The sequence below is a fragment of the bacterium genome, assembly GCA_029210545.1.
In the GTDB taxonomy this organism is placed as follows: domain Bacteria; phylum BMS3Abin14; class BMS3Abin14; order BMS3Abin14; family BMS3Abin14; genus JARGFV01.
Genome location: JARGFV010000002.1, coordinates 1 through 53,590, shown reverse-complemented (window position 1 = coordinate 53,590; position 53,590 = coordinate 1). Strand labels below are relative to the sequence as shown.

The 53,590-nt window shown below is 59.0% G+C and carries 46 protein-coding genes; 2 read left to right on the top strand and 44 right to left on the bottom strand.

Annotation, left to right across the window (positions count from 1 at the left end; all coding sequences use genetic code 11):
• Positions 1 to 165: 165 nt before the first annotated feature.
• From pheA to P1S46_00435, 29 genes are all read right to left on the bottom strand, one after another.
• The gene (gene pheA, locus P1S46_00575; GenBank protein ID MDF1534981.1) at positions 166 to 447 is read right to left on the bottom strand and encodes a chorismate mutase; all 282 of its coding nucleotides are present in this window, start codon (positions 445 to 447) and stop codon (positions 166 to 168) included.
• A 216-nt stretch (positions 448 to 663) separates the two neighbouring features.
• Positions 664 to 2,280 carry an L-aspartate oxidase gene (nadB, locus tag P1S46_00570; GenBank protein ID MDF1534980.1) on the bottom strand — a complete coding sequence of 539 codons (1,617 nt, stop codon included), beginning with the start codon at positions 2,278 to 2,280 and terminating at the stop codon, positions 664 to 666.
• Between the two features lie 240 nt (positions 2,281 to 2,520).
• Entirely contained in the window at positions 2,521 to 3,615 is a 1,095-nt protein-coding gene (locus tag P1S46_00565) for a CofH family radical SAM protein (GenBank protein MDF1534979.1), read from the bottom strand.
• Positions 3,616 to 3,801: 186 nt separating this feature from the next.
• Positions 3,802 to 4,650: a hypothetical protein gene (locus tag P1S46_00560; GenBank protein MDF1534978.1), complete on the bottom strand. Its 849-nt coding sequence runs from the start codon at positions 4,648 to 4,650 to the stop codon at positions 3,802 to 3,804.
• 49 nt (positions 4,651 to 4,699) lie between these two features.
• On the bottom strand, positions 4,700 to 5,845 hold the full coding sequence (locus tag P1S46_00555) for a CofH family radical SAM protein (protein ID MDF1534977.1): 1,146 nt from the start codon (positions 5,843 to 5,845) through the stop codon (positions 4,700 to 4,702).
• 2 nt (positions 5,846 to 5,847) lie between these two features.
• Entirely contained in the window at positions 5,848 to 7,623 is a 1,776-nt protein-coding gene (locus P1S46_00550) for a UbiD family decarboxylase (GenBank protein ID MDF1534976.1), read from the bottom strand.
• A complete protein-coding gene (locus P1S46_00545; GenBank protein MDF1534975.1) occupies positions 7,620 to 8,192 on the bottom strand; it encodes a UbiX family flavin prenyltransferase in 573 nt (190 codons plus the stop codon). Before P1S46_00545 ends, P1S46_00550 begins: the two co-directional genes overlap by 4 nt.
• Before the next feature lie 46 nt (positions 8,193 to 8,238).
• Complete coding sequence (gene ubiA, locus P1S46_00540) at positions 8,239 to 9,069, bottom strand: putative 4-hydroxybenzoate polyprenyltransferase (GenBank protein MDF1534974.1); 831 nt, start codon at positions 9,067 to 9,069, stop codon at positions 8,239 to 8,241.
• A complete protein-coding gene (locus tag P1S46_00535) occupies positions 9,066 to 9,701 on the bottom strand; it encodes a hypothetical protein (GenBank protein MDF1534973.1) in 636 nt (211 codons plus the stop codon). The genes ubiA and P1S46_00535 overlap by 4 nt, the downstream gene beginning before the upstream one ends.
• Positions 9,698 to 10,534 carry a 1,4-dihydroxy-6-naphthoate synthase gene (locus tag P1S46_00530; protein ID MDF1534972.1) on the bottom strand — a complete coding sequence of 279 codons (837 nt, stop codon included), beginning with the start codon at positions 10,532 to 10,534 and terminating at the stop codon, positions 9,698 to 9,700. Before P1S46_00530 ends, P1S46_00535 begins: the two co-directional genes overlap by 4 nt.
• 174 nt (positions 10,535 to 10,708) lie before the next feature.
• Entirely contained in the window at positions 10,709 to 11,266 is a 558-nt protein-coding gene (locus P1S46_00525) for a Fe-S-containing hydro-lyase (GenBank protein MDF1534971.1), read from the bottom strand.
• Positions 11,267 to 11,402: 136 nt separating this feature from the next.
• A complete protein-coding gene (locus P1S46_00520) occupies positions 11,403 to 12,242 on the bottom strand; it encodes a fumarate hydratase (GenBank protein MDF1534970.1) in 840 nt (279 codons plus the stop codon).
• 161 nt (positions 12,243 to 12,403) lie between these two features.
• A complete protein-coding gene (gene mdh / locus P1S46_00515; protein MDF1534969.1) occupies positions 12,404 to 13,345 on the bottom strand; it encodes a malate dehydrogenase in 942 nt (313 codons plus the stop codon).
• A gap of 697 nt (positions 13,346 to 14,042) precedes the next feature.
• Complete coding sequence (aspS, locus tag P1S46_00510; GenBank protein MDF1534968.1) at positions 14,043 to 15,845, bottom strand: aspartate--tRNA ligase; 1,803 nt, start codon at positions 15,843 to 15,845, stop codon at positions 14,043 to 14,045.
• A gap of 71 nt (positions 15,846 to 15,916) precedes the next feature.
• Positions 15,917 to 17,575: a response regulator gene (locus tag P1S46_00505; GenBank protein ID MDF1534967.1), complete on the bottom strand. Its 1,659-nt coding sequence runs from the start codon at positions 17,573 to 17,575 to the stop codon at positions 15,917 to 15,919.
• Positions 17,576 to 17,689: 114 nt separating this feature from the next.
• On the bottom strand, positions 17,690 to 18,964 hold the full coding sequence (gene hisS, locus P1S46_00500) for a histidine--tRNA ligase (GenBank protein MDF1534966.1): 1,275 nt from the start codon (positions 18,962 to 18,964) through the stop codon (positions 17,690 to 17,692).
• 12 nt (positions 18,965 to 18,976) lie between these two features.
• Complete coding sequence (locus P1S46_00495) at positions 18,977 to 20,422, bottom strand: diguanylate cyclase (GenBank protein ID MDF1534965.1); 1,446 nt, start codon at positions 20,420 to 20,422, stop codon at positions 18,977 to 18,979.
• Between the two features lie 573 nt (positions 20,423 to 20,995).
• Positions 20,996 to 23,446, bottom strand: a complete 2,451-nt coding sequence (locus tag P1S46_00490; protein MDF1534964.1) for a ComEC/Rec2 family competence protein — start codon at positions 23,444 to 23,446, stop codon at positions 20,996 to 20,998.
• A 296-nt stretch (positions 23,447 to 23,742) separates the two neighbouring features.
• Positions 23,743 to 25,092, bottom strand: coding sequence for a hypothetical protein (locus P1S46_00485; GenBank protein MDF1534963.1), 1,350 nt, complete (start codon positions 25,090 to 25,092; stop codon positions 23,743 to 23,745).
• Positions 25,093 to 25,095: 3 nt separating this feature from the next.
• Positions 25,096 to 25,848, bottom strand: a complete 753-nt coding sequence (locus P1S46_00480) for a hypothetical protein (protein ID MDF1534962.1) — start codon at positions 25,846 to 25,848, stop codon at positions 25,096 to 25,098.
• 172 nt (positions 25,849 to 26,020) lie between these two features.
• Positions 26,021 to 27,289 (bottom strand): SPOR domain-containing protein, encoded by a 1,269-nt coding sequence (locus P1S46_00475; GenBank protein ID MDF1534961.1) that lies wholly within the window; start codon positions 27,287 to 27,289, stop codon positions 26,021 to 26,023.
• A 3-nt stretch (positions 27,290 to 27,292) separates the two neighbouring features.
• Positions 27,293 to 29,377, bottom strand: coding sequence for an elongation factor G (fusA, locus tag P1S46_00470; GenBank protein MDF1534960.1), 2,085 nt, complete (start codon positions 29,375 to 29,377; stop codon positions 27,293 to 27,295).
• A gap of 681 nt (positions 29,378 to 30,058) precedes the next feature.
• Complete coding sequence (locus tag P1S46_00465; GenBank protein ID MDF1534959.1) at positions 30,059 to 30,823, bottom strand: type III pantothenate kinase; 765 nt, start codon at positions 30,821 to 30,823, stop codon at positions 30,059 to 30,061.
• Between the two features lie 182 nt (positions 30,824 to 31,005).
• Positions 31,006 to 31,731: a biotin--[acetyl-CoA-carboxylase] ligase gene (locus tag P1S46_00460; protein MDF1534958.1), complete on the bottom strand. Its 726-nt coding sequence runs from the start codon at positions 31,729 to 31,731 to the stop codon at positions 31,006 to 31,008.
• Positions 31,732 to 32,247: 516 nt separating this feature from the next.
• Entirely contained in the window at positions 32,248 to 33,159 is a 912-nt protein-coding gene (nadC, locus tag P1S46_00455) for a carboxylating nicotinate-nucleotide diphosphorylase (protein MDF1534957.1), read from the bottom strand.
• A complete protein-coding gene (locus P1S46_00450) occupies positions 33,152 to 35,803 on the bottom strand; it encodes a valine--tRNA ligase (GenBank protein ID MDF1534956.1) in 2,652 nt (883 codons plus the stop codon). Before P1S46_00450 ends, nadC begins: the two co-directional genes overlap by 8 nt.
• 342 nt (positions 35,804 to 36,145) lie before the next feature.
• A complete protein-coding gene (locus P1S46_00445; GenBank protein ID MDF1534955.1) occupies positions 36,146 to 37,612 on the bottom strand; it encodes a response regulator in 1,467 nt (488 codons plus the stop codon).
• Between the two features lie 315 nt (positions 37,613 to 37,927).
• A complete protein-coding gene (locus P1S46_00440; protein MDF1534954.1) occupies positions 37,928 to 38,347 on the bottom strand; it encodes a chemotaxis protein CheW in 420 nt (139 codons plus the stop codon).
• A complete protein-coding gene (locus P1S46_00435; protein ID MDF1534953.1) occupies positions 38,340 to 38,783 on the bottom strand; it encodes a hypothetical protein in 444 nt (147 codons plus the stop codon). Before P1S46_00435 ends, P1S46_00440 begins: the two co-directional genes overlap by 8 nt.
• Positions 38,784 to 39,144: 361 nt before the next feature.
• Here P1S46_00435 and P1S46_00430 point away from each other — a divergent pair, with 361 nt between their 5' ends.
• Positions 39,145 to 40,299 carry an LptF/LptG family permease gene (locus P1S46_00430; protein MDF1534952.1) on the top strand — a complete coding sequence of 385 codons (1,155 nt, stop codon included), beginning with the start codon at positions 39,145 to 39,147 and terminating at the stop codon, positions 40,297 to 40,299.
• Positions 40,296 to 41,387: an LptF/LptG family permease gene (locus P1S46_00425; protein ID MDF1534951.1), complete on the top strand. Its 1,092-nt coding sequence runs from the start codon at positions 40,296 to 40,298 to the stop codon at positions 41,385 to 41,387. Before P1S46_00430 ends, P1S46_00425 begins: the two co-directional genes overlap by 4 nt.
• Positions 41,388 to 41,800: 413 nt before the next feature.
• Here the strand turns inward: P1S46_00425 and ahcY are convergent, their stop codons facing one another.
• From ahcY to lptC, 15 genes are all read right to left on the bottom strand, one after another.
• The gene (gene ahcY, locus P1S46_00420; protein MDF1534950.1) at positions 41,801 to 43,057 is read right to left on the bottom strand and encodes an adenosylhomocysteinase; all 1,257 of its coding nucleotides are present in this window, start codon (positions 43,055 to 43,057) and stop codon (positions 41,801 to 41,803) included.
• A 7-nt stretch (positions 43,058 to 43,064) separates the two neighbouring features.
• On the bottom strand, positions 43,065 to 44,213 hold the full coding sequence (metK, locus tag P1S46_00415; GenBank protein MDF1534949.1) for a methionine adenosyltransferase: 1,149 nt from the start codon (positions 44,211 to 44,213) through the stop codon (positions 43,065 to 43,067).
• A 209-nt stretch (positions 44,214 to 44,422) separates the two neighbouring features.
• Positions 44,423 to 44,692, bottom strand: coding sequence for an HPr family phosphocarrier protein (locus P1S46_00410; GenBank protein MDF1534948.1), 270 nt, complete (start codon positions 44,690 to 44,692; stop codon positions 44,423 to 44,425).
• Complete coding sequence (locus P1S46_00405; GenBank protein ID MDF1534947.1) at positions 44,680 to 45,408, bottom strand: PTS system mannose/fructose/sorbose family transporter subunit IID; 729 nt, start codon at positions 45,406 to 45,408, stop codon at positions 44,680 to 44,682. Before P1S46_00405 ends, P1S46_00410 begins: the two co-directional genes overlap by 13 nt.
• Entirely contained in the window at positions 45,405 to 46,100 is a 696-nt protein-coding gene (locus P1S46_00400; GenBank protein MDF1534946.1) for a PTS sugar transporter subunit IIC, read from the bottom strand. The genes P1S46_00405 and P1S46_00400 overlap by 4 nt, the downstream gene beginning before the upstream one ends.
• Positions 46,100 to 46,588 (bottom strand): PTS sugar transporter subunit IIB, encoded by a 489-nt coding sequence (locus P1S46_00395; GenBank protein ID MDF1534945.1) that lies wholly within the window; start codon positions 46,586 to 46,588, stop codon positions 46,100 to 46,102. The genes P1S46_00400 and P1S46_00395 overlap by 1 nt, the downstream gene beginning before the upstream one ends.
• 2 nt (positions 46,589 to 46,590) lie before the next feature.
• Positions 46,591 to 47,001, bottom strand: a complete 411-nt coding sequence (locus P1S46_00390; protein ID MDF1534944.1) for a hypothetical protein — start codon at positions 46,999 to 47,001, stop codon at positions 46,591 to 46,593.
• Between the two features lie 5 nt (positions 47,002 to 47,006).
• Positions 47,007 to 47,876 carry an RNase adapter RapZ gene (rapZ, locus tag P1S46_00385; protein MDF1534943.1) on the bottom strand — a complete coding sequence of 290 codons (870 nt, stop codon included), beginning with the start codon at positions 47,874 to 47,876 and terminating at the stop codon, positions 47,007 to 47,009.
• Positions 47,873 to 48,844, bottom strand: a complete 972-nt coding sequence (gene hprK, locus P1S46_00380) for an HPr(Ser) kinase/phosphatase (GenBank protein MDF1534942.1) — start codon at positions 48,842 to 48,844, stop codon at positions 47,873 to 47,875. Before hprK ends, rapZ begins: the two co-directional genes overlap by 4 nt.
• A 16-nt stretch (positions 48,845 to 48,860) precedes the next feature.
• On the bottom strand, positions 48,861 to 49,322 hold the full coding sequence (locus P1S46_00375; GenBank protein ID MDF1534941.1) for a PTS sugar transporter subunit IIA: 462 nt from the start codon (positions 49,320 to 49,322) through the stop codon (positions 48,861 to 48,863).
• A 13-nt stretch (positions 49,323 to 49,335) separates the two neighbouring features.
• Positions 49,336 to 49,881: a ribosome-associated translation inhibitor RaiA gene (gene raiA, locus P1S46_00370; protein MDF1534940.1), complete on the bottom strand. Its 546-nt coding sequence runs from the start codon at positions 49,879 to 49,881 to the stop codon at positions 49,336 to 49,338.
• A 93-nt stretch (positions 49,882 to 49,974) separates the two neighbouring features.
• Complete coding sequence (rpoN, locus tag P1S46_00365; GenBank protein MDF1534939.1) at positions 49,975 to 51,423, bottom strand: RNA polymerase factor sigma-54; 1,449 nt, start codon at positions 51,421 to 51,423, stop codon at positions 49,975 to 49,977.
• 111 nt (positions 51,424 to 51,534) lie between these two features.
• Positions 51,535 to 52,257 (bottom strand): LPS export ABC transporter ATP-binding protein, encoded by a 723-nt coding sequence (gene lptB / locus P1S46_00360; GenBank protein ID MDF1534938.1) that lies wholly within the window; start codon positions 52,255 to 52,257, stop codon positions 51,535 to 51,537.
• A 2-nt stretch (positions 52,258 to 52,259) separates the two neighbouring features.
• Positions 52,260 to 52,727, bottom strand: a complete 468-nt coding sequence (locus P1S46_00355) for an LptA/OstA family protein (GenBank protein MDF1534937.1) — start codon at positions 52,725 to 52,727, stop codon at positions 52,260 to 52,262.
• The gene (gene lptC, locus P1S46_00350; GenBank protein ID MDF1534936.1) at positions 52,724 to 53,227 is read right to left on the bottom strand and encodes an LPS export ABC transporter periplasmic protein LptC; all 504 of its coding nucleotides are present in this window, start codon (positions 53,225 to 53,227) and stop codon (positions 52,724 to 52,726) included. The genes P1S46_00355 and lptC overlap by 4 nt, the downstream gene beginning before the upstream one ends.
• Positions 53,228 to 53,590 lie beyond the last annotated feature (363 nt).

Genomic DNA, 53,590 nt, shown 5'->3' with positions numbered 1-53,590 from the left:
TCATTGATTTGGGCGCCCCGCGCGGGGCGCGTTGATGGACTTTTTGCGAGTCCATCATCTTTAATTGCCACACAGTTGGCTGACATCTCATTTGCATCATGAATAATGCGGGCTAGGAGCCTGTGCCCTCCCTGCTAAGAAAAAGGGAGGTTCTCCGACACGCTGCTAGTCCTCCTCCTGCAACCGCCGGCTTTCCGCCATGATGACCTCGTAGATCCTCACCAGCTGTTCGGTGTCCATGGGGCCCTGGGCGCCGGCGGCGAGCTTCTTTTTCACCTTCCCCTCCCGGCCCGGATCCAGGATGGCCATGCCGATCTTCTTTTTCACCTGGCCGATCTCCTGGGCGAGGGAGGCCCGTTCCTGCAGAAGCTCGATAATGCGGCTGTCCACGGTGTCGATGGCGTTTCGAAGGTTGAGGATCCGCTGGTCGGGAGGAGGACTTTCCATTTTTTTTATCCTTGTTTCGGATTTCAAGTAAAAATGGATGCCGTGATTCGTAATTTGTGATTCGTAATTAGAAAAAATCGCGGAAATTCCTGGTTCTGTTTGCAAAAACCATTTAATCGCAATTCACAAAGACCTTATCGGATTACGGGTTGCGAGTCAGCCATGTACCCCCGGCAAAGCCGGGGGGTTCCCTAAGTACTAATCACGAGTCACGAGTCACGGCCTTTTAATATACTGCCTTCGGTTGATCACCGTGTCCTTCCGGTACGCCTCGTCCCTTTCCGGGTAGTCCAGGGTGTAGTGGAGGCCGCGGCTCTCCTTGCGGGCCATGGCGCAGCGCACCGTGAGGAGCGCGACGTAGACAAGGTTCCTCAGTTCGATGAGATCCCTGGTGATGCGGAAGTTCCAGTAGTACTCCTCCACCTCCCGCTTCAACAGCTCGATGCGGTGAAGGGCCCTTTCAAGGCGCCGGTCGGTACGAACGATCCCCACGTAGTTCCACATGGTGCGCCTGATCTCGTCCCAGTTGTGGGAGATGACAACGTTCTCGTCGGAGTCCACGGCATCACCCGGGTCCCAGGCAGGAATGTCCAAGGCCGTGGGGTGAGCGAGGGAATCCCATTCGGCCTCCATGGAGCAGGCGATCCTGTCGGCCATGACGAGGGCTTCGAGAAGGGAGTTGCTGGCCAGGCGGTTGGCGCCGTGAAGTCCCGTGCACGCCGTTTCCCCGCAGGCGTAAAGCCCTGGGACCGCGGTTTTCCCGTCCAGGTCGGTCCGGACCCCTCCGCAAAGGTAATGGGCCGCCGGGACCACGGGGAGGGGTTCTTTCGTCATGTCGAATCCGTATTCGAGGCATTGCTGGTAGATGTTGGGAAACCGGTCGATGATCTCACGGGCCGGCTTGTGGGTGATGTCCAGCAGGGCGTGGTCGTCGCCCCGTTTTTTCAGTTCGCTGTCGATGGCCCTCGCCACGATGTCCCTTGGTGCGAGGTCCTTCATCTCGTGATAGGCTCCCATGAAGGCGTTTCCGTCGAGGGTCCTGAGCACGGCCCCCTCGCCCCGGACCGCTTCGCTGATGAGGAACGATTTGGCCGCCGGGTGATAAAGGCAGGTGGGATGGAACTGGACGAACTCCATGTTGGCGATGTCGGCCCCGATGCGATAGGCCAGGGAAATCCCCGCTCCGGAGACGACGTCGGGGTTGCTTGTATAAAGGTATGCTTTCCCGGCGCCGCCGGTTGCCAGGACAACAGTTCTTGCAAGGAGAGGAAAGATCTCACCGGTGACCGCGTTGTGGATGTAGCATCCCAGGCACCGGTCGGTGGCCGGGTCGTCGGGCAGGCGGTTGGCCAGGGTGCCCAGGGTCACGAGGTTCAGAGCCATGTGGTTTTCGAGGACCCGGATCCGTTCGTTGCGGTCGGCTGCGGCATGGATGACCCGCTGGATCTCGCGCCCGGTCATGTCCTTCGCGTGGACGATGCGCCGATGGCTGTGTCCGCCCTCCCGTCCAAGGTCAAGTGTACCTTTGGCAGACAGGTCGAAATGAGCGCCCAGGTCGATGAGTTCCCTCAGGGCCCTCGGGCCGTTCTTGATGATCGTTTCCACCACGTCCTCGTGGCAGAGGTCGGCTCCCGCGGTGAGGGTGTCCCGGATGTGGTATTCGAACCGGTCCGCGTCGTCCATGACGGTGGCGATACCGCCCTGGGCCTTGGAGGTGGAGGTGTCATCGGCCGATCGCTTGGTGACAAGAGTCACGTCTGCGAATCTTGCCACCTTGAGGGCGGTCATGAAACCGGCCACCCCCGATCCAATGATAAGAACGTCGGTTTCCATGTTTCCTTAAATACCAGATAATCGGGACGCTTGCCAGAGGGCAGTGTCACCCCGAAATCCGCCGATTGGGCCCCTCCGGCCGGGGTTCCGGCGTCGCCGGCAGAAGAATACAAGAAGTGCGGGTTGCCGGTTCCTGACGTTGCCCGGACACATTTTCTGGACCCGGATCGAAAAAGCGGCATCTCTTGCCCGCCGACCGGAGGTCGATAAATACAATCGCGGGTATCGGGTCGGAGAACCTCACACAGGCTTCTGGACGCAAATGGTCTGATAATAGCCGTTTCTCTGTGCCGGTGTGAACCCCGCTCTTCGGATGATGTTTTTAACCTCTTCGACCGTGGAAGTATTCCGGTATCCGGTTGTCTTGAGCACATTTTCTTCTATCAGCACCCCTCCGAAATCGTCTGCCCCGGCAAGCAGCCCCAGCTGCCCTGCCTGAACGCTCTCGCTGAACCAGGAAGATTGAATGTGAGGGAAGTTGTCGAGCACCAGGCGTGCCAGAGCAATTATTCGCACATACTTTGCCGGGTGTACCGGGGACGGAACCTTCCGGCTGAGGTGTGAACAGCCCGGTTTGAACGACCAGGGAATAAAGCTGGTAAACCCTCCAGTACGATCCTGCACCGCCCGAAGCGACAGAAGATGGTCTACAATGTCCATATCTGTTTCAATGTGACCGAACATCATGGTCGCGGTAGTTCTAAACCCTATCCGGTGTGCGGTCTCACTAAGCTCCAGCCATTCGTTCGTCGTTGCCTTGTCCGGCGCGATTGCCTGTCGTACCCGTTCGGTCAGGATTTCGGCGCCTCCGCCAGGGATGGTGTCCACTCCTTCGAGGTATACGGACCGCAGTGCCTCTTCGTAGCTGATCTTCTCCTTAGCTGCCATGAAGACGTATTCGGCAGGGCTGAAAGGATGAATGTGGATGTCCGGACAGGCTTTCCGGATCTCCCGGATGTATGCTGTCCATTCCCCCAGCCCGATAGCCGGGTTGTGCCCCCCCTGCAGCAGCACGGTTGTCGCCCCGATGTCGTGAGCGGCCTTAACCCTTTCGCCCAGCTGCTTCGGGGAAAGGGTGTAGGCATCCGCGTCGTTTCCCGGGCGGCAGAAGGCGCAGAAAAGGCACCGGGTGACGCAGATGTTCGTGTAGTTCGGATTGGTATCTATTACGAAGGTCACAGCGGGCTCCGGGTAGCGATCGAGACGCGCACCGTGAGCCATAGCCATCAGGCGCCCCATGGGCATTTCCCTGAGCAGCTCCAGCGCATCACCGCGCTCGAACCGTTCGCCCATGCGTCGGGCAGCTATTCTTTCCCCCGTGCGCGACTTTTTCAATGGATCGTCCTCCACAATGACTGTTCCCTTTTCACCAGGAGTCTGTGTCAGGTTCTCCGACAGACACCCAGGGAGGGATGCGGCTTCCGAGGGGCTGTTACTCCCACATATAATAGTTGGTGACCTCGCAAAAAGTCATCAACACGCCCCAGGTGGGGCGCCCAGATCAATGACCGGCAATAGAAGTCAATGATCTGTGAGGAAAGCGAAAATGACACTTTTCGCTTTCCGTTGAGCAAAAAGTCCCGCCTGGGCTTTTTGCGACTCTTTCAATAGCTCAAGATCGGTTAAAAAACGTTCCTGCCCGGCAAGATCATCCTGGTCGAGGACCCGGCGGACAGTTCGGAAATAGTCCAGCACCTCCTGCAGGGGCAAGCCGAGGCTTCTGGCAGCCGGCGGCGCCGCACGATGGATCAGGTCGAACTCATTGACTCTGAACTCATCAAGCCAGTTTTCGAGTGCCCTGCGGGCGGTGCCAGGAGCATCTTTGCGTATCACCCATCTGGCGAAGACGAAAGGCAGGCTGTGCATGGCAAACCATTCCTCCGCCAGGTCCGTCACAAAAGGGTATTCGTGTGACCTGTTTTCCCGATGCGATTTCCTCATGAGCAGGGCGGCATCGCCGATAAGAAGCTCTCCGTCCGCACTACGTCCGTTACCGGCCGAAGTGGGTTTTTTTTTAAACCCGTTTCGATATCCGTGGAGAAGGTAGAGGAGCCGGACGCTGGAGGCGGATTCAGAGGTCAATCGGAATCGGGCGTCGGGTGGGATATCGGCAAACGGCCGCTTCGAAAACAGCAGGACGCTCATGGACCGTTCCCGTGCGGCGATACCGAAAGGCCCCAGCAGGTCGACGGCGGAGTCGAGAGCCGGCAGCCCACCCACCGGTACAGCCGCGGCGATCACACGTTTCTCCAGAAGGGCGGTTATGCTCTCCCGGGGAACCATCGGCACGAACCGGCACCCCTGCGGAGGACCGAAAACCTGTAGAGGCGCCATGTTCGTGTAGGGGATAATTGCGACAGGATGAGTCATCGTTGAACCTCGCGTCACTTGACCATTGCCAGGAGTCTTTGTGGGGTTATCAGGCAGGCTCCTGGTCCGATGCTGTAACGTCACCCGGCAGGACACCGGTCGATGGGGAAGGGGCGTTCATCGGCGTGAAACGGCCGTCCCGTTCCCGTGGGCGGAACCCTGCGGTTGAAATTGTTTCCACCATCCGGTCACGCGCCAGTCCAAAAGGTGTTTTTGCCCCTGCCATGTGGGCTATTTTTTCCTCGCCGATGGTTCCGTCCAGGTCATCGGCGCCCCAGCTAAGACCGGCGGCTGCAGTTTCGAGTCCGATCATAGGCCAGTAGGATTTAAGATGGGAGATATTGTCCAGTACCAACCTTGACACCGCAAGCACGGACAAGGTGTCGAGCGGGGTCGGACCCTGCTCGATAAACCGACCTTCACCGGGCTGAAACGCCAGGGGAATGAAACAGCTAAAACCATCTGAAGTGTCCTGGGCATCCCTGAGCGTCAGCAGGTGCTCCACCCTTTCAGTCCAGGTTTCCCCGAAGCCGAACAGCATGGTCGCATTGGTCGACACTCCCATTGAATGGGCCAGTTGGTGGATATGGATCCATTCGGACGGCCTGATCTTGTTCTTCCAGTATTTTTCACGGAGGCGCCCGGAAAAAATTTCCGCGCCGCCGCCGGGCATGGCGTCTATGCCGGCTTCAATAAGTTCTTCAATGACCCTCCTCTCGCTCTTTGCCGCAGTCCGGGCAAAAAAAGCAATTTCAACTGCGGTGAACGCCTTGATATGAAGAACAGGAAATCTCCTGCGCAGTTCACGGACCAGGCCGAGGTTGCGCTCATAGGGCCACACACTGTTCAAGCCGCCCACGATGTGTACCTCGGTGGGGGCCAGTTTTCCCACTTTCTCGATGATCTCCTCTTCACTGAGGATGTAGGCGTGCGCTTCTTCGGGACGGGCAGCGTAATTGCAGAAGGCGCATCCCGTGGTGCAGATGTTCGCCGGGTTTATCTGGATGTTGAAGATATAGGTCGCGTCATTGCCCCAACGCCGTGTCCGGTTTTCCAGAGCGGCCTCCCCCAGAAGGTGAAGCGTGTCGGGTGTGACAGCCCCGATCAGGGCAAAGGCCTCTGCACGGGTCAACCGCTGCCCGGCGGCGCCCTTTTCAATGGATGTTGAAAACGCGGCGTTCATGATCGTCTTCATTTTCAATCCAGCCCGAAGCTCTTCCACCGTTTATCCACATTCTTCTCCACCCCGGGATCGAATTGAACCGGTTTGGGGTAGCCGTCTTTCCACCGCGCATCGATGTCGAGCGGGAGGTTGAGGATCAAACGGTTGCCATCCAGGCGGCGTCCGGCAGGATGGATGTCAAGCAGGGGATCGAACCGCGTGAACCAACCCCAGAGGGTCATGGTGGGGTCGTCCAGAGGGATATCCGGCGATAGAAGAACGCGGAACATGTATTGGCTGGTGGACGGGTGGGCCGCCAGCGATCGGCGGACCCGGTCGATGTCCACACCGCCGGATTTCAGTTGGACCATGAGAAACGCCGGACCCCATTTCCTCAATCCCTGGATCCCGGGATCAACCATGTCGGCTTCCGGCGGCGGCGGCGGTGTCTCTCCTGGGACCGGCCGTCCGCTTCCCCGACAGGCGATCAGAATAAGCCGGGAACCGGAGTTCATGGCCGGACCGGTGAAATCGAGGGTGTCCTGGGCCGTGGGCGAAAGCAGGTGCAAGCCGTCTCCCGTGTCGAGATGCTGCCAGAGCGCTCGGCTCACCGCCTCGAAATCCTTCACGTCCACATCGCTGTCGACGGTGATCATGATCTTGGTCAGGGAGACCTGGCCTTCACCCAGCATTCCGAGAGTATGTTTCAGGGCTTCCCTCGGATATCTCTGCTTCACTGCCATGACGGCGAGGGGGTGAAAACCGGTTTCCGGATAGGCCCAGATCGCTGTTACAGCGGGCCTGGTCAGCTTCAGAAGAGGCATGGCCATTTCCTGAAGCGCGACCCCGATGTGAAAGTCCTCCTGGACCGGTTTCCCCACCACAGTGGCGGGATAAATCGCGTTTTTGCGGGCCAGCACCCGGTGGACCCGGTAGACCGGGAAATCGGCGCTGTGGGAGTAATGACCGAAATGATCCCCGAAAGGACCTTCCCGCCGCAAGTCTCCGTCCGTTACCGTTCCCTCCAGCACGAACTCCGCCTGTGCCGGAATCAGGTGCCCTGTTTTCGTTCGCTTGATGACGTCAAGCGGTTTTCCCAAAAGCAAGGCGGCCAGTATCCTTTCGTCCATCCCCTCTGGAAGCGGGGTCACAGCGGCAATGGTCAGGGCGGGCGGGCCACCGAGAAAAACGCTGACCGGAAGCGGCTGGCCGAGTTCCCGGGCTTTTTGAAAATGAAATCCTCCGCCCTTTTCGATCTGCCAATGCATTCCCGTTGAGCCGGGGCCGTATCGCTGAAGACGGTAGATGCCGGTGTTGCCGCAACCGGTCACGGGGTCGACCGTATGAACCAGTGGAAGCGTGAAGAAATGCCCACCGTCCTCCGGCCAGCACTTCAAGACCGGCAGACATTCCAGGTCGGCCGGCTCGGAAACAGTTGCCATTACCGGACCTTTAAAAACGTTGCGAAGTCTGGCGTTGAGCAGACGCCGGATGCGGCGCCTCTCTTTCCAGATCGTCTCGATTTGCGGCGGCATCATCCCTGCGGCAAGGCGTACGACTGTCTCACCCACTTCGGACGGGTGACCACCGAACACCCGTTCGACCCGGTCTTTTGTCCCGAACAGATTGGAAACGATCTGGTACGGGGACCCGATGACATTCTCGAACAGAAGCGCAGGACCGTTATGTGCCATGACCCGATGCTGAATGATGTTGATCTCTTGGTCGGGATCGACCTCGGCTCTGATGCGAACCAGTTCCCCTTGTGCTTCAAGGTGCTGAATGAAGGATCGCAGGTCCGGAAAGATCATCGCACATCCTCCCAATTCCGCCCTGGTTCATGACCGAATACCGACAGCACCCGATCCACAAACGAGTCCATGATGTCGGTGAGTGAAATCTCTTCCGGGAGCCGGCCGCTGAACATGAAAAATGGCGGGGAAAGGGGCATGATGATCCCCCCGGCCGTCGCCACTTTGTTCGCGTTATCCAGGTCGATGAGGGTCAGCGGCGATTCCCTCAGGCAGAGGACCAGGGTCCGCCGCTCTTTCAGGTGACAATGGGCCGCACGTGGAATCAGGGTGTTCCCCAGGCCAGCCGCAATACTTCCCAGCGTATGGGTCGAACAGGGGAGAACGACCATCCCACGGGTCGCCACCGACCCGGAAGCAAGGGGCGATCTGAGATCATCGTTATCGTGAATACTGTCGGCCCCGGAAAACAGTCGTTCAAGGTCTCCACGCTCTTCAGCGAACACCGTTTTCCCCCACCGGCTTACGACGAGGGCCACCGGCCAGGGCGATGCGGCGATCAATTGTTCGGCCGCGTAAGCGCCGGACGCGCCCGTTACTGCGAGAACCAGATGTTTATTCTCCGTCATGATGCTGCTTCCTTACCTGGTGGATTTAATACACCTTATAAGTCCATCAACTGCCAAGGATGGGGACAAAGGCCGCCGCCACTCCCGCCATTGTTGAGATGGGGAAAAACCGCAGCTCCACCGGGATCACCGTGACATGCGCCGCTCCCAGGAAAAGCGTTGACAGGCCCAGAGCGATGAAAGACCCGACGCCTCCGCCGATTACGAATAGAACGCCTGCGATCAGAGCTGTGGCTGTAATGTGGCAGCAGGCCGCCATCCGCATTGCCGCTGCTCTTCCGTAGAATGCGGGCAGGCTATGTATGCCGTTCTGACGATCGCTCTCAATGTCAAGAATGGCGTAGAGAATGTCGGCTCCGCTCATCCAGAAAAACACATAGACCGCGAACAGGATGACGGGTAGGGAAAAACGGATGTGGCCGGCCGTCGCCACGAACGCTCCCAGGGGGGCGAGGGCCAGACAAAGCCCGATACCGAAGTGACAAAGTGGAGTGAACCGCTTGAGCAGCGAGTAGAACAGAAGAGGGACCAACGGGATCGGTGCCAAGACCAGGCACCAGCCTCCCAGGGCGGCGCAGGAGGCAAGATACATGACCAGACCGGCCGTTGTCACAGCAAGAGCCGCCTGTACCGACAGGGCGCCGCGGGGCAGTTCCCTCGAGGCGGTCCTGGGGTTTTGCGCATCGATGTGTCGATCGAAAATACGATTGAAGGAGAATCCGAAGGTGCGGGCGCCTGTTGCCGCCGCAATGACCAGCAACAGGATCCATAATGACGGGAAACGGCCGGTGTTTCCCAGCCAGGCTCCGGCAAATACTGTAGGCAGACTGAAGGCCGTGTGAAAGATCTTGATGAAATTGAGGATGCTACCTGTCAACGTCGAACCTCCATCAATCGAACGATTTCGTGCCACACAAGGCCGGCAACTTTTTCCGCGACGGGTGCAAGATTGAGGCGCAGCATACGGCGGTCGCCTTCCCCGGCGAGGTCGGTCACACCTTTGATTATGGCGCAGGAAACACCGTTCATCCCGGCAACATGAGCCACGGAATAGCCTTCCATGTCGACCAGTTCCCCCCGTCTGGACAGGGCAAGGCGCTCCTGACTGTCAAATACCGGCCGGTCAAAGGTCACCAACGTGGTCCCTTCGAGTTCTACGAACATTCCGGTACAGCACTCCGCGGATACCTCAGGTATTCCATGGACGGACTCTCCCCCGGAGACTGAGTCCACTCGAAACACGGCGCCGGGTTTCACGCCCGGGCGATCCGTAAGAGAGCCGCAGATACCGGCGTTGACGACAAGTTTCAGGGGGTTGTCACGGATCAGCATCTGGGTCGCCAGAGCCGCCGGCACTTTTCCCATCCCGCTGACGACAACCATTGTTTCGCTAATCCCCTGCACGATGATCTCGAACAGTTCAAACGGTTTGCCCTGCACTGCGCGGGCTTTGGCCATTTTCAGGAACGGGTCTGCTTCCGCCCTGGTTGCATAAACCAGCCCGATCATCCCAACACTCCAGCCATGAGGGCTTTTTTTTCGAGGGCGGCAACCGCAGCGTGTCCATTCTCTCCAAGGTCCAGGCTGAGGTCATTTACGAAGGTCCGGATGTGCCGCGCGATTACGGGATCATCCATTTCCTGGGCGTGTTGACGGACGTAGGGGAATACGCTCTCCGGATCGTCTATCGCCATCCGGATGCTCCGGCGGATTAAATCTTCAATGGCGCAGGTGGTCTCGGCTGAAAGAGAACGCCGGGCGGCAATGCACCCCAGAGGGATCGGCAGGTTGGTCTCCCTTTCCCACCAGGCCCCGAGATCGACGATGGCGTGAAAACCGGCCTGTTCAAAAGTGAACCGGTTTTCATGGATGATCACCCCACAATCCGCCTCTCCTGACGCCACGGCCCTGAAGATGTGATCGTAGGGAAGGAAATATCGGTCTTCCGCTTCGGGAGCCCAGAGGCGAAAAAGAAGGTGGGCTGTCGTCCAATCACCAGGGAGCACGACCCTGCAGTGCGCGATATCGACTCTTGTCAATTGGCTGCGGGCCATGACGACAGGCCCGCATCCATAGCCCAGGGCGCCGCCGCTCGCCAGCATCCGGTACCTGGGTTTGACCCTGAGCCAGGCGTGAAAGGACAGCTTTGTTATATCAAGAGTGCCCTCTGCTGCCATCTGGTTGAGGGTCTCAACATCGTGCAACTCGGAGGTAAATTCATACCCCGGCATCGTCAGCTTTCCACTGGCGATTCCATGGAAAATAAAAGTGTCGTTAGGGCAGGGTGAAAACCCCAGGGTCAATAGCCGGCGGGTTTCGGAATATTGCTCAGATATTTCCATTCAGATCCACCTTTGACAGGGTCGCAAAAAGTCCAATCCGGGACTTTTCGCTCCACGGAAAGGGAAAAGCGTCGTTTTCCCTTTCCTTACAAATCAATGACTTACGGAGTGAGTCATTGATTTGGGCGCCCCGCGCGGGGCGCATTGATGGACTTTTTGCGAGTCCATCAATTTTCAGGCTATCTTGTATTCCTCGACGCCCTGCTCATACAGATCGTTTCCCACCGTGTCGTTGACGACGATGACCGGAAAATCCTTTACCTCCAGCCTCCGGATCGCCTCGGGCCCGAGGTCCTCGTAGGCGAGGATCTCGCAGGACTCGATGCGTCTGGAGATGAGAGCCGCGGCGCCGCCAACGGCAGCGAAGTAGACGGCCTTGTGCTCCGACATGGCGTCCCTGACCTCCCGTGAGCGGGTCCCCTTGCCGATCATCCCTTTCAGCCCCATCTCGATGAGGATGGGTGAATAGGCGTCCATGCGGTAGCTCGTAGTCGGTCCTGCAGAGCCGATGGCCTCACCCGGTCTCGTCGGGGACGGGCCAACGAAATAGATGATCTGTCCCTTGACATCCACAGGGAGTTCTTCCCCTTTGTCGAGCAGGTCCACCAGCCTCTTGTGGGCCGCGTCCCGGCCGGTGAGAATCGACCCTGTGATGAGCACCCGGTCTCCCGCCCTCAGGCCGGCCACGTCCTCGTCGGTGAGCGGAGGGGTAAGTACGATTGGATCAGACATTTTATTTCTCCTGAACATCGTTTCGCAGAATCCGGAAACGATGTCTGAAATCAAGACTAATATTCCCCTTTATCCAGGACCCTGACTCCCTTTCAGATTAATTATTTAGGAAACCGCACATCTGTTTAGCGGGTTCCTAAATAATTAATTCCTTGTGCCGATGGGCATGGCAGTTGATGTTGACGGCGACGGGCAGGCTGGCGATGTGGCACGGATGCATCTCCACGTGAACAGCCAGCGAAGTGGTCCGTCCGCCCAGGCCCGCCGGACCCACACCCAGCTTGTTGACAAGCTCTAGAATGGTCTGTTCCATCTCAGCGAGTTCGGGATCGGGGTTGGGTTCTCCCAGGTGCCGTAAAAGGGACTCCTTGGCAAGCATGGCCGCTTTTTCAAAGGTCCCCCCGATGCCCACACCCACGATGATGGGCGGACAGGGGTTGGGACCGGATTCCTTGACCCTCTGGACCACGTAATCGATGATTCCCTGCTTCCCGTCAGAGGGTTTGAGCATCATGACGCGGCTCATGTTCTCACTGCCGCCGCCCTTGCCGGCGAGGGTGAGTTTGATCCTGTCGCCCGGAACGATCTTCACGTGGATGATGGCGGGGGTATTGTCCCCGGTGTTCTTCCGTGTGAAGGGGTGGCAGACGCTCTTGCGAAGGTACGCTTCCTGGTAGCCCTGACGCACACCTTCGTGGATGGCCTCGTTAAGGTCTCCTCCAGCGACGTGGACGTCCTGGCCCAGTTCCACAAATACAACGGCGAAACCAGTGTCCTGGCACATGGGGAACTTTCCCTCGTCGGCGATCCGGGCGTTTTCCAGGAGCTGATTGAGGACATCTTTCCCAGTGGGCGAGGTCTCGTTCTCGAGACCTTTTTCCAGGGCCTTGACCACGTCGTCGCCCAGGTGATAAGCGGCACTCATGGAGAGATCCTTGACCGCGCCCGTGATCTGGCCAACTGAAATTTCTCTCATTATCTCCCCCTCCGGTGTATTACCCGCTTCCACCTGTCCTTAAGCAGCGGACCGGCTGGTCCGAATAGTGGAACGGGCATCGGGAAAAAGAGAGGGAGGCAGCCACTGAACCAGCCAGCGATCTGCCTCCCTGAACTAGTGAACCGAAACGCTGTCTCTCATCACAAGGGCAGCTTCTGCACGTTCGCCCTGATGTCGTCCACGGAGTTTTTCAGCTCCGCTTTCTCGTCGTCAGTCAACTCGATCTCGATAATCTTCTCGACTCCGTCGCCGCCGACGATGATCGGCACACCGACGTAAAGTCCGTCGAACACGTCGTACTCACCCTCGAGACACGCGGCGCAGGGCAGGATCCTCTTCTTGTCCTTGAGGATCGCCTCGGTCATCTGCACGGCCGCAGCGGAGGGAGAGTAGTAGGCGCTGCCGGTCTTGAGCAGTCCGACGATCTCACCGCCCGCCTTGCGGGTCCGGTCCACGATGGCCTCGATGCGGTCGGCCGGGATAAGTTTCTCGATGGGGATCCCGCCAGCGTAGGAGTAGCGGACAAGGGGAACCATGCTGTCGCCGTGGCCGCCAAGCACGAAGGCGCTGGTGTCTTCCACCGAGATATTGAGCTCCATGGCGATAAAGGCCCTGAACCGGGCGCTGTCGAGGACTCCGGCCATACCCATGACCCTGTTCTTCGGGAACCCGCTGACCTGCCGGGCGACGTAGGTCATGACATCGAGGGGGTTGCTGACCACGATGATGTAGGCGTTGGGCGAGTGCTTGACGGCCTGCTCGGTGCAGCTCTTGACGATCTCGAAGTTCTTGAGAAGAAGGTCATCGCGGCTCATCCCGGGCTTCCGGGCGAGGCCGGCGGTGATAATGATGACGTCCGAATCGGCGGTCTCTTCGTAGCCGTTGGTCCCGGTGATCTTGCAGTCAAAACCTTCGACAGGAGCCGTCTCGACCATGTCCAGGGCCTTACCCTGGGGCATCCCTTCGACCAGGTCCACCAGGACGATATCACCAAGCTCCTTGGATGCGGCCCAGTGAACTGCCGTGGCGCCGACGTTCCCGGCACCCACAACGGTGATCTTGTTTCTCTTCTTGGCGGTCATGTCGTACCCCCCTTTCAGGCTGAGCCGGCATCTCCGGCTAACCAGTTAGCAGTAAACAGTTCACGGTTCACGGTTCACAATCTTTAATAGCTGCAAACGTGTAACCGTTAACCATATACTGTGTACTCCCTGACTCCACGTGGTCAACAGCGGACTGACCAGACTCGGAGCACTTGATCCCTTTTGACAACCTCGGCCCTCATAAAGCAAGGGAAACCGAAAGTGACGACCTTCCTGCCGATGAGTCCATCGATCTTCCTGGAACCCTCCCGGCAAAAGTCATTCATAAACAATTGACCGGCTAAAATCAACAAATCAGCCCATAACAGGTAAAATTGGAAAAAAAGAAGGGGGTGCGGCATAGATGCCGCGCCCCCTTCGAACCGGCCTTCCGTCTGAACCGGCGGAGGGGGGATCGCCGATCCAGGTCGGCAGAGGCCTGACACTGGATTTAACAGTCACCATAGGTATACTGTATACAGTATACCTATATATACCTGATCTTCAGCTGTCAAGGGTTTTGTGTGAGGAGATCGCCTTTTTCAGGCGATTCCGGAGCAGTGTCTGGTTCGACTACCAGCACAAGGGCAAAGGACGAAGCGCGAAGCAGTATTTCTTCGTTCTCAGCTCCATGAAACTTCGCCCTGTTTTCCCAGGCACTGGATATCAGGGACTGGATACTCGACTGAGGAAACAGCTATTTCTTCAGCCGCAACCCCAGCTCCGCCAGCTGTGCGGGGTCCACCGCGCTCGGCGCGCCGGTGAGCAGGCAGGTTGCCTTCTGGGTTTTGGGGAAGGGGATCACGTCCCTGATGGAGGTTGCGCCAGTAAGGAGCATCATGATCCTGTCCAGTCCGAAGGCGATGCCGCCGTGGGGCGGGGCGCCATACTGGAGGGCGTCGAGGAGAAATCCGAACTTCTCCCTTGCCTCCTCGGGACCGATGTTGAGAAGCTGGAAGACGGCGCTCTGGATATCCTGACGGTGGATCCTGATGCTTCCGCCGCCGATCTCCGAACCGTTGAGGACCATGTCGTAGGCCCGTGCCCTCACCTTCCCGGGATCGGTCCCAAGCAGGGGGATATCGTCCTCCACCGGGGAGGTGAAGGGGTGGTGCATGGAATAGTAGCGTCCGTCCCTGGCATCGTATTCGAAAAGGGGGAAATCAACCACCCAGAGGAAGTCGAACCGCCCCGCGGGGATGAGGTCCAGTTTCTGGGCAACATGGAGCCTGAGCTGTCCGAGGGACTCGTTGACCATGGCGGAGTCACCGGCAACGACCAGGAGCAGATCGCCGGTTTCAAACCCGGCGGCCTGCGCGATCTGGCCGCGGACATCCTCACCGATGAACTTGGCCAGGGGCGACTGCCAGCCGTCGGGGTTGTTCTTGAACCACGCAAGACCCTTTGCGCCGTAAATGGCAACGTGATCGGCAAGTTCGTCCAGCTCTTTCCGTGACAGCCGCGCACCTTCTTTAACGTTGATGGCCTTGACGATCCCGCCGCCGGCCACCGTCTCTGAAAAAAGTCTGGCCTCTGTCCGGCTCAGCGGTCCGCTCAGGTCAACGAGTTCCATGGCGAACCGGGTGTCGGGCCGGTCCAGACCGAACCGGTCCAGGGCCTCCGAATAGGACAACCTTGGGAAAGACGACTGGATCCGGGTGTCCAGGGCAAAGCTGAACAGGTCGGTGATCATTCGTTCCATAACGTCGAACAGGACGTCTTCGGTGATAAACGACATCTCCACGTCTATCTGGGTGAACTCCGGCTGGCGGTCTGCCCTGAGGTCCTCGTCCCTGAAACAGTGGACGATCTGGAAGTAGCGGTCATAGCCGGACACCATGAGCAGCTGCTTGAACAGTTGGGGGGACTGGGGAAGGGCATACATGTGCCCGTGCTGGATGCGGCTGGGAACAAGGTAGTCACGGGCCCCCTCCGGGGTGCTTTTGGTCAGAAACGGCGTTTCGATCTCCAGGAACTCTTCGTTGTAGAAGAAATCCCGGACCCGCTTGCTCACCAGGGACCTTAAGACCATGTTCTTCTTCAGGCTCTCCCTCCGGAGGTCCAGGTAGCGGTACGTGAGCCGGAGGTTTTCGGCGATATCGGTACCTTCCCGTTCATCAATGGCAAAAGGAGGGGTCGCGCTGGTGTTGAGGATCCTCAGTTCACTGGCCATGACTTCGATTGCGCCCGTGGTGAGATCCGGGTTCTGCATCCCTTCGGGACGCGCGATCACCTTTCCCCTGACAGCGATGACCCATTCGGACCGGAGGGCCTCGGCCTTTTTGTGGGAAACCGGTTCGTTCTCCGGGTTGAACACGACCTGGGTGATCCCCCACCTGTCCCTGAGATCGACGAAGATGAGACCTCCATGGTCACGGCGCCTCAGGATCCAGCCCATGAGGAGAACCTTCTCACCGACGTCTGCCTCGGTGAGTTGACTGCAGTGATGAGTGCGTTGCCAGTCTCCGAGCAGGTCCAGTTTGCTTGATCTCTTTTCCAAGGTGGTTCTCCTTAATTAGCCGTGACTCGTGATTCGTGATTGGGAATAAGCCATACACGTTTCACTGTTAACTAACTCCCTTTCAACCTCTTGATCATGACCTGCTGCTGCTGGATCTCGAGGGAAAGGGAGGCCAGGTTCATCAGGATCTCGAGGGACTCGATCTCCCTGGGCGGCGGCCCGCCGGGGACCACGTCACCATAGAGCAGGGCAACGGCCATGTTCTGCACCATGATGGGAAGAACCACCGTGTGATGGGGGGGCGGGTCACCCAGGACACCCTTCAGGACAGCTCCCAGCTGATCGCCGGGGTTTTCCATGGTGACAACCTTCTTCCCTTCCACGGCCTGCCTGAGCAGGGGGGAATCGGACACGCTCATGGCCAGCCCCTTGATCGCCCCGCCGAACCCCTCCCCCCTCGGGCGCCGGTCTGAGCCGTAGAACCCTGTGACGTCGTCCTTGCGGACGAGCAGGATCGCGCAACGGTCCATCTCGGCAGCAGCGAAGTTCACAATGACCTCCGCCATTTTACCCAGGCTCTTGTCCCGCACCATCTTTGCGCTCGTCTCCGACAGGAACTTGATGTCCCCCGAGTCCCTCTGGACGACCTCTCCCACCTTCTGCAGCTCCTCACGGGACTGGATGAGCTGGGAAAGGAGTTCCTCTCTCAGGATGTTCTGATGATCGCGTTCGAAGTAGACCTCGTGGCGCTGGATCACGTTCTGGATACAGAGGGCGACCTCCTCGATGAAAAGGTTGAGCTGGTTTTCCAGCTGGTCAGGGGCGATATCCTTGCGTTCCGGCTTGTTGATATAGTAGGTGGCTCCCAGAAAGAGGGCCCGTCTGCGGATCGAGGGGTCCGGGTAGGCCGTGTTGACGATGACCGGGATGTGCCCGTGTGTCTTCTGGATCTCCTCGAGAAGCTCGAGTCCCCCGAAGATCCCCTTCCCGCTCAAGGTGGGCATAATGAGATCGGTGATGACGATGGGTATCTTGCCGTCCTCCTCGTACTGTGACAGCAATTCGAGAGCCTTGTGGGGAGATTCCACCGCGTCCACCTCGAACCCGAAGGTAGTGAGCTTGTCCCGGAACATCTCGCGCATGAGCATCTCGTCCTCGACGAGAAGAACAACCTCGTCGGGCTTGAGCTCCCGGAGTTTCTGGCTGACGCGGCGGACGGCCGTGAAGATCTCCTCCCGGATGTCATCCTTTATCCGGGTTTCCTTGGGCATCATCTCGTCGATGGCCCAGTCGTCCACCACGGCGGAAGCCAGCTGCCTGGCCGATCCGGCAAGGGCCTCGTAATCGATGTCCCCTATGGAGTCGCCCGGGACATCCTCCTCCTCCACCCGGAACAGGCCCTCCTCCCAGGTGAAAAGGTGCACCAGAGACTCTTCGGCCACGTTTTTCATAGCCTGGTCCAGCGACTCCTTGTCGATAACGCCCTGCTCGATGAGGACTTCCCCGAGGAAAGTGCCCCCTTTCTTTTTCTGCGCGTTCAAGGCGCCTTGGAGCTCCTTTTCAGTGATGATGTTCCGGCTGACAAGGTACCGCCCCAGCCTGCTCCTGATCCGCGGTTCCCTGATAAAGACGACCTCGCCTCCCTTGAGGGTGATGGAGGCCAGCCCGGTCTTGCCCTTGAGGGTGATGGTCCCGGTAAAGGACTTGGCTACGGCATTCTTCAGGATCTTGAGCAGATCCATGCTCTTCAGACTTCCCGATGTGATCATCGCCGTTCTCCTTCCCTTTCCGGCAGTGCCTGGAGAGAGCAAGCCATGCTGCCGGAAACCCCGGAACCGCCAAGACATGAAAAACCGTGCGATTCCGGGGATGAGATTTTCACGCTACTTTATGCTGCCGGAGAGGCGCGGCGGCCCCTTTAGACCTTCAACGAACTTTTCTTGTACCACCTTTACCTGTTCACCTGTGGCAAAATCCTTGACCTGCACGGACCCCTCAGCCAACTCGTCGTCACCGAGGATGAGGACCCGGGCCGCGCCCATGCGGTGGGCACTTCTGAACTGGGCCTTCAGGCTTCGGTCCTCCAGGTCAGTCTGGACCGCGAACCCCTGCTCTCGCAAAGTGTCGGCCAGGGCCATGGCCGGGACCCTTGCGGCTGTCGTGGCCGAGGCGACGAAAAAATCGGGACCGGCCTCTTCCAGGCCCTCCCAGTCCATGACCAGGGTCAGCCTCTCCAGACCGATGGCAAAACCGATGCCCGGCACGTCTCCGCCGATCTCCCGGGCCAGCCCGTCGTAACGACCGCCTGCAGCCACGGCGTTCTGGGCCCCGAGGCCTGTACACACGGCCTCGAAAGCTGTCCGGTTGTAGTAATCGAGGCCCCTGACGATCCCCGGGTCCACCTCGTGGGGCACGTCCAGGCCGGTCAGCGCCTCGAGTACGCGTTTGAAATGATCGTCGCACTCAGCGCACAGGTCGTCGAGGATCACCGGTGCCCCCGTCAGGGCCTCACGACACGACGGGACCTTGCAGTCCAGCACCCTGAGAGGGTTGGAACCCGTCCTTCGGACACAGTTGGCGCAAAGCTCTTCCGTCTTTCCCTGGATGAAGGCGAGCAGTTTTTCCCTGAACGCCGGACGGCATTCGGAACAGCCAAGGGAGTTGACCAGGATCTTGACATTGTCCACTTTGAGCCGCACGAAAAGCCGGTGAAGGAGGTCGATGACCTCGGCGTCCACCATGGGACCGGCCCCCCCGACAGCTTCGAGGCCGACCTGGTAGAACTGCCTGTACCGGCCCTTCTGGGGACGTTCGTAACGGAACATGGGCCCTGTGTAAAAGATCTTGGCGATTCTGCCCTGGGACTTCCACCCACCCTCGAGATAGGCTCGCACGGCCGAAGCGGTCCCCTCGGGGCGGAGGGTCAGGCTGGCTCCGTTCCGATCCTCGAAGGTGTACATCTCCTTTTCGACGATATCGGTGGCCTCACCGATACCTCTGGCGAACAGTTCGGTGGATTCTACCAGGGGGAGGCGGACCTCCCTGTAACCGTAAAGGGCGAAATGCTCCCTGGTCCGGTCCTCTGCGTAGCGATGCCGAAAAGCTTCCTCAGCGGGGATATCCCTGAACCCCCGGATACCCCTTATCAGCAAGCTCATGGTGGTGATCCTTTATTGACTATCTGGGATGGACTCGGGCGGGCTGATCGGACCAGTCAGGGTCTTTTCGTCCGGCGTCGCCACGTAAACGATGTTCTTCCTTCCGTACTTGCCGCGGTACATGGCTTCATCGGCAAGGTGCAGCAGCTCCACCTTGCTGACCCCGTGTTCGGGATAGGAGGCTACACCGATGGAAATTGTGAGCTTCACGGGATACCCCTCGCTCACGGTGAAGGTGTGCTCCTCCACCATCTGCCGGATCCTCTCGGCCACGATCATGGCGCCTTTGGAGTTGGTATCAGTAAGGACGACAATGTATTCGTCGCCACCATACCGGGCCACGGCGTCCACCTTTCGGACGGCTCCCTTGAGCAGGCCGGCCAGCTCGATGAGGATCTTGCTGCCCAGAAGGTGCCCGTGGTGATCGTTGACCTTTTTGAACGAATCGAGATCCAGGAACAGGACGGACATGGATGAGTTCAGCCGCTGAGCCCGCACCAGTTCCCGGTCAAGGATATTGTTGAGGTAACGGTAGTTGTAGACGTTGGTGAGGTCGTCGGTGATGGTGAGGATCTTGGCCTGGGAGTAAAGCAGGGCATTTTCCAGGGCGGCGTTAGCCTGTTCACAGAGAAAAGTCGCTACCCTCATCTCCTCATCACCGAAAACCGCCAGCCGCTCGGTGTCAAAAAATACCACCATCCCTACCATGTCGGACTTGTTCCTGAGGGGAACGAACATGACCGACTGGATGCTATCCGAGACGGAACGGCAATTTATCTTGACCAGCGGAGGGCTGCCGGGGACAAACGGGGTCGTGATATCGGTGAGTTCCATCTGGTACTCTTCGAACAGCTTCCGGTCAAGGTCCTCGTTGTCGTCAGCATCGAACCCCTCGGACAGGATGATGTTGGAATCGCCCTGCTCCTGGTCCACCACGTAAAGGAAACCTCTGGTCGCTCCCGTTTCCTGGATCATGAGATCGAAGATCGTCTGGTAGAGTTCCTCGATCTCGATGGTCCGTGATATCCGGCTGCTCACATCGTAAAGCTTGAGGCTGCTCTTGAGCGCCTGGTTCTCTTCGGAAAGACGGATCTGCTCAAGGGCCCTGCGGACAACGATCATGAATTCCGCCGGGTTAAGAGGCTTCCGGATATAATCAATGGCACCCAGCTTCATGGCCTTGACGGCGCTTTCAACCGTACCGTGCCCTGTGATCAGGATCACCTTGAGGCTGGGCGCCTCGAGACGGAGTATCTCAACCAGGTCGAGCCCGGTCTTTTCAGGCATGACGAGGTCGGAAATGACGAGATCGATGCCGCCTTCGGCAATGATCCGAAGCGCCTCATCGACCTGGTTAGCCTCGACCACAGAAAGGTCATCGCCCTCTTCCAGGATCTGTCGGCAGAATGTGCGGGAAAACTGGTCGTCGTCGACGACCAGAATCTTGTATCTGGCCATTGGATCTCCCCGGATGAAAAATGCCTAAAGATATAGAAAATAACAGTTTTTAGTATCAGAACAAGTGACCCTTGTCAACAGGAGCAGGGATTAGACAAAGCGTCTGGAGTCTAGTGTCTGGTGTCTGGAGGGAAAACACAACACAATTTTGATAGAGTCGCAAAAAGTCCAGGCGGAACTTTTCCTGGCTCATTAATGTCCTGGGGGAAGGGAAAAGCGTCGTTTTCCCTTTCCTCACGGTGACTACTGTAAATCGCCAAAGTCCGGGTAGGACTTTGGCTCAACGGAAACCGAAAAGCGTGGTTTTCGGTTCCCTCACGGTGACTACTGTAAATCGCCAAAGTCCGAGTAGGACTTTGGCTCAACGGAAACCGAAAAGCGTGGTTTTCGGTTCCCTCACGGATCAGTGACCTGTATTTCAGTCACTGATCCGGGCGCCATTCCCAGGCGCGGTAGATGGTCGATCATCGATCCGGGCGCCATTCCCAGGCGCGGTAGATGGTCGATCATCGATCCGGGCGCCATTCCCAGGCGCGGCTATTCATTGATTTGGGCGCGCCGCCCGAGAACATATTACGGAGTCATAAGGGGAAGGCGGCAGCCAAAGTGCGGCCGTGAGAACTTCGTTGGGCGATCCTTGAGATACCGCAGGGTAATTCCAGGATATTCCGGATAAATGAACTGGATGCCCCGGGAGGCGAACCATTTGACCACTTTCCTGGAGGGCAGTGTCCCCTGTCCCGGAGTTCGTGAGGGGCAAAGGAACCGTGTGCGGCCGCCCCATGTGCTATCCGTTGTGTTCCCGGAGACTCTCATCGATTCGATGACCTCCTCCATCCCGGACCCGGCAAACCCGGTGGCGCTCCCGTGATGAGGCACCTTGAAAAGGTCAAGCTCCCCTACCCCCGGTAAAGCTCCAGCTACCAGGCTCCACGGAGCATCCCCGGTGAACAGCCCCCTGAATCGGTCGCCGGTGACCAGCAGGATCATGGACCCGCCGTTGGGATCGGCCGAAAGGGCGGCCCCATCCCTCGGGCCCAGTGTTCTGAACTCAAGCTCGCCCAGGCAGACCTTGTCCCCGGCCAGGAGAAGGCGGACAGGGGTGTTTACCGGAACCGCTTCCAGCACCGTTTCCCAGTCCCCCAGGTTTCGGTGGTCGCCCGCCAGGAATACACGGTCTATGGGCCACCGGGCCGCGATCTCCCCCAGGCCTCCCCCATGGTCGGGATGGGGGTGCGAGATGAAAAGAGCATCCACGCGCCTGATGCCCAGCTTTTCCAGCGCTCCTGCCATGGGTGCCGGCCGGCCCGGCGAACCCGGCGGCCCGCAGTCGATGAGGACGGTCTGCCCTTTTACCCGGAGGACAGACCCGTCCGCCTGGCCGAGGGAAGGGAAGAAGACGGTCAGGTCACGCCCTCTCACCATCTCGTCCACGTAATGTATCGTTCCTGAAATACACCCAATTGTGAGGAAGAGGAGCGCCCCCCGGCGGATTCCCCATCCTGCCCGTCCCCAGATCCACGCCGCACCGACTGCCGACAAGGTCGCCGCTGCCCGGCCTGTCCACGACAGGGGTATGAAGGAAAGTGGGAAACTCGTGATGAGATCCGCAGCGGCCATGACAAACCCGGCCGCGGTCTCCCAGGAACGGACCATCCTCTCCAGATCCACCCACGGGCAGAGGGCGAGGATATCAAGCATGACAGCCCATGGGATCAGGATGAGACCGAAGGGGATCGACAGGAGGAAGTTGGCGACCGGACCCACCAGGGAGATCCCGGAGGCGCACCAGGCCACCACGGGCATGGTGAATATGGCAGCACCCAGTACAACACCCCATGCCTGACGCCACGCTTTTCCTGCCCATGGTCCCGGGCCTGCTCCACGTCCATGCTCACCCGCCCCAGCGCGCCAATGCCCTTTTTCACAACGTCCGCCTTTTGCCTGTGATGCCGCCAGGATTCCGGTCACGGCCAGCACCGACATGACGAGGGCCAGGTCGGGCTGACTGGCCGGGGAAAAAGCGATGATGAGAACAGCGCACCAGGCCAGGAGAGCTAATGGGAGCCTTTGGCGGCCGGACGCGGCTGCCAGATGAAACAGGAGGAGAAAAAGAAAGGCACGGATGGCCGAGGGGCTCGAACCGGTAAAGGACAGGTAGAAAAGGGCTGCGCCCGCCGACACGACAAGCAGTGCCATCCTGCTCCAGCCAACCATCGATACTCCGAACATGGCGCAGCACATACGAAGAACAAGGGAGGGGAACAGGATGGCCGCGGCGATGTGCACCCCGGAGACCGCCAGGAGGTGGTACGTTCCGCTGCGCCTGAGAAGATCCCGGACCTGGCTGTGAACCCGCCAGCGCTCACCCAGGGCCATGGAGGCGAGAAGGCCGGCCATAGGGCTTTCGCTCTGGTCTATCGCCCCTGCGAGACGCCTTCTTGCGGCGGCGACGACCCCCCCTTGATCACTTTCCCCCTTCCAGTGCGCAGCGCCTCCCTGTCCACTCATAAGGGAGTTAACACCCATCCCCAGAGCGGAACGAACGGTCACAGTGTTCCCCGACTCCGGTAATCCGTCGGTAACGCTGCCGGCAGCCATTGATGCAGGCATGGAAAAGGTCGCCGGGAAGCACACCGGGATCTTTTCCGTGGTAAGGAGTTCGCTCACATCGAGAGTGACCTGCACCGACCCGTGGGTCCCGGGCCTGGTTCTGGTGACCACACCCCGGAGAGTCGTCTCCGGGATAAACAGGCCCATGCACGTCTCCTCCCTGGAGTGCCTGGCACCTTCCACAATGCTGCCGGCAAGTAGGCCTGCCGCCGCCACAGTGATCGGGTTGGGACACAGCAGTGCCGCGAGCACCGCTCCGGAACCGGCAGGCAGGGCGACGTGAAAAGGTAGTCCGGTATCCGGACGCCCCGCCAGGCAGCCCACGGCAAGGCTGACGGCAAGGATCAGGGCAGGAATACAGGCAGGAGGGAGAAGGGGGATCTTGAGACTTTTATGGATTCTTGAGTTCATTCACGGGGAAGAGCAAGATGGGGGCCAAGGGAAAGCAGGGAGGAGGGAGGAGGAAAACCTTTCGACGCGGGGACACGGGGACGCGGAGTGTTTTTATCCGTCATTCCGGACACGGCATAGCCCTGAGCCGGAATCCAACATCAATTCTTTGCTTCTCCCTTTGCGCTTTGCTCAAATAATAAAAAAAGGCGGCCCGCAGGCCGCCCATGATTTCTTTTCCACCTTCCACTTTCCCCTTTTAACTTTCCCCTTTCCCCTTTCCACCCTTCGACAAGCTCAGGGTCTGCGACTTTCTACTATTTTTTGAACCTTCCGAAAAACCCCTTCTTCTTCGGAGCCGGCTCCTGCGGGGCCGGTTCGTCCCCGCTCTCTGCAAAGAGAGCGATGGGTTTGGCCGTGGGGTCGTACCGGTCAAGCGGGTGTTCCGTCGAGTCCGTGGCTATTGTATCTGCAGGCGCGGCATCATCGTCGGTGAGGATCTTCTCGTCGTCGAGGAACACTTCCGGCAGGGGCGCTTCCGGAACATCCAGTGGTTCGACCTCAGGATCCATTTCCTGGCCATCCAGGGGAGCCCCGAGGGGTTCAGCACTCTCTTCCCCCAGCGGGGGGGGAGTCTCAGTCTCAGTCACGGTCTCGGTCTCAGGTTCCGGCTCTGGTTTGTCCACTACAGCCTCGCCGGAAGTGAATACCGGTTCCAGCACTGTGTCTGTGTCCGTGTCTGTGTCTATTTCAGGCTCCGCGCCCTCGATGGCAGCGCTTTCAACCTGCACTTCGAGACTCCTGTCCTCTTCCACTATCTTCGCGGTGACCATAATGGAAAGCTCCAGCGTCCCGATCCCCTCAACAGGGATATTCACTCGAATGGGCTGCGCCCTATCAGTGACAGCAGTTTCCGGTTCCCCTCGACTGGGATCAGGGCGGGGTGGTTCCGGCACCGGGTCTGAGACTGTGTCTGAGACTACCATCGGTTCGGCCACCGGAGCAGGCGCAGGTGGGGGTTCTGGAGCTGAGACTGCGTCTGTGACTGAGGCTTCATCTTCCCTTTCATTAATTTGACGTCTGAACTGATCCCTCAGCCCTCTCATCACCATGCGGACGATCTCCGTGAGGGTCTCGAGGGCCCCCTTTCCCTCGGAAGCCACCGCTTCGGTCAGGGGAGCACCATAGCGGTTGAGAAGAGCCCCGATCTCGTCCATAGAGGCAATATCATCCAGGTCCCTCTTGTTGGCCTGAATGAGGTGGGGGAGGTCCACAAGGGCTTTCCCGTAGGACTGGAGGTTTTTTTCCAGGTTGAGGAAACTTTCCACGTTGGCATCGCTCATGGCTCGCTGGGAGTCGGCGATGAAAACGACCCCGTCAACGCCCTTGAGGACCAGTTTGCGTGTCGCGTTGTAATGAACCTGCCCGGGCACGGTGTAAATGTGCAGCCGAACCTTGTAGCCGCCCAGGGAGCCCAACTCCAGGGGCATGAAATCGAAGAAGAGGGTCCGGTCGGTCTGGGTCGCCAGGGAAACGAGCTTGCCCTTGAACTCCGGCTTGATCCCTTCGTGGATCTGCTGAAGGTTGGTGGTCTTGCCGGACAGCCCGGGCCCATAGTAGACCACCTTTACGTTCACTTCCTTCTTGGCGTAATTGAACACAGGCATCGGTTATTTCCCCTTGGATTTGGCGGACACGATTCTTTTGGCGTTGTTTCGAAGGGCCTGGGGCATGGATCTGCTCTTGGCGATGAATTCGATCTCCTTCCGGCCCAGGCGTGACAGGAACCTGATACTCAGGTTCACCGGTGTCTTCGGGTTCATGACAAGGGCGTGCATGATATTACGGTTGGCGACCCACTCCCGGTTGGCGGCAATTGCCCTGAGGATCTCGGTGCTCGTCCCGGTATTCTTCGCCATCATCTCGACCTCGGCCTCCTTCAGGCCGGGGTTATTGAGGACCGCCTTGTAGACTTCCCGGTTGGTGTCCTTGATGAGGATGGTGCGTACTTCCTTGTCCCCCTGCATGGCAGCCTTGATCTTCTGTCCCACGTTCATCCGGGCGATCCGCTGGCCGACACTGAGGTGTTCCTCTGCCTCATCCCCTGGGGCCGAAACCTTCTTCTCCGGAGTGGAGGCCCCTGCAGATGTCAGAAGAGCGCTGTCTTCATCGGACAATGACGGGTTGGCAAGAAGAGCCTCGATCCAGTCCCGTCGTTCGCCGGCATGCCGTGCAAAGTAGGCAGCAGCTTCGGAAGTGAGCTCAGGATCGCTCAGGAGAGCAGTAATCTTCTCCGGATCCACATCCTTGAGAGCACGGACAGCCACGTCCCTGGTCTTCGGGTCCTGGGCCCTCATCATCTTTATGATGATGCTGAGCTGATGTGCGTCTATCCCGGTACCAGGTTGGGAATCCCCGGACATGAATCACCTTCCCACACAGGATCAACCGGGAGCGTATCGGGAAACCTGCGCACGCTGCCGTTTAATCCTGTGTGTCTGAAACGAGAGAACATCATGTGACCAAAACAGCAGGAGCCTGCGTGAGGCTATCCGCCAAGCTCCTGGTAGGACCGAAAAAATGTAAGGCATCCGTCTACTGGAGTTTGACGACGATGGCGTCGAACCCCTTCCCCCTGAGTTCATCCTTCAGCACCGAAGCCTCCTCCATATCCGGGTACCTTCCCACCCTGACGAAGGTCATGGGAAGTCTGGCTTCGTTTTTGGACATCCGAACCGGGTATCCCAGCGAGCGGATCTTTTTCATGACGCTGTCGGCGTTCTCCTCCAGTAGATAGCTTCCCGCGTTGACGATGGCCCCCCCATCGGCCCTGCGCCTGACGTTTGAATCGACGTCGGCGGCCTTAAGCCGGAACAAGGCGCTCCGGGCCTCGGCCACAGAAGCGAACGGCCCCACGGTCAGCATGTTCATCATGACTGTCGTCGACCCTTCCTTCCGGAACGGCTCGTGCCCGAGGGATCTGAGCTTATTTTCCAGTTCCAGCACGCTGGACTGGAGGATGAAGGCCCCGACCTGGATGGAATACTGGACGTCACCTGGAGAAACCGCGGCTGCGCCGGGCTGGGGAACCCGAGGTGGCGAAGGTTGTGCCGCTGCTGTCCTGGCCGGTTCCGGAGGGGTACCCGGCTCAGGTTTCACCGGTTCGGATTCTGGCGGTTCAGGCTTCGCGGGTTCCGGAACCGGTGCGGGAGCGGGTGTGGGAGATGGAGGAGTCCCGGACTTCACAGCGCTTTCCGGAGGGGAAGGCTTGGCCGGTTCCGTTTGGGTCTCGGGTCCGGATGCTGGAACCGGTGCGGGACTTGGTACGGGTACAGATACGCTCACCGGTGGGAGGGCCGCACGGGGTTCAGGCGCCCTGCCTTTCATGAGGTAGGTGTAGGCACCGAAGAGCAACCCGATGATGATGAGGAGGGCGCCGCCCACGAAAACAAATGGGGACGGCGTTTTCCTGCCTGATTTCTTCCCTGGAGCGGGTGTCGGCTTACTGTCGTCGAAAACGGGTTCGTCGAAGGTTTTTTCCTCCGAGATGGGACCGTCGCTGGAGAAGTCCGATGGAGAGGCAACGGGTCCGGATGGCGGGGGCGGCGGTGGCGGCAGAGGTGGGGGTTCCGGTATGGTGGGCTCCAGAGACGGCAGACCCTCTCCAACAGCCGCAGGCTCCGCGCCAGGCAGATCGAGAGGCAGATCAGGAAGGGGGGGCGGGGCGGGCGGTTGATCTTCCTGCCCGAACAGATCCTCGGTCCCCTTCTCTTTCAGCTCGGCTTCGCTCTTTTTCTCCCGGGTTCCAAAGGAAAATGGGTCCAGGTTTTCCCGTTTTGGAAAAAGATCAAAATCGTCGCCCATACTTTATTCCTTCTCCTTCCCTTTCTGAGACTCCGCGATAACCTTCTCGGCCAGGTGCGCTGGCACTTCCTCGTAATGGGAGAAAGAGACGGCAAAAGATGCCCTGCCTTCGGTCATGGATCTCAGGTCAGGGGCATAACTCAGGATCTCCGCCATGGCGACCTGGGCCTTGACGATCTGGACATCACTCTGAGGGTCCATGCCCAGAACCTTGCCCCTCCTCGAATTGAGATCTCCGATGACAGCCCCCATGAATTCGTCGGGGACCGTGATGTCAAGGTTGACGATGGGTTCGAGGAGAACAGGTTTACACTGCAGGAACCCTTTTTTGAAACCCATGGACGCGGCGATCTTGAACGCCATCTCCGATGAGTCAACCGTGTGATAGGACCCATCGTAGAGGGTCACTTTCACATCGGTGACCGGATACCCGGCCAGAACGCCTTCTACCAGGGCCTCCCGGATTCCCTTTTCCACCGCAGGGATGTAATTCCTGGGGATGGCGCCGCCAACGATCTTGTCGACGAACTGGAAATCTCCGCCCCTGGGCTGTGGTTCGATCTCCAGCCACACGTCCCCGAACTGCCCCCGCCCGCCGGTCTGTTTCTTGTACCGGCTCTGAAGCTGGGTCTTGCCCTTGATCGTCTCCTTGTAGGGGACTTTGGGCACGGCCATCTCCACCTCAACGCCGAACTTGGTCTTGAGGCGTTCCACGGTGACCTCGATGTGCTGCTGACCCATCCCGGAAAGAATGTTTTCCCTGGTGGCGTCGTCCCGTTGAACGTGGAGGGAGGGATCCTCGTCCAGGAGCCTGGCCAGTGACTGGCTCACCTTCTCCTCGTCCCCCTTGGACTTTGGCTTGATGGCATAGGACAGAGCCGGAGTGGGGAGGTCCACACCCGGCAGGATGAACGGTTTTCCATCGGCGCACAGGGTGTCACCGGTGCGGGTCTCCTTCAGCTTGGCGACACCTGCCAACTGACCGGCCACCACCTCCGGAACGTTGATCTGTTTCTTGCCCTGGAGCAGGAACAGGTTGCCGAAGCGTTCCTTGGCGTCACGGGTGGTATTGAAAAAACCGCTGTCCGATTTCAGGGCTCCGGAAACCACCTTGAACAATGTGAGCTTGCCGGCGTAAGGGTCGGCCAGAGTCTTGTATACGAAGGCGGCGAAAGGCTCGCTCTCTTTTGGTTCCCTCCGGGCTTCCTCTCCCTTGCCGTCGACCCCGAGGACAGCACCTGCGTCCACAGGCGAGGGCATCAGCGCCACCATGGCATCGAGGAGCTTGCGGACGCCGATGTTGAGGGTCGCGGAGCCGCAGAATACGGGCACGATGTCCCCGTCAAGGACACCCGCCCTCAACCCCTGGTACACCTCCTCGTCGGTGAGTTCGAAGGTCTCGAGGTACTTCTCCATCAGGGTGTCGTCCCCCTCGGCAGCGAACTCCACCAGCTTTTCCCTGTATTCGGCGGCCATGGCTGAAAGGTCATCGGGGATATCGTGCTCGGTGAACTTCCCGCTCCCGTCCATTTCGTAAAGGCACGCTTTCATGGAGATGAGATCCACGACCCCCTTGAAATCGGCCTCAGCGCCGATGGGCAGCTGCAACAGGACCGGCCTGGCCCTGAGCTTGGATTCCACATCCTTGATCGCCCTGTTAAAATCTGCTCTTTCCCTGTCCATCTTGTTGATGAAAATGGCACCCGCAAGCTTCTTGCGGCGGGCCTCTTTCCAGAGTCTTTCGGTGTTGACTTCAACTCCGGAGACCGCGCTGACAACCCCGACAACGCCGCCACAGACCCTGATCGCGTAAAGGGAGTCGGCGATGAAATCCTGGTAGCCGGGGGTGTCCACGATGTTGATCTGGTGATCTTTCCACTCCACGGTAGCCGTGGCCGAGCTTGCGCTGATCTGCCGGGAGATCTCCTCCGGCAGAAAATCCATTACGGTGTTGCCCTCCTCGACCTTCCCGAGGCGGGTGACTGCTCCAGCGTTGAACATGACCGCTTCACAAAGAGAAGTCTTGCCCGCACCGCCGTGGGCGATGATGGCGATGTTGCGGATGTTGTCGGTCTCAATCTTCTTCATACAATGGCTCCTTAAGTAGCGACTGGTACAGCCTCGGTAAGGGTCACCCCATGACACCTTCCAAGGCGGCCACGGTGTCAGTATGAATCCCCGCCGGGTGAGATGAGATATGAAAGATCAACCAAATAAACAGAGCAAGGTTACCATCGGAAAAATAAAGGGACAAGGTGAAAGTGGAAACCCGAAATCCGAGATTGGTTTGGGCCGGATTTCGGGTATGGTTCCCCCCTGCCTGCGGCAGGCAGGCTCAGGAACACGGAATCCGGACGCGTCCGGATTCCGTGTGTAGCCGCGAAATCCCTTGTACGTCATGCGCGCCAACTTCTTGCCCGCCTCGATAGCTGTCGCGTCAATATCCACTGTGTATGACTCGTGACCATCATCTCGCGGTGACTGGGTCAGGACCTTGCGAATGACCTGATTAAGCCCATAAAGACCACCGCTCACCCACATCCTGCGAAGCCGGTTGCCAACAAGGTTTTTTTATCCCCAAAATCTCAAAAATAGAATCAATCAAGATTTCAGGGTGGAAAGGGAAAATCCCGGGAAAAACCGTGTGTGAGTGAAGCGTACGTGCGTACGTGCGAAAGATCTGACGCCCACACGCTTTACGCACATACGGTCTCTCCCTCCTCCCTTTTCACTTTCCCCTTTCCCCTTGCCCCTTTTCACTTTTACCTTCTATCTGTTCCTCTCCCACAGGATCTTCAAACCCTCCAGTGTGAGATCCGGGAGGATCTCGGTGATGGTGGTTGTTTCCGAAGCGATGATCCCGGACAGTCCGCCCGTGGCCACAACGAGGGGCTTTGTACCGCACTCCGCCGCGATCCTGCCCACGAGGCTGTCCACGAGTCCGGCATATCCGTTGACGATCCCGGACTGGATGCTGCTTGTTGTGTCCCGTCCTACCACCCTGGCAGGCTTTTCCAGCTCGACCCTGGGCAGCCTGGCCGCTTTCAGGAAAAGGGCGTCAAGGCTGATCTGCACTCCGGGGAAGATGACCCCGCCCTGGTACTGGCCGGCCGCGGTGATGACGTCGAAGGTGATGGCTGTGCCGAAATCGATGACGATAAGGTCTCTTCCGAAACGCTCGTAGGCTGCGACCGCGTTGGCGATCCTGTCCGCCCCGACCTCCCGTGGGTTGTCGTACAGGATCGGCATCCCTGTCTTTATCCCCGGGCCCACCATGAGGGGTTCTATACCAAAGGTCGTTTTCGCCATTTCCATGAGGGCCTGCCTGGCGGGCGGAACAACGGAACTGACCGACATCCCGGTAAGGTCCGCCTCGTCGATGTCGTCGCCCCGAAGCAGGTCACGGATGAGGTGGCCGTACTCGTCGGCGGTGCGGTCCCTGTCGGACCTGATCCTCCAGCGGGAAGTGATCTCCTTCCCCCTGAAGATGCCCAGGACAGTCTGGGTGTTGCCGACGTCGACACATAAAAGCAAGTCCTTCATAACGGACACTCCTGCTTTAGAGTGTAAAGTGCAGGGTGCAGGGTGCAGAGGAAGTAATTCTCTGGTAATAACTCAGCAACCTCAGCATATAAACTCTGCACTCTGAACTCTACACTCTACACTCTGCACTCTGCTCTACACTCTACACTCTGCTCTACACTCTGCTCTGCACTCTACACTCTACACTCTGCACTCTCTTCCAGTTCCCCCGCATAAACTGTAACCGTTCCCTGCTCCGTTTCCATGACCAGCCCGCCGTCATGGGCAAGGCCCACGGGCGTTCCAACGATCCGCCTCTTACCGTCCCTCAGTGTATAGTGAGGACCGAAAACGGCGCTGCGCGACCATTCTTCCCGGGCCCTCTGCCACGCCGGGCCCTCGAAAGACCCGGCCAGGCCCTTGAACTCGCCGATGATCCTGTGAACCAGGTCGTCAAGGGATGTCTCGACGATCTCATCGAGAAAAGCGACCCGGTCTTCCAGTTCCCCGGGCACACCCTGTTCCGGTTTGACCACGTTCACACCGAACCCGGTCACGACCCAGGCCACCTTGTCTCCCTCGATCCTGCCAGCCGGCAGGATGCCCGCCAATTTCCTGCCGTCAAGGAGCAGGTCATTGGGCCATTTAAGGGAAACGGTTCCGGTCCTGTCGTCGATCGCCCGGAAAAGGGCCAGGGACGCCAGGATGGATACCCTCGGAAGCCGCCTGGCGTTGATCCCGGGCCGGAGGAGGACCGAAAGGTACAGGTTCCCCGGGGGAGACCACCAGCCCCTGTCGGCCCGTCCCTTTCCCCGGGTCTGTCTTTCGGCCAGAACCGCCGTGTACTCCGGTGCCCCTTCCTCCGCCATCCGTACGAGTTGATCATTGGTTGATCCCAGGCTCTCGAAGCGATGGATCATGGCCTTTTGGCTCCCGAGGCGACCTTACATGTCCTGACGCCGGTCGAACAGTCGAATTCTGATAAACCATTCAACCACAGCGTGACCTTTTTTCAGGTCACACCACAGGGTTTCACAGGGTAGATCAATGTTGAAAGAGTCGCAAAAAGTCCAGTCCGGGACTTTTCGCTCCACGGAAAGGGAAAAGCGTCGTTTTCCCTTTCCTTACAAATCAATGACTTAGGGGGCGGGTCATTGATTTGGGCACCCCGCGCGGGGTGCGTTGATGGACTTTTTGCGAGTCCATCAATGTTACGCATGTTTCTTTTCAAATCCTTCCCTGGTTGTAGTCTTACCCTGTGTCACCCCGCCTGTCCTGAGCCTGTCGAAGGGTGTACCCTGTGGTTAAATTCCAGACCTGACGCCGGTCGGCTATAACTGCCTTGTTCACTTTATGACTCTCAGTGACACGCCCAGGGAGCACCGTCGCCCCCTCGACTCTTCTCCCCTGCTCCCACGCTCACATACGCCCGCACTTTATTCCCCGCGTCCCCGTGTCCCCGTGTCTCCGTGTCTTTCGGCCGCCGGATTGCCGGACCTTATCTCCATGGCGATATCGGCCGCCGGCGCCGAGTGTGTCAGGGCACCTATCGAGATAAAATCGACGCCTCTGCCGGAACCCAGCCCGGCAGCATCCAGGTACTCCCCGAGGTTGGTGAGGTCTATCCCGCCTGAAAGTTCCAGGCGCGCCTTGCCAGCGTTGATCCGGACCGCCCGGACCACGTCTGGAGGATCGAAATTATCCAGCATGATGATGTCAGCTCCGTTTTCCATGGCTTCCCTGACACCGTCCAGGTCCTCGACCTCGATCTCGATCTCCATCCCCGCGGGGGCCCTTTCCCTCGCCCGGGCAAGCGCCTCCGGGATGCCGCCGCTGGCCGCGATGTGGTTGTCCTTGATGAGGATACCGTCGAAAAGACCCATGCGGTGGTTGGTACACCCACCCACCCTCACTGCCATCTTGTCCAGCCAGCGCCAGCCGGGCACCGTTTTCCGGCTGTCCAGGATCGTCGTCCTTCCCCCGGCGGCGGCGGCGTAGCGGCCCGCGAGGGTGGCGATACCACAAAGGCGCTGGAGGAAGTTCAGGGCGATCCTCTCCCCTGTCAGGAGGACCGTGACGGGGCCGGTCAGTTCGGCCAATACAGCACCTTGCCCGACCGTCTGCCCCTCGGATATGGAGGAAGTGAGGACCACGCCCGCACCGATCCGCCTGTATACCTCCCGAGCCACGTCAAGGCCGCACAGCACCAGCTCCTGCCTGGCCAGGATGACCGCTTCCCCCTGAGCGTTCTCGTCCAGGATCGCCTTCCCTGTGACATCCCCCGTCCCCAGGTCCTCCTCCACGGCAAGGTCGATGAGGCGGTGAACATTCAGTGGAAACTTAATCATTGAGCCTCTCCAGGTTCTCTTCCAGCTTGCCCTTCTGGGCTTGAAGCTCCTCCAGGACACCGCGGTTTTTCAGCACCACTTCCTCGGGAGCTTTCTGGACGAACTGCGGGTTGCCCAGCTTCTTCTCCACCTTCGCAAGTTCGCCGGTCACCTTTGTCAACTCCCTTGTAAGCCTCTGGATCTCGGCATCCTTGTCCATCTCTTCCTCGGCCGAGATGAGAACTTCCTGTCCCCTTACCACGGCTGCGGACCCCGGGTCCTGTTCCGGTCTCACTTCGGTGATCAGGACCTCACTGAGCCGGGCCAGCCGGGTCATGTCCGGGACCGCACCTTCCAGGATCCCGGCAATGCCGCGGTCCCTGCACACGATGGTGGCCCGGACCATGCGGCCGGGAGGGATCCCCAACTCGGTCCTCAGATTCCTGACAGCGGTGATGAAATCCATGACTACCGCCATATTCTCGTCCGCCTCGGCATCCGCATCCCCGCTCCTCGCCTCGGGGAAAGACGCGGTCATGATGCTCTCGCCCTCGACGGGAAGCTTCTGCCAGATCTCCTCCGTGACAAAGGGCATGACGGGATGAAGCAGCCTCAGGAAGTTTTCCAGGACCATGCCTGCGGTGACCCTGGTCTCCAGGAGTGCCCTCTCTCCCCGGTCCCCGTACAGGGAGGGTTTGGCCAGTTCCAGGTACCAGTCGCAGAACTCGTGCCAGAAGAACTGGTACAGGGTGTTGGCCACGTCGTTGAACCGGTAGTCTTCTACAGCACCGCGGATCTGGTCCGTGACCACAGCCAGCCTGCTCCTTATCCACCGGTTGTGCTCTTCCGTCGGCGGATCCGGGTCGGCCAGCTGGTCCGGGGTAACGCCCTCAAGGTAGGAGAGCACCAGCCTGGAAGCGTTCCATATCTTGTTGATGAAGTTGCGGTACCCCTCGATCCTGTCCTCGGCAAGCTTGATATCCCTGCCCATTGCAGCGAAAGCGGCAAGGGTGAACCTGAAGGCGTCAGCGCCGTACTCGTCGATGATCACAAGGGGATCGATGACGTTACCCCGGGATTTGCTCATCTTCTGACCTTCGGCGTCCCGAACCAGGGCGTGGATGTAAACCTCCCTGAACGGCACGTCTCCCATGAACTTCATCCCCATCATGATCATCCGGGCCACCCAGAAGAATAGGATGTCGAAACCGGTCACGAGGCAGCTTGTTGGATAGAACTTTTCCAGGGCAGGGGTCCTGTCGGGCCAACCCAAAGTGGAAAATGGCCACAGGGCAGAAGAGAACCAGGTATCGAGGACATCCTCTTCCTGTCTCAGATCCGGGCTGGAACAGTCCGGGCACGCCGTGGGCTCCTCCACCTGGACGACAACCTTTCCGCAGTCTCCGCAATACCAGACAGGGATCCTGTGTCCCCACCAGATCTGCCTCGAAATGCACCAGTCACGGATGTTGACCATCCACTCGAAGTAGGTCTTCTCCCAACTGGCGGGGACAATCCTGATCCGCCCATCCTGGACGGCTTCAATGGCCGGTTTGGCCAGTTCCTTCGTACGAACGAACCACTGCCTCGAGATGATCGGTTCGATGACGGTCTGACACCGGTAGCACTGGCCGACGGCGTGCTCATAATCTTCCACCTTGACGAGAAACCCGCCTTTATCGAGATCATCGATGAGAATCCTGCGGCACTCGTAACGGTCCATGCCCTCGTAACGTTCCCCGGCCTCGTGGGTCATGGTGCCCTCCATGGAGATGACGGACACATTGGGAAGGTCGTGACGTTCCCCGATCTCGAAATCGTTGGAATCGTGGGCCGGAGTGACCTTCACGGCGCCGGTCCCGAACTCCATGTCACAGTAGTCGTCCGCGATAAGGGGGATGTCACGCCTTGTCATGGGCAGATGAAAGCTCTTGCCCAGCATCCCCTTGTACCGTTCGTCGGCCGGGTTCACCGCAACGGCCGTGTCTCCCAGCATGGTCTCCGGCCTCGTAGTCGCCACCACAACCTCCGACGTCCCGTCCACGGACGGATAACGCAGGTGGTACATCTTCCCCTTCCGGTCATGGTGCTCGACCTCGAGGTCGGACAGGGCGGTGTGGCAACGGGGACACCAGTTGATAATGTAATCTCCCTGGTAGATGAGCCCCTCGTCATGGAGCCTGACGAACACTTCCCTGACCGCCCGGGACAGCCCCTCGTCCATGGTGAACCGCTCCCGTTCCCAGTCGCAGGAGGACCCCAGCCTGTGGAGCTGCTGGAGGATGACCCCGCCGTACTTTTCCCGCCACTCCCACACCCTGTCCACGAATTTCTCACGGCCGAGGGCATGCCGGTCGGTTCCCCGGGAGTCCAGCTCTTTTTCCACAACGTTCTGGGTGGCGATCCCGGCATGGTCCGTGCCGGGCATCCAGAGCGCCTCGCACCCATTCATCCGGTGGTAGCGGACGAGGATGTCCTGGAGTGTGTTGTTGAGGGCGTGCCCCATGTGCAGGGAACCGGTTACGTTGGGAGGAGGGATGACGATGCTGTAAGGCGGGCGCGCTGATCCCTCATCGGCATGAAAATACCCCTTCTCCATCCAGAATGCGTACCATTTTGTCTCGGATGACGCGGGGTCGAAGTGCTTTGGCATCTCTTTGGTCATTTGCGTTCCTCGCTGGGTGATTCGTGATTAGTGATTTGTGATTGGTATTATTTATCGATGATTCGAAATAAATAATCCATAATGGGCAAGATACATTACTACTAACCACCAATCACTGTTCACTGATCACGGGGTACTCCATAACAACAAAGGGCTTCCGGTTCCCCGTCAGCCCTCTGGTATCTGCTATCAGTGTGTCGGAAAACCTCGTGACGCTGATAGGGAAATTTGTCGGAAGGCACTTTTTGTTATCCCGCTTTTTTGAACCAGAATGATAATTCAAACTTCGCTGGGCCGATCTTTTTCACCCTTCATTACGATGTACCTGCGAAGTTTGGATTATCAGGATCCGCCCTTGATCTTCTCCAGGGCCTCCCTGATGAACACCTCGGCCATCTCGGGGACAACTTCCCAGGCGATCCTTTCGACCTTCTCTTCAATGATCTTCCTGATCATGGCGTCGTCAACAGCTCCGGTTCCCTCGGCAGCCTCGGGTGCCGCAAGCTCCAATGGGGGCTCAGGTAACGGAACCGGCGCTGGTTCGGGCATCACGGGAACCGTGGGTCCCGCCGCCGGAGCCGGTTCAGGGCTGTCCATCACCCGCAGGTCCGCAGCGGGTACCGAAGGTGGTTCAGGGGCGGGCTCGAATGACGGCTCCGCGGCAATGGAAACAGGTTCCGGAGGTCCCGGAGCCGGTGCGGGCGGAGTGGAGGGTGCCTCGGTCTCACCTGCGGCCCGGGGTTCGTTGAAGGCCGGTTCCGGTACGACAAAGGAGGCTTCGGGCGAGGCTCCCGGGCCTGCTGCAGGGACATCATCCATGTCGAAGGTGACCTCTTCGATCGCTTCAGACATGATATCCACGCCGGAGACCTCTTCCACCGCGCCGTTCCTGAACCCGAAGAAATCTTTTTCCCTGTCCTCGACACGGCTCCTTTCCAACGTTTCCTCGACTCCGGTCATGGACGGCGGTTCCACGACTACGGGAACAGGCTCCTGGGGAACAGTCTCCTGGGGAGCGGGTGCCTGGCCAGGCGGCTGGACAGTTCCGGTAACTGCGGCCGGAGCAGCTTCCGGGATGGGAGGTGCCGGAACGGAGACCGGCGGGGCCGACTCGGGCCTGTCCAACCCGACGTCAAAACTACCGACGTCCACGACGCCGGTATCCTCAATGGGACCGAACCCGGGGAAACCGGCGGCGCTGCCCCCCGCCGGCGGACCAGCTGTCGGCGGTTTGATCTCGTCACCCGCATCGCTCAGGATATCCCAGATGTCCGGCTCGGGCCCCCCGGCATTCTGAGGCGGCGCGGCGGCGGCATGGGCCGCCGGCACCACGGCTGGTCGGGGCGGAGCCGCTTCAACTGCCGGAGAAGCTGGTGGAGCAGGCGTCGGGACAGCGGCAACCGCCGGTGTTTCCGCCCGGGGAGGCGCTGCCGCCGGTGCCGGGCCTTGCCCGAGGAGCCCCTTGACCTTTTCGATGAGTTCACCGGATTCAAAAGGTTTCGTGATGAAATCGTCGGCGCCGACAGACCTGGCCTCCCCCTCGTCGAAAGCCTCGAAAGTGCCTGCGAGGAGCAGTACGGGAATCCGGGATGTTTCTTCCTGCTGTTTTACGGCACGGCACAGTTCATATCCGTTCATCTGGGGCATGATCACGTCAGCCAGCACAATGTCAGGGGTATAGTTCTTCATGAACTCCAGGGCTTCCGCCCCTGTTCCAACAGACTGGACCTCGAACGGTTCATCGGCAAAGGTAAGGGCGATCACCTTCTGGATGGTGACACTGTCGTCAGCAACAAGGATCCTTTTCATCTTTTTCCCTCCCCCCCATGCCGGAAATCGCGACCCGTCGGGGGTGAACGGTTCGGCCACCAGAAGCGTGTCTCAAGCCTTGACACGCAGCCGGTGAAGTTTGTCGGACGTCCCGGGATCGCCATGACACGTCAAGCTCCGCGGTGCCGGGTGAAGAAAAACCCAAAAAATCAATACGGACAATGGTTTCGGGTTTTAACAGCCTGAATGTCACCAGTTTTTCATCACGGGGGTATAACACCTTCCTGTAAACGATATCCATAAGCCTGCCAGGGGTTCCCGATCAGGTTCCCGGACCCTTGAAAGCGCCTGGATTCAGAATGCGAACACGTGTTTCATGCTGAGGAGTATATGTTCCCCTCCCGGCTTTATCAGGACGCCGGACACAGCTTTCCCACCGCCACCAAGAGCCCCGTCATAGGCCACGATCTTGTCCTCGGCCACGCTGGCCATCACGCCCCCCATCTGTCTCACCCTGAAACCGACAGGGGTGTCCCGGGTGCCGGTCACGACCACCAGATTGCTCTTCTCTTCATGTTCGTGACCCAGGAGATCGAGGAGTGAAAAAACCGGGAGGACCGCGTTATCCCGGTAAGGAATGATCCCTTCCAGGGGCCTCCTTCCACCAGGGACCGGTACCACTGATTCGATGTTGATGACCTCCCTGATATCCTCGATGGGGATGGCAAAGCGATGTCTCCCGAGGGCGAAGGTGATCATCCTCGTATCACCCATCCTGACGGCCCCCTAAATCTAATGAAATCAGACGTGAAAGGTCAAGTTCCAATACGGGGCGGCCCTTCCACAGCCGTACACCCGCGAAGGGAATATCCGTGAAAGGAATCGCCGCCTCGGGGAACTGGATCATCCTGCCCAGGGACTCGATCCCCAGGACCTGGTCGACGATGTAGGCACGCCCTGTCTGACCCCAGCGGACAATAACGATCTGGGAGCGGTCCGTCACTACGGAATCGGGCAGGAACATGGCCAGGGGCAGCCACTCCCCCCTGGTATGAACCCAATGGGGATCGTCGGCACCCTCCGGGGCAGCGTCTTCAGGCAGGTCCGCAAGAGAAACGATCCTTTCGGTTCCGAGAATTTCATCGATGGAAGTGAACGGAAGGCTGAGAAGGTGCACGCCCTCCCTTACGATAACCACTCTGTCAGCCATGCTGCAATCGTCCCCCTTGTGAAAAGCTCATGCACCAAAACTACCATTCCCATCGTTTTGAGTCAACCGAAGTACCTGAAAGGTAACAAAAAAATGCGGCGAGCGGCCGCTCGCCGCATTTTTTTGTCAAGATGGTACAACCCTTTAAATATGTTAGGTTCACATTAACTGTTTTTTCTTCCCGGAATTTTGATATTTTATCAGGAGCCTGTCGGAGAACATCCCTACCTGTCTGGCAAACAGGCCACAGGCTCCTGGTCATCGTTTGTTGGAAAATATTATCTTCCGGCAAACATTATCTGGTCACGCCTTCGGCGTGATCACGGTTTTCCGATACGCTGCCAAAATGTGAGATGTAATTTTGCCCCTTAGACTTTACCGCTACATCCTCGGCAAGTTCACTTCCACCTTCGTGGCGGCTCTTGCCGTATTCACCGTCCTTCTCCTCATGGACCAGGCCTCAAGGCAGGTCGAACAGCTGGCCCCTACCGCAAAAAGCCTGAAGGATTTCGTCATCACTTTCCTGGTCATGTCCCCTCCCCTGCTGACGTACACCGTCCCCCTGGCTTTTCTCATGGCCATGATCTGGACCCTGGAACAGATGAAGCAGGACCGTGAGATCGTGGCCGTCATGGCCACCGGCGTCTCTCCCGTCCGGTTGATGCCCCCTTTCCTGGGCGCCTCACTCTTGACATTTCTTATCGCCTGGTTCGTCACCGCCCACGCAGGGCCTGCCAGTTTTCAGGTCTACAACGAACGGCTTTCGGACCTCGCCAGACAAAGCTTCGTCAACGATCTTAAACCGGGGATGTTCTACAACGGGATCCCGGGCACACTGCTGCTTGTGGGAGGGTTCGACAGGGAGACCGGTCAGATCGACGGGCTTGTCATGGTGCGAAGCGACCTGGCGGAGGGTGAGTCCGGAGAGATGATCCTCGCCAGGACCGGTCAGGTCCGGTCCCCTGCCGCCGGTGACAGCGACATCGTCGTGGAACTCACAGACGGAACGATCCACCCCGTCGGATCGGCAAAGGCAGAGTACCGTTCAGGCTCCTTTCGGAAGCTGATCTCCAGGATCGCCGGCAATCCCGCCGAGCCGGAATTGAGAACCCGGAAGCTCCTCATGGCCTCCTCAAACAGGGAACTCAGAAGCGGCCTTGCGGGAATGGAACCCGGCAAGGGTGGTAAAAAGGAGGCCATGTACGCCATCGAGCTACATCGGCGCCTGGCCTTTCCGGTCACCATCCTTCTGTATCCCTTCGTGGTCTTCCCGGCCGCCGTGACTCTGCGAAAACGCGGGAAAGCCGCGGCGTTCACGGTCAGCCTGCTCCTTTTCATCCTGAGTTTTTTCCTGTCTTCTGTGGGTTCGACCCTGGCCTACCAGGGTTGGGTACCGGGGTCCATCGGTGCCTGGTTCCCGGACATTTTCCTGATCCTGGCCGGCGGGGCGGTGTTCCTCCCCTACTGGTTCACCCACGCATCGGGCTGGTACTGCCGGCAGAGGGGACAGATATGAGCCGCCTGAACAGGTACATCATCAGGCGGTGGCTCCTGACTTTTTTCCCGGCCCTGGTCGTTCTCATGGCGGCGTACCTCGCATCTGACGCGTCCTTCACCGTCTGGGATTACATCCGGCGTGGGATCGCCCCGGCTGCCATCGCTCTTCATTTCGCACTGATGATCCCGAATATCCTTTACGAGATGTCCCCCATCGCATGCCTCCTGGCCACGCTTCTCACCCTGACGGGACTGAAAAGGACGGGTGAGATGACAGCCATGTTCGCCACCGGGATCGGTGGGATACGGATGAGCGCTCCCATCCTTGCGGCCGCTATCGGTGTGAGCATCGGCTCCTTCTATCTGACAGAGTCGCTGGCCCCGGGCGCTAACCGCGTCAGCCGGGATATCGTGAGCAAAAAGAAGGGCCCCGGCGCCTCGGTCGTGGGGGATCGGCGCATCTGGCTCCTGGAAGGGAACCGCGTCATCCACATCAGCGCCGTACAGGAGAGGGGAACGGTCCTGGTGGAGCCCACGGTCCTCCAGTTCGAGGGGAATGGACTGCGACAGTTGAACCTTCGCATGGATTCGGAACTGGCTCGTTGGGAGAACGGATCGTGGATCGCGGAAAAAATGGTTTCAAGAAGGTTCATCAACGGTCATGTCACCGACACCCGGACCCTCATCGACCAGAGGATCCCGGTGCACATCACACCCGAAGAGTTTTACCAGGTCCGCCGGAGACCTGAGGAGATGGGCCTGGCTCAACTGGCTGACTACATCGAGAACCTCAAGGCCGCCGGACTGCCCCACATCACCTACCAGGTCAGCCTCTATCAGAAGCTTTCGGCCGCGGTCATCTCCCTCATCTTTACGGTGATCGCCCTTCCGGTAAGTTTCGCGGTACCTGTCCGGGGCGGGGTCCCACTGGGAACGGGCTTGAGCATCATGCTGGCCCTGGTTTACTGGACCCTGTTTTCCCTGTCCCTCTCCCTCGGCCACGCCGGGGTGATCTCCCCCCCCGTGGCCGCATGGTCCGCCCAGGTACTGTTCCTGGTCCTCGGACTCGCGGCCCTGGCGCTGTTGAGGCATCCTAGACTGCATTAATAGAAAGTAGTCAGTAGGCAGTAGGCAGTAGGCAGTAGGCAGAATTCAATCTCAAATCTCAGATCTCAAAGGGGAACGATCCAAAATCCGGGAAATCTAAAATCCAAGATCCAAGATCCAAAATCCAAGAGGAAAACACCCCAGGTTGTCATTGCGAGGAGCGGGGAGTTGATCGTGAGCGACGCGGCAATCTCAACGATCAAAAGCTCTAACGCAGAGGGCCGCAGGCCAGCCATCCCCGGCTGCGTCGCAGGGAGCCGCAGGGGAAAACACAGGAACGAGTGACCTGAAAATGGTGATTGGAAAAAGCTGAACAAAAAACAAATAAAAAGGCCCGCTTTCGCGGGCCCTTGTATTTCCTTAGCTCTTAGTACCTAGCACCAACAAACAAGGCCCATCGAGGGCCTTGTTTGTCAGGTCCCCATCTCCCACGAGTTCAGGTACTTCACCTGCTCTTCCGTCAGGGTGTCGATCTCGGCGCCCACGGCTTTGAGCTTGAGGCGGGCGATCTCGTGGTCCATCTCGGTCGGTACCGGATAGACGGCGTTTTCCAGGTTCTTCCCCTTCTTTACCATGTGCTCGGCGGAAAGGGCCTGGTTGGCGAAGCTCATGTCCATAACGCTGGACGGGTGGCCCTCGGCGGCGGCGAGGTTGATGAGCCTCCCCTCCCCCAGGACGTAGATCCGCGTGCCGTTCGCCAGGGTGTGCTCCACGGTGAACGGCCTCATCTCCCTCTTCCGGCTTGTAATCTCCTCGAGCCCGTCCAGGTCCAGTTCAACGTTGAAGTGCCCCGAGTTGGACACGATGGCGCCGTCCTTCATGGCCTGGAAGTGCTCCTTGCGGATGACGTGGATGTTCCCGGTAACGGTGCAGAAGAAATCGCCGATGGGGGCTGCATGTTCCATGGGCATGACGGCGTACCCGTCCATGAGAGCCTCCAGGGCCCTGACCGGATCGATCTCGGTGACGACCACCCTGGCGCCCATGCCCTGGGCCCTCATGGCGAGTCCCCGACCGCACCAGCCGTAGCCCACGACCACGAAGTTGGACCCGGCCACCAGGCGGTTCGTGGCCCTGATGATCCCGTCCAGAGTGCTCTGGCCGGTCCCGTACCGGTTGTCGAAAAGGTGCTTGGTGTCGGCGTCGTTGACCGCGATGATGGGGTACTTCAGGACGCCTTCCGCGGCCATGGCCTTGAGGCGGATCACGCCAGTGGTGGTCTCCTCGGTGCCGCCGATGAGGTTCTCCAGGAGTTCGGTGCGCTCCGAATGGAGTACCGACACCAGGTCGGCACCGTCGTCCATGGTAACCTGGGGCCTGGTATCCAGAACAGCCTGGATATGGGAATAGTAGGTGTCGTTGTCCTCGCCCTTGATGGCGAACACCGGGATCCGGTCGTGGACCACCAGGGAGGCTGCCACGTCGTCCTGGGTGCTCAGGGGGTTCGAGGCGCAAAGGGATACCTCGGCCCCGCCGGCATTAAGGGTCTTCATGAGCTGGGCTGTTTCCGTGGTCACATGGAGACACGCGGCCATGCGCACACCTTCCAGCGGCCGCTGGGCCCGGAAACGCTCCTCGATAAGGGCCAGCACGGGCATGCTCTGGGCAGCCCACTCGATCCGCAGTCGCCCGCCATCGGCCAGGTTCTTGTCCCTGATATCGTATTTCATATCCGTCCTACGCCCCCGCCGCCGACTTCAGCTCATCGACCTTGTCGATCCTTTCCCAGGTGAACTCCGGTTCCTGCCGGCCGAAGTGGCCGTAGGCGGCGGTCAGGGTGTAGATGGGCCTGAGAAGGTCGAGAGCCTCGATGATCTCCCTGGGTCGGAGGGGAAAAACCTCCCGGACCGCTGCGGCGATCCTGTCGGGGGAGACCCTGGAGGTGCCGAAGGAGTTGATCATCACCGAGACCGGGTCGGCGACACCGATGGCATAGGCCAACTGGACCTCGCACCTGTCGGCAAGTTCCGCGGCGACGATGTTCTTGGCGATGTACCTGGCCATGTAGGAGGCCGACCTGTCCACCTTCGATGGATCCTTGCCGGAAAAACATCCGCCCCCGTGGCTTCCCTGGCCGCCGTAGGTGTCCACGATGATCTTTCGTCCCGTGACCCCGGTGTCTCCCATGGGCCCCCCCATGACGAAACGGCCCGTGGGGTTGACAAAGTACTTGGTCTTCTCGTCCAGCATCCCGGCGGGAAGGGTCGGCTTGATGACCTCCTCGATGATCCCTTCCCGGATCCGTGCCTCGGTGGCGTCCGGCTTGTGCTGGGACGACACGACGACGGCGTCAATGCGGACCGGGGTGTCCCCGTTGTATTCGATGGTGACCTGGGATTTGCCGTCAGGCCGGAGGAAATCCAGGACACCGTCCTTGCGGGTCCGGGTCAGTTTCCTGGTGAGCTGGTGGGCGAACACGATGGGCATGGGCATGAGGACGTCGGTCTCGGTGCAGGCGTAACCGAACATAAGACCCTGGTCACCGGCTCCTCCCGGATCGACACCCATGGCGATATCCGGGGACTGCTTGTGGATAGAGGTAAGGACTCCGCAGGACTCCCAGTCGAACCCCATGTCGGAGCTGTCATACCCGATGTCACGGATAACGGCGCGGACGACATCCGGTATCTCGACATAAACGTTGGTCGTGATCTCACCGGCAACGACCACGAGACCGGTGGTGGCCAGGGTCTCGCAGGCCACACGGCAGGCGGGATCGTCCTTGATGATGGAATCGAGGATAGCGTCGGATATCTGATCGCAGACCTTGTCAGGATGTCCCTCGGTCACCGACTCCGAGGTGAACAGAAAATCGGTCATACTCATGTCATACTCCTTTGAATCATGGAATGGATTGATATTGTCGCGGAGCTTCCCTAAATATCAGAACAAGCATTGCAGGGCAAGAGTTGAAGTTTACGGTTTACGGTAATCGGTTTACAGTTTTTGGCTCACGGTTCACTGTCAACTGTAAACTATAAACTTTGAATTATAAACTGTGAACTGTGAACTGTGAACTGTGAACTGTGAACCGTTTACCTTTTCTCCCCGAACCCTCCCTCAATGAGGACCTTGAGCTCAGCAAGGGCCATGGTCTCGTTTACTCCCTCGACCTCGATCGTCACCTTCTCGCCCCGGGCGGCTGCCAGGGTCAGGATCCCCATGATACTTTTGCCGTTGACCTTGTGGCCGTCCTTGGAGAGCCACACTTCGCATGTGAAACGGGCTGCCGCCTCAACGAACCTGGCCGCGGCCCGGGCGTGTAGGCCGAGTTCGTTGGATATGATGACATCTACACGGACCATGGGACCGACGTTCGGGCGCCGAAAAAACCCAGGACGATGGCAAGGAAGAGTATCACGGCCAGGACCACGGGCGTTCTCCACTTCCTGCGGTACAGGATGAAGGCGGAGGCAAAGACCAGCAGGGCTATGCCCGGGGTCCCGGTTGCAAAAACGGTAAAACCAAGGAGGAACCCTGCCAGGGGTGTGATGAGTATCCGGGAGACCCGGCCCACGGATCGATCCTTGAGGGAGAGGGCCCCCTTGATGGCCTCGTGAGCCTTTTCGTACCCGAAATTCAGGTAGAACCAGCGGTCGGCGATGTGGACGGCATTGTACGCGATAATAAAGAACACCGGGGCGGCCTCAACCCGGACAGTGGCGATAAGCAGGGCCGAGAGCAGGCACAGTGGTCTGAAACTCGCCCAGTAAAGCCCGTCTCCAATGGCCCCCAGGGGGCCCATCAGGTTGGTGCGCATCTGGACGCTCTCCTCACCCCGCCCCTCTTCTTCCAGCCGGGCCACCACACCCAGGACATATGTGGCCATGTAGGGGTTCGTGTTGAAATACCCCAGATGAAGTCTGAAAACGCTCCTGGCGTCCTTACCCGCGGCCTTACGCAGCCAGGGCGCGATGGCGTACAGAAACCCCAGTCCCTGCATCCGCGGGAAGTTCCACGACCCCTGGAGGGCGAAGGAGCGAAACAGGAGACGCAGACGGTCGCGACGCGAAAAGCTCATGCCAGCATCCTCCAGACGCCGGTACCGATCCCCACGGCCAGGCCCGAGGCGAACCCCAGCCATCCCCGCCGATCCGTCCTGTCGGCGGCAAGTCCGGCAAGCCCTGTCAGGAAAGGGACCACCGCCACCACCGCCAGCAGCCCGGCCAGGTTCTTGAACTCCCCCATGACCGCCCCGAAGAGGGGCACGATGATCCCGCCCGACAGGAGGAAGGCGACGGCGTGAAACACACCGGCCCGCGCCAGCGCGAAAAGATGGGCCCGCTCGGCAAGTTTTTCCCTGCCCAACCGGACGTACGACTCTGCCCGGTAGAAGGTCCCTTCGTTACTGCGGCGCCACAGGACGTTGACCGCCTGATCAAGAGCGGTGGCGGGCAGACCGAAGAGGATGGCAGGTCCGATGAGAGCCGTTCCGGATTCCGGACCGCTGTAGGTCCCCACGAGAAGAACGCTCACCAGGGATGGGAACAGCGGGTGGGCTGGGATGAAAGAGCCCACAGGGAGGGACCTGAGGAACAGGAGTTCGTAGGCGAGACCGATGAGGGCACCTTCAGCGGGGCACCCGAGAACAAAACCCATGATCGGCGCAGCCACAAGCGGCCTCGAGATCTGGAACTGGCCGAAAGCGCTGCGGTCGATACTGATGATGCCGGCCAGCAGAGCCGAAAGTACGACGCTGCCCGCGATCCCCATCAACATCCCTCCCCATTCTCATTGAGATAATCCACGATATCGAAAGACCGTCCGTCCGGCACTTCCCTTGCCTCGACTGCGATCCCCCTGTCCGCCAGACACCGCACCGCTCCCAGGTCCTTACGGTTCAGAAACACAGAAGGGGTAACCTCAATTCCACCTCTGAGATGATGGAGGTTCCCGACGTTGACGTGGTCCAGCGCGACACCCGTTTCGAGAACTTCAAGGATCCCCTCAAGGTCGGCGAAGAGCAGGAGGATATTGGCACGGGGGAAGCGTGTCAGGACCTCCCCGAGTCCGCTGGCCGGTATCACGCAAAGTTCAATATTTTCCGGAGCGATGAGTTCCATGAGCCTGCAGCGGCCCTTGTCGACGCACACCGTGTCGCTGACGACGACGATGGCGTCGGCGCGCACGTGAGGCGCCCAACTCTCCACGATCTGGCCGTGCAGGAGACGGTCATCGACCCTGGCAAGAACAATGGGCATGATCAGTCCCCGGCAAGATATTCCGTGGCAACCTTGATGTGTTCCCTCCCGTAATCCCTGAGGCTGGCGGCTGTCTCCCTCAGGGTAAGTTCGGGAGGAAGCCCCCTTAACTTGGTCAGCATGGGAAGGTTGACACCCGTCACCACCTCCACATCCTTCTCACCGAGGAACGAAAGGCTGATGTTGGACGGTGTGCCTCCGAACATGTCCACGAGAAGGATGACGCCCTTGTTCCCTCTCACCTCCCCGATGGCAGCCGCGATCCGGGTCTGGATCTCCTCGACCTCATCCCCTGCACGTACCGCCACCGAGGAGATCCCCGGCCTTTCGCCGGTGATCATGCGACAGGTGGCAAGAAGAGAGTCTCCCAGGTCTCCATGGGTCACGATGACAACGCCAAAACCTTCCTCCATAACACTCAACCCTCCGGCAGATCGCGATGGCGGACCTGGACCCAGATCGGCCCCCGGTCCCTGAAATACCCTGACAATCCTTCCACGATGGCCACCGACCGGTGGCGCCCACCCGTGCAGCCGATAGCCACGGTGAGATACCCCCTGCCCTCGGCGATGTAAAGGGGCAGCAGAAATTCAAGAAAGGAGCGAAGACGGTCAACGAACTCACCCGCTCCCTCGGCACTTTCGACGAATTCCCTCACTTCAGGGTCTCGTCCATCCATATCCTTGAGCCTCTCCACGAAATAGGGGTTAGCCAGGAAACGGACGTCGATCACCATGTCCGCTTCCTTGGGAATCCCGTTCTTGTACCCGAAGGAAACGAAGGAGAGCAGCATCCTTTCCCTGTCTGTGGAGGTACCGAACCGGTCGCGAACAAGTTTTCGAAGATCGTGGATTCCGAAATCGGTCGTGTCGAGATGAACGTCAGCCAGTTGTCTGAGGGGTTCGAGTATCTCCCGCTCTTGTTCCAGCGCCTCTCCCAGGGGCATGGAGGGGTCCAGGGGATGGACCCTCCTCGTTTCGCTGAAACGTTTCTGCAAACTGTCGATGGACGCTTCGAGGAAAACAACCGAGATATCGTATCCGGCGTCCTTGAGGGACCGGATCACCTGGGGATACCGGACAACCGAGTCCTTCCCCCTGATATCCATGACCATGGCAGCGTGCCCGATGGAGAAGTTCGCGGTGCCCGCCAGGTGGACGAAGGAGGGCAGCAGACCCACCGGCAGGTTGTCCACCGTGTAATACCCGATGTCTTCGAGAGTACGAAGCACGGTGGTTTTTCCCGAGCCGGAATACCCGGAAATGATGAGAAACCGTTTTTTGTTCACTCGACCGATTCCAGGTCAGGCTTGTCAAGGGTTCGGGACCGGTCAGACATCCTCTGGTAAAGAGTGTTGTCGAACTCCCTGGCGGCATTATACCCCATGCGTTTAAGCAGAAGGTTTCGGGCAGCGACCTCGATGATCAGGGTCAGATCCCGTGCCGGCCGCACAGGGATCATCAGGTACGGGATATTCACATCAAGGATGGAGTAGGTGTGTTCGTCCAGGCCGAGACGCTCGACTTTCAGATCCTGGAGCCATTCCACCAGTTCGACCACCAGTTCGATCTTCTTGTTCTGACGGATGGAACTGACGCCGAAAAGGTCCTTGATGTTGATGATCCCAAGCCCGCGGATCTCCATGTGATACTTGATGAGATCGGCGGCGCTGCCGAAAAGGGTCCCCGGAACCTTCCTCCTGATGACGACCACATCGTCACCCACCAGCCTGTGACCGCGCTCTACAAGTCCCAGGGCGCATTCGCTCTTGCCGATCCCGCTCTTTCCGATGAGAAGGATCCCCACGCCGTAGACGTCCACGAGGCAACCGTGGACAGAGGTCTCGGGCGCGAGAATGTCCTCAAGATAGGTGGTAACCCTGCGGATGAGGAGAGAGGTGACTTCAGGGCTGCGGAAAAGGGGGACGCCGTGCTGATCGCAAAGCCTTATCAGGGAATCGGGCGCCTTGAGTTTTTTTGCGATGATGACGCAGGAAACCCCTGCACTGCACAGGTCCTCAAGGCGCCGGTCGGCGATCCCTCCTTCGAGAGTCTCGAGGTAGGAAAGCTCTGTCTGCCCCAGGATCTGAACCCTGTCACGGTGGAGTTGGTCAAGGAACCCGGCAAGGGCAAGCCCCGGCTTCTGGATCCGGGGAATCCGGATAGCCCGGTCCATTCCCCTTCCACCGGCGAGGATCTCGAGTTCGAGATCTTCGATGGTATGTTCGTATAGACAGCGGACTGGGATACTGATCATCCGACCCTTTTTTCTATCAGTGCCGCTCGTCCTCAGCCTGGATAACCTGGAAGAGGGACTCGCTGTCCCCGCTTTCCAGAAGGGCCTTGCGGCATTCAGGGTTCTTGACGATGCGCGAAATCCTTGCCAGGGCTTTCAAATGCAGGCCCGCCGAATCCTCGGGTGCGACAAGGAGGAAAAACAGGTTGACCGGTTGGCCGTCGTGGGCATCGAACTCGATCCCGTCGACGGATTTTCCGAAAACGAGGAGGATATCCTTGAGGCCCTCCAGACGGCCGTGGGGGATGGCAACTCCATAACCGATACCGGTGTTTCCGAGCATCTCCCGATCGAGGAGTATCTCCACGAGCCTGTTGCTGTCTGTTATCTTCCCGGCTTCCTTCAGGTGATCGACCATCTCCCGCAAGACCCCTTCCCGCGTGGTGGCCCGCAGGTCGGATATGACATCGCTGAAAGTCAGAAAATCGACTATCTTCATATGGTATTCCACTCTACCCTTCTGCCTGTGGCTGGATTATGCCGAAATGACCGTCGTCCCGGATGTAGATCACGCTCAACAATCCCGTCCTGGAGTTGTTGAAAAGCAGGAAGCTCTTGTTCATGAGTTCCATCTGCATGATGGCCTCATCGACGGTCATGGGTTTGAGAATGATCTCCTTGTGTTTGATGACCTCGGCGGTTCCCGCGTCAACAACCTCTTCGGGAATAACGGAATGGCTCGCCCGGTACTCCCTGACAGCCTCCCTGTCGCCGTGGCGGCTGATCTTCTCCTTGTACTTTCTGACCTGGCGGTCCAGCTTGTCGAGGACGAGGTCGATGGAGCTGTACATATCGTTCGTCTCTTCCTTGCCCTTGATGATGATACCGTTGGCGTGGATGGTGACCTTCGCGATATGCCTGTATTTTTCCACCTGAAGTACTGATTGCGCGCTGATCGGTTCCGAGAGGGTTTTGAGGACCTTCTCGAGCTTATCGGTGATGTATTCCCTCAACGGTTCGCTTTGTTCCATCTGCTTGAAGGATACCTCGATCTGCATTGTTATCGAACCTCCCTCCGAAATAAATGGACGTAAACACAGAAAAAAATCAAAGTCAACCCTGCCCCCATGGCAGGCAGCTGATGAGCGTGATCACGTCAGTTTCTTCCTCCTGGACGACGGGAGGATATTCATTGCTTCCCTGTATTTCGCCACTGTCCTGCGTGCGATATCGATCCCTTCAAGCCTGAGCATCTCCGAGATGGCCTGGTCGCTGAGAGGTTTTCCGTTGTCCTCGACGGACACGACATCCCGGATCTTGGCCCGCACACTCTCGGAGGCGAGCATCTCCCCGGAGAGGGTCTGGATGCCCGGGTTAAAGAAGAACTTGAGCTCGAATAAACCCTGGGGACAGTGGAGGTATTTTTGGGTCGTGACACGGCTCACCGTTGATTCGTGAACACCGATGTCATCGGCCACATCCCTGAGCACCATGGGCTTGAGATACCGGATCCCTCTTTCGAAGAAATTCAGCTGCTTTTCCAGGATACTCTTCGTAACACGATAGATGGTCCGCTGCCTCTGGTCGATACTCTTGATAAGCCACGACGCGGACCTGATCTTTTCGAGGAGGAACTCCCTTTCCTCCGGCTTCAACTTGGCTCCAAATTTCATGAGTTCCCTGTAGTAGCTGTTGATCTGGAGTTTCGGCATCCCGTCATCGTTGAGGGTAATGGTCCACTCCCCGCCCAATTTGAACAGGTAGGCGTCCGGCGTTACGTAGATCGATTCCGAGCCCCCGAAAGGCCGGCCGGGTTTCGGTTCGAGTTCCTTGAGAAACGCCACAGCCTGCAGCACGTCCGACCGGGGCTCACCGGTTTCACGCACGATCCTGTCCACATCACCCCGGGCCACGTTGTCGAGGTGCTGACGGATGATCTTTTCGACGAGGCTCCCCTCCAACCCTGCCTGTCTGATCTGGATCAGGAGACACTCAGACAGGTCCTTCGCTCCAACACCCGCCGGGTCGAACTCCTGGATCACCGACAGGACCCGCGCGCCCGCCTCAGCCACTTCCGGGCCCAGGGGGTCGAGGATCTCGTCGATAGGGCTGACCAGATAGCCGTTGTCGTCCAGGTGGCCTATGATGGCCTCCCCGGCGGTGACCTCAGGCTCGGTCAGACGGGTCATCTGAAGCTGCCAGCGGAGGTGCTCGTGAAGAGTGGCGGGGCGCGTGATCATGGCCTCGATGGGGGGCCGTTCCTGCTCTTCCCGCACATGGTAAGGCAGGCTCTGATTGGACTCCAGGTACGACTCCCATTCCGCGACATCCTGTGGAATGGAGGAGATATCTATCTCGTTTTCCTTGTCCGAACTGTTCTCAGGAGGTGTTTCGGGACCGTCCGGGCGATCGATGGAGACCTCGTTCTCGTTGTCGGGGAGGGCATATTCATCGAGGACAGGGTTTTCCAGCATCTCCTGCTGAACCATTTCAACCAGTTCCATCCGGGACAGCTGGAGCAGACGGATAGCCTGCTGCAGCTGGGGCGTCATCACCAGCTGCTGCGTCTGCTTCATCAGGAGTTGAGTCTTAAGGTCCACTCACACACTTCCCGTCCGGTTTGAAAAATCCGTAATTCGCGATTTGTTATTCGTGATTCGAGGTTGAACCAGTTGAACCAGTCACGAGTCACGAGTTACCAGTCACGGCTTTTACAACTTGAACTCCTCCCCCAGATACGTCTTCCTTACCTTCTCGCTTCCGATGATCTGTTCAGGGGGACCCTCCTCGAGGATGACCCCGGAAGCCAGGATATACGCCCGGTCCGTGGTGCCCAGTGTCTCCCGGACGTTGTGGTCCGTTATCAGGATACCCAACCCATCTTCCCTGAGAGCGCCGATAAGCTTTTGAAGCTCCATCACGGTGATGGGGTCGATCCCCGCAAACGGCTCATCAAGGAGCAGGAACGACGGTTCGGGAACGAGAGCCCTGGCGATCTCCGCCCGGCGGCGCTCACCGCCCGACAGGGAGCCTCCAAGGGTCCTGGACAGGTGGGTCAGCCCCATGGATTCCTTGAGTTCAGCCAGGCGGCCTTCCCGGTCGGGTCCCGGCACCCGGACCGCTTCCATCACGGCGAGAAGGTTGTCGTCCACCGTCATCCCCCGGAAGATGGAGGCCTCCTGGGGAAGGTAACCGATCCCGGCCCTGGCCCGGCGGTGAATGGGCCAGGATGTGATAGCCGTATCATCGAGGTAAACGGCACCGCCGCTTGGCTGCACAAGGCCCGATATCATGTAAAAGGTCGTGGTCTTCCCGGCTCCGTTGGGGCCCAGAAGTCCCACGACCTCCCCCGGGGAGAGAGTGATCGAAACATCCTTGACCACTGTCCGTCCGCGGTACGATTTCGTCAGGTTCCTCGCGCTGAGAGTGCTCATCCTCACCGGTCCCCCGGGGATGTAAAGACCGCATTCACAGGCCCCTCGAAGCTGGCCGTCCCGTCCTCCAGGGAATAGGTGATCCTCCCGGCGGTAATGGTCGAACCGGTCCTGACCAGACGAGGGCTGCCGGTCAGTTCCACCGTCCCTTTTTCAAGATCGAAGGCCGCTTTCCCTGCTTCGACACGATCGCCACCCCTCTGGAGGACAACGTTTCCGGACGCTTCCCCCGCCCTGACAGTGGAGGGGTCATCCTTTGAAGTCCTGACCGTGAGGAGATCGCAGGTGAGAGCCGCATCGGTAAGGCGGACATGGACATTCCCCTCGAAATTGACGATTCCGGAGCGTTCCTCGAGGCGAAGGTTGTCGGAGGCGACCTCCACACCACCGTTCGCGGACCAGGCAGGGATCGTCAGGAACAATAAAAGGAACAACGCTGAGAACAACCGGGAAACTTTAAGGTACCTCAATGTCGGAGACTCCCTTCGCTCCACACGGACTTCACTCCACCGCCCAGGAAAGCCGTACCCGTGCTCACCACGTACCGTACGGAGCTGCCCGTCACCCGCAGCGGCCCCCTCGTCAGCCTCACTCCCCCGTCGGCGTCGAGAACGGAACCTGATCCGTCCCAGCGGACACGGGGCGCCTCGAAGCTCGCCCCCAGGGCGCTCGTGACCCCCACGTTGCCCTCCAGGTGCAGAAGCAGCCGGTCCGATTCGAAACGGCCCCGGTCGCTGACAACCTCCAGGACAGATCCCTGGGGGCTCTTCAGGGTCGCCGTAACTCCTGTCAGAAGGACGTCACCGGCGCCATCATACCGGGCCTTTGCGGACTCGATCTCCCACCTGCCGGAGTCGGTCTCCTGAAGGATGGTAAATCCGGTCATCTCAACTTCGGGGGCGGCGGCGGTAGCAGCCGGAATGGACAGGGTCATCATCCCGGGAACCAGCAGCGCAAAACCGATGCACAAGCCGCCTCTCATCCAGCCAGCAAACCAGGAATGCATGCTGAAAGACTAGCACACGTTCGAGTGAAAAGAAAGAAATGGCGTGGAAGTTGCATGCCGGCCGAAGGCCGGAGTTCCAGGTTTTGGGTTTTGAATTTCCCCAGGGTCTCTGACACTGGGGAAGTTAGGTGTAAAGGGCCTGCATATTGGATGACCCCCCTGCGGGGTCTACCAGCGTCTTCCTGACGAGGTTGCCCCTCGATCGGCCGTCCGGATCGGTCCAGTCGAGATTGAAATTATTCGATCATTCTTGATAGAGTCGCAAAAAGTCCAATCCGGGACTTTTCGCTCCACGGAAAGGGAAAAGCGTCGTTTTCCCTTTCCTTA

What these genes read in the sequence shown, in the direction of transcription:
- hprK (MDF1534942.1), bottom strand. Translation starts at nt 48,844, where the DNA reads ATGATCAGTATCCCAGTCCGCTGTCTATACGAACATACCATCGAAGAT.
- nadC (MDF1534957.1), bottom strand. Translation starts at nt 33,159, where the DNA reads ATGATTAAGTTTCCACTGAATGTTCACCGCCTCATCGACCTTGCCGTG.
- fusA (MDF1534960.1), bottom strand. Translation starts at nt 29,377, where the DNA reads ATGAAGAAGATTGAGACCGACAACATCCGCAACATCGCCATCATCGCC.
- P1S46_00435 (MDF1534953.1), bottom strand. Translation starts at nt 38,783, where the DNA reads ATGGCTGACAGAGTGGTTATCGTAAGGGAGGGCGTGCACCTTCTCAGC.
- P1S46_00460 (MDF1534958.1), bottom strand. Translation starts at nt 31,731, where the DNA reads ATGATCCATCGCTTCGAGAGCCTGGGATCAACCAATGATCAACTCGTA.
- P1S46_00520 (MDF1534970.1), bottom strand. Translation starts at nt 12,242, where the DNA reads ATGAGAGAAATTTCAGTTGGCCAGATCACGGGCGCGGTCAAGGATCTC.
- raiA (MDF1534940.1), bottom strand. Translation starts at nt 49,881, where the DNA reads ATGCAGATCGAGGTATCCTTCAAGCAGATGGAACAAAGCGAACCGTTG.
- mdh (MDF1534969.1), bottom strand. Translation starts at nt 13,345, where the DNA reads ATGACCGCCAAGAAGAGAAACAAGATCACCGTTGTGGGTGCCGGGAAC.
- P1S46_00425 (MDF1534951.1), top strand. Translation starts at nt 40,296, where the DNA reads ATGAGCCGCCTGAACAGGTACATCATCAGGCGGTGGCTCCTGACTTTT.
- pheA (MDF1534981.1), bottom strand. Translation starts at nt 447, where the DNA reads ATGGAAAGTCCTCCTCCCGACCAGCGGATCCTCAACCTTCGAAACGCC.
- P1S46_00490 (MDF1534964.1), bottom strand. Translation starts at nt 23,446, where the DNA reads ATGAACTCAAGAATCCATAAAAGTCTCAAGATCCCCCTTCTCCCTCCT.
- P1S46_00475 (MDF1534961.1), bottom strand. Translation starts at nt 27,289, where the DNA reads ATGGGCGACGATTTTGATCTTTTTCCAAAACGGGAAAACCTGGACCCA.
- P1S46_00505 (MDF1534967.1), bottom strand. Translation starts at nt 17,575, where the DNA reads ATGATCACATCGGGAAGTCTGAAGAGCATGGATCTGCTCAAGATCCTG.
- lptB (MDF1534938.1), bottom strand. Translation starts at nt 52,257, where the DNA reads ATGAGCACTCTCAGCGCGAGGAACCTGACGAAATCGTACCGCGGACGG.
- P1S46_00480 (MDF1534962.1), bottom strand. Translation starts at nt 25,848, where the DNA reads ATGTCCGGGGATTCCCAACCTGGTACCGGGATAGACGCACATCAGCTC.
- P1S46_00450 (MDF1534956.1), bottom strand. Translation starts at nt 35,803, where the DNA reads ATGACCAAAGAGATGCCAAAGCACTTCGACCCCGCGTCATCCGAGACA.
- P1S46_00395 (MDF1534945.1), bottom strand. Translation starts at nt 46,588, where the DNA reads ATGCCCATTGTTCTTGCCAGGGTCGATGACCGTCTCCTGCACGGCCAG.
- P1S46_00525 (MDF1534971.1), bottom strand. Translation starts at nt 11,266, where the DNA reads ATGTCTGATCCAATCGTACTTACCCCTCCGCTCACCGACGAGGACGTG.
- P1S46_00445 (MDF1534955.1), bottom strand. Translation starts at nt 37,612, where the DNA reads ATGAAAAGGATCCTTGTTGCTGACGACAGTGTCACCATCCAGAAGGTG.
- P1S46_00400 (MDF1534946.1), bottom strand. Translation starts at nt 46,100, where the DNA reads ATGGGGATCGCGGGCAGCGTCGTACTTTCGGCTCTGCTGGCCGGCATC.
- nadB (MDF1534980.1), bottom strand. Translation starts at nt 2,280, where the DNA reads ATGGAAACCGACGTTCTTATCATTGGATCGGGGGTGGCCGGTTTCATG.
- P1S46_00375 (MDF1534941.1), bottom strand. Translation starts at nt 49,322, where the DNA reads ATGAAGATAGTCGATTTTCTGACTTTCAGCGATGTCATATCCGACCTG.
- metK (MDF1534949.1), bottom strand. Translation starts at nt 44,213, where the DNA reads ATGAGTATGACCGATTTTCTGTTCACCTCGGAGTCGGTGACCGAGGGA.
- P1S46_00535 (MDF1534973.1), bottom strand. Translation starts at nt 9,701, where the DNA reads ATGATCGGGCTGGTTTATGCAACCAGGGCGGAAGCAGACCCGTTCCTG.
- P1S46_00440 (MDF1534954.1), bottom strand. Translation starts at nt 38,347, where the DNA reads ATGGGTGATACGAGGATGATCACCTTCGCCCTCGGGAGACATCGCTTT.
- P1S46_00545 (MDF1534975.1), bottom strand. Translation starts at nt 8,192, where the DNA reads ATGACGGAGAATAAACATCTGGTTCTCGCAGTAACGGGCGCGTCCGGC.
- P1S46_00390 (MDF1534944.1), bottom strand. Translation starts at nt 47,001, where the DNA reads ATGGAGGAAGGTTTTGGCGTTGTCATCGTGACCCATGGAGACCTGGGA.
- P1S46_00550 (MDF1534976.1), bottom strand. Translation starts at nt 7,623, where the DNA reads ATGATCTTTCCGGACCTGCGATCCTTCATTCAGCACCTTGAAGCACAA.
- P1S46_00555 (MDF1534977.1), bottom strand. Translation starts at nt 5,845, where the DNA reads ATGAAGACGATCATGAACGCCGCGTTTTCAACATCCATTGAAAAGGGC.
- P1S46_00530 (MDF1534972.1), bottom strand. Translation starts at nt 10,534, where the DNA reads ATGGAAATATCTGAGCAATATTCCGAAACCCGCCGGCTATTGACCCTG.
- P1S46_00560 (MDF1534978.1), bottom strand. Translation starts at nt 4,650, where the DNA reads ATGACTCATCCTGTCGCAATTATCCCCTACACGAACATGGCGCCTCTA.
- P1S46_00405 (MDF1534947.1), bottom strand. Translation starts at nt 45,408, where the DNA reads ATGAGCTTTTCGCGTCGCGACCGTCTGCGTCTCCTGTTTCGCTCCTTC.
- ahcY (MDF1534950.1), bottom strand. Translation starts at nt 43,057, where the DNA reads ATGAAATACGATATCAGGGACAAGAACCTGGCCGATGGCGGGCGACTG.
- P1S46_00495 (MDF1534965.1), bottom strand. Translation starts at nt 20,422, where the DNA reads ATGGCCAGATACAAGATTCTGGTCGTCGACGACGACCAGTTTTCCCGC.
- hisS (MDF1534966.1), bottom strand. Translation starts at nt 18,964, where the DNA reads ATGAGCTTGCTGATAAGGGGTATCCGGGGGTTCAGGGATATCCCCGCT.
- P1S46_00485 (MDF1534963.1), bottom strand. Translation starts at nt 25,092, where the DNA reads ATGCCTGTGTTCAATTACGCCAAGAAGGAAGTGAACGTAAAGGTGGTC.
- P1S46_00410 (MDF1534948.1), bottom strand. Translation starts at nt 44,692, where the DNA reads ATGGTCCGTGTAGATGTCATCATATCCAACGAACTCGGCCTACACGCC.